This is a genomic window from Rugamonas aquatica, from assembly GCF_009380215.1.
Lineage (GTDB): Bacteria > Pseudomonadota > Gammaproteobacteria > Burkholderiales > Burkholderiaceae_D > Rugamonas > Rugamonas aquatica_B.
Genome location: NZ_WHUG01000002.1, coordinates 1 through 57,407, shown reverse-complemented (window position 1 = coordinate 57,407; position 57,407 = coordinate 1). Strand labels below are relative to the sequence as shown.

Sequence of the window (57,407 nt, the reverse complement as noted above, 5' to 3'; positions counted from 1 at the left end):
CGTCGCCGCCGAGTTCGTCGACGCCTTGCTGGGATAAGCCCACTCCATGATCGAATTCCGTAACGTCTCGAAACACTATGCCGCCGACACCACGGCGCTGCGCGATATTTCGCTGACCGTGGCCAAGGGCGAGCTGGTGTTCCTGGCCGGCCCCTCGGGCGCCGGCAAGTCCACGCTGCTGAAAATGATCGCCGCCATGGAGCGCCCCAGCGCCGGCCAGGTCATCGTCAACGGCCAGGACATCGCCCGCATCAAGCCGGCCGCCGTGCCCTTCCTGCGCCGCAACCTCGGCCTGATCTTCCAGCAGCAGCGCCTGCTGACCGACCGTTCCATCCTGGCCAACGTCATGCTGCCGCTGCTGGTCACGGGCGCCTCGCGCGCCCAGGCCGAGCAGCGCGCCCGCGCCGCGCTCGACAAGGTCGGCCTGCTCGAACGCGCCGACGCCCAGCCGCTGGCCCTGTCCGGCGGCGAGCAGCAGCGGGTATCGATCGCGCGCGCCATCGTCAACCGGCCGCAGGTGATCCTGGCCGACGAACCCACCGCCAACCTCGACCGCGCCAGCGCCGACAAGGTGCTCGACGCGCTCAAGGCCTTCCACTCGGTCGGCGTCACCTGCCTGATTTCCAGCCACGACGAGCAGATGCTGGACGCCGCCGCGCGCGTGATCCACCTCAAGCAAGGTCAACTGGAGGTAGCGGCATGACGCTCTGGTTCCGCCAACACCGTTACGCGCTGGCCGCGGCCCTGGTGCACCTGCGCCGCTCGCCGGGCGGTTTTTTGTTCAACATATTAGTAGTGGCGATCGCGCTGGCCCTGCCGTTCGCCGGCCTGACCCTGCTCGACAATGTGCGGCCCATGTCCGAACAGCTGTCGGTCGATCCCGAAATCAGCATCTTCCTCAAGCAGGACACCCCGCGCGAGCAGGCCGAGGCGCTGGCCGTGTCGCTGCGCCAGACGGTGCGCGACAAACAGGCCAAGATCGTCTTCACCCCGCGTGAAAAGGCGCTCGACCAGCTCAAGGACAAGAGCGGCCTGGCCGACGTGCTGACCACGCTGGGCGAAAACCCGCTGCCCGACAGCTATGTGCTCAAGCTCGACGCCTTCCGCAACGCCCAGGCCGGCGGCGACGTCGACCAGCTGGCCGAACAGATCCGCGCCCTGCCCGGCGTCGACACGGTGCAGGTCGATTCGGCCTGGGTCAAGCGCCTGGCGGCCCTGCTCAACGTGCTGCGCCTGGCCCTGCTGCTGCTGGCGGCCACGCTGGGCACGGTGGTGGTGGCGGTGATCTTCAACACCATCCGCCTGCAGGTGATGACCCAGCGTGAGGAAATCCTGGTGTCCAAGCTGATCGGCGCCACCGACAGCTTCATCCACCGCCCCTTCTACTACACCGGCGCGCTGCTGGGCCTGTGCGCGGGCGGCGTGGCGCTGGGCGCCGTGTCGCTGGCGCTGCAACCGCTCAACCTGGCGATCGCCGAATTCGCCCGGTTGTACGCCTCCGAATTCCAGCTGGCGCCGCTGCCGCCGCTGGCCATGGGCGGCCTGCTGGCCCTGTCCGCCGGCCTCGGCCTCATCGGCGCCCTGCTGTCCGTGCAGCGCCACCTGTCCCGCCTGAACTGATCCCCCGCGTTTCCGTGCGCTCCCGTACGGAAACGCCCCTCCTGCCCGCCTATCATTAAGTCAACCCTAAGCTCCTGCGCGCATGCTTGATATAACAGAAGCCATGATGCGTAAAAACCTCATAGTATTTTTACTATCGCTGCGATAAATATCCAGCGATTGGCACTCATCGAAGGAGAGTGCTAATATATGTGTACTGAAGAGCAAAACAGTTCTCTACAGCAATTTTGAAACATTGAGACTAAGCAATATCATCGAGCGAAGGAATGAAAATGACTATGATGTCCGCACCGACCGCATTGGTACCAGCCACCAATAGCGCCCTGGGACTCGGGTTCACTGGCAACCTGGGCAACCTGGACGCCTACATTTCGGCCGTCAACCGCCTGCCGATGTTGACGCACGACGATGAAGTCTCGCTGGCCAAGCGCCTGCAGGAAAAGAACGACTTGGGCGCCGCCCAGGAGCTGGTGCTGTCGCACCTGCGCCTGGTGGTATCGATCGCGCGCGGCTATCTGGGCTACGGCCTGCCGCACGCCGACCTGATCCAGGAAGGCAATATCGGCCTGATGAAAGCCGTCAAGCGCTTCGACCCCGACCAGGGCGTGCGCCTGGTGTCGTACGCCATGCACTGGATCAAAGCCGAGATGCACGAGTACATCCTGAAGAACTGGCGCCTGGTCAAAGTGGCCACCACCAAGGCCCAGCGCAAGCTGTTCTTCAACCTGCGCAGCCACAAGACCGGCCTGGACGCGATGACGCCTACGCAAATTGACAGCCTGGCCAAGCTGCTGGACGTCAAGCGCGAAGAAGTGATCGAGATGGAAACCCGCCTGAGCGGCCGCGACATCGCGCTGGAATCGCCGAACGACGATGAAGACGACAAGTTCGCACCGATCGCCTACCTGTCGTCCGAAGCCAGCGAGCCGACCCGCGTGCTGGAAGCCGAGCAAGTGACACGTCTGCAATCGGAAGGCCTGGAAGAAGCGCTGGGCAAGCTGGACGCCCGTTCGCGCCGCATCGTCGAAGCCCGCTGGCTGGCCAATGACGACGGCTCCGGCGCCACGCTGCACACGCTGGCGGAAGAATTCGGCGTCTCCGCCGAGCGCATCCGCCAGATCGAAGTCGCCGCGCTGAAGAAAATGAAGGGCGCTCTGGCCGCTTACGTATAAGCCACCGCGCGTTAAAAAAAGCCGCCCGGTTTGCACCGCGCGGCTTTTTTGTTTTTGCGGGCTGTTTGCTGCCCGTTGTTATGCCGCCAGGCTCTGCGCCAGCAACTCGCCGACCAGCTGGTTCAGGTCGATTTCGCGTTCCTTGGCCTTGGCGTGCAGCTGCTGCACCAGATCGCCGTTCAGCTTGACCGCGAACGGCACCAGCCCCAGCGCCTGGTCGCGCTTGCGCTGCTCACGCTTGTCGACCACTTCGGCCACCTTGCCGAAGCTGGCGGCGCCAGGGGCGGACATCTGGCCCATCAATTTTTTAGCGTCGCTTTTCGCCATGCCGGTCTTTTTCATTTTGTTCGATCAATGTGATTCAGGGCCCCCATTCTACGGCACGCAACCGGAAGTTTGACGTGGCGCGGTAAATCCGCGTTTCGTGCGACGCGACAGTGATCTTTTTGCTAAGCTTGCCGTCTACTTCGAAGGAAGAGGTAATTATGAAAACCACACTACTGCGGCAGTTGATTATCCTGCCGCTGCTCATCGCCGCGATGGCCCTGCTGCACGCCTGCGGCTCCGCGTCCGCCGTCGGCCGCGCCGGCGCCGCGCCGGCGCAACAGCCTTTCGCACAGGACTACGTGCTGACCCAGGGCGCCAGCGTCGCCATCGCGCCCGCCGCCACGCCCGGCATCAGCGGCGCCACCGCCAGCGCGCCCAGCCTCAAACTGGAGCGCGTCAACGACAGCCGCTGCCGCACCGGCGCCGTCTGCGTCTGGGCCGGCTACATCAGCTACAGCTTCGCGCTGACCGCCGCCGACGGCAGCACCAGCAACTTCGTGCTGTCGGACAGCATGCCCAACGCCAGTCCCAGCGTCACGCAAAACGGCCTGACGTTCACGCTGACCGGGGTCGAACCGCAGGCGGTCCCTGCCAAGAATGAAGCCGCGCCGGATTATCGGGTAAGCTTGAGGGTGAGCAACGCACCTTCATCCTAACCCGAGACCCGCGCCCACATGACCCAGCTCCGCCGCCCCGCCCGCACCGTCCTCGTCTCCACCATCATCGTCACGCTGCTGCTGCCATCGGCGGCCTGGGCCAAGACCCCGGTCGCCACGGGCAGCGGCGGCGCCGTCGCCACCATCAGCGAACCGGCGTCGCAGGCGGCGCTGGCCATCCTCAACCAGGGCGGCAACGCGATTGATGCCGCCGTCGCGGCGGCCGCTACCTTGGGCGTGACCGATCCGTTCAGCTGCGGCATCGGCGGTGGCGGCTTCATGGTCATCTACCTGGCCAAGGACAAGCGCGTCATCACCATCGACCACCGCGAAACCGCGCCGGCCAACTTCACGCCCACCGTGTTCCAGCAGGATGGCAAGGAAATGAACTTCGACACCGTGCTCGCCAGCGGCATGGCGGTCGGCGTGCCCGGCACCGTGCGCGGCTGGCACGAAGCGCTGGACCGCTACGGCTCGATGTCGTTCAAGCAGGTGCTGGCGCCGGCCATCCGCGTGGCCGCTAATGGTTTCACCGTCAACGACAATTTCTCGCACCTGGTCGAAGGCAACCTCGACAAGTTCAAGCTGTTCCCCGACACCGCCGCGCTGTACCTGAAAAACGGCAAGGCCATCGCGTCCGGCACCATGTTGCGCAACCCCGGCCTGGCCAAGGCCTACCGCGAACTGGCGGCCGGCGGCGTCAAGGTTTTCTATGAAGGCAAGATAGGCCGCGCCGTGGTTGACGCGGTGAACCGGCCAAACGTGGCAGCCGGCGTGCAAGTGCGCGCCGGCCAGATGACCATGGCCGACCTGTCCAACTACGAAGCGCGCCTGCGCCAGCCGGTGCACAGCACTTATCGCGGCTACGATTTGTACGGCATGCCCCTGCCCAGCAGCGGCGGCATCGCCATCGCCGAAGCGCTGAACATCCTCGAAGGCTACGACCTCAAGGCCATGCCGAAAGAGAAGGCCGAACACCTGTACCTGGAAGCGAGCCGCCTGGCCTTCGCCGACCGCAACGCCTACCTGGCCGATCCCGAATTCGTCGAAGCGCCGGTGGCAGGCCTGCTGAACAAGGACTACGCCGCCCGCCGCCGCGAGCTGATCAATCCCAACCAGGCCAGCGTGCAGGCGCCGGCCGGCGATCCGTATCCATTCCAGAACGACCTCAGCGTGCCGCTGCGTCCCAACGCCAACAAGCTGCTGGCCGAAGGCGCGCACACTACCCACCTGACCGTGTCGGACAAGGACGGCAACATCGTCGCCTACACCTACACCATCGAAGCCTGGGGCGGCAGCGGCATCGTCGTACCCGGCTACGGCTTCCTGCTGAACAACGAGATGACCGACTTCGACTTCTCCGGCCCCGCGCCCAACGTGCCGGAAGCGGGCAAGCGTCCACGCAGCAGCATGTCGCCGACGCTGGCCTTCAAGAACGGCAAACCGGCCTTCTCGATCGGCAGTCCCGGCGGCGGCACCATCATCACCACCGTGCTGCAGACCATCTTCAACTACGTCGACCTGGGCATGAGCATGCCGGACGCGCTCAACGCGCCGCGCCTGTCAGAACGCAACGGCATGGCCACCGATGTCGAGCCTGGCTTCGCCGGCAGCAGCCAGGCCAGGGCGCTGGAGAAGACCGGCCAGCACTGGAACAAGCCCGAAGAAATCGGCGCCGCCAACGCGCTGGTGTTCAACCCGGACGGCACCGTCACCGCCGTCAGCGAAGGCCACCGCCATGGCGCCGGCAGCGCGCTGGTGCAGAAGCCCGCGCACTAGGGCATTGTCAAATCACGGGAAGGTCAGGTCCATCCCGAGCATCCTGATAAGGACGAAGGTGACGAGGCCCAAGCCCAGCAGCGATAGCACGAAGGCAGCGGCCACCTGGCCGCCTGCGCGCAGCACCGCGCGCTTCTCCTTCGTCTTCCTCCCTTGATCGTAATGCCACTTGATAGCGAAGAACATCCCCGTGCCGAGCACGAGAAACTTGAACGTCACAAAGACTACAGGGATCCATTCCATCATTTTGAGTATTTCCAGGCTATTACTTGACACTATCTGTCGTGAGGAAAACTCCCTCAAAACGCCGCTTCAGCAGGCATACTACGCAAAAGCAATTTCCATACATCGAGACAAATTGTCCCACTTGAAAACCATACAAGACGAAAACTTGCCAAGCTGGCTGCCGCGATTGGCCGTGCAAGGCGGGCCACGCTTCTTGCAGATTGCCGATGCCTTGCAGGCGGCAATGGCAAATGGATCGCTGAAACCGGGCGACCGTCTACCGACACAGCGCCAGTTGGCAGCACAACTGGACGTCGACCTGACGACGATCACGCGCGCATACGACGAAGCCAGACGCCGCAACTTGCTGGAGGGCCGCGGCGCCCGAGGCACGTATGTCGCCGCGCCGAAAGTCGAGTTGACCTCCATCCTCGACCTGAGCATGAATACCCCACCACCACCGGAAGGCGTGGACTTCGACGACATGTTGAAACAAGGTCTGTCTCAGGTACTGATGAGGGCAGACAGTGAACTGCTGATGACTTACCACTTGGCCGGAGGGAGCGACTCCGACCGCAAGGCTGGCGCCAAATGGCTCGAACCGATGTTCGGACATCTGGATGCTCAGCAGCTTGTTGTCTGTCCGGGTGCGCAAGCGGCGATCGCCGCGTTGATCCTTGCGCTGACGGAGCCTGGCGATGTGATCCTGGCAGAGCCCATGAGTTATCCCGGCCTGCGTGCCGCAGCGACCCAGTTCGGCCGGCACATCATCGCGGTGGCAGCGGACAAGCACGGGATGCAGCCAGAGATGCTTGAGCAAGCGTGCCGCCAGCACAAGCCCGGGCTGGTCTACCTCAATCCGACACTGCAGAACCCGACCGCCATCACCATGCCGGCGCGCCGGCGCAAGGAACTCGCCAGCATCGCCAAGCGCTGCAAGGTGCGCATCATCGAGGACGATCCCTACTGGCTCCTGGCCGATGCCCCGCCACCACCAATTGCCACGTTTGCCCCGGAACAGGTGTACTACATTGCCACCCTGTCGAAATGCCTGACGCCCGGCTTGCGTGTCGCCTACGTGCTGATACGCGACCCGCACGAACGCGAACGTTTCCTGGCCGCGCTCAGATCATTCGCGCTGATGGTCGCTCCTCTGACGGCCGCACTGGCCACTCAGTGGATACTCGGCGGTTCGGCTGACGGATTGGTGGAGGGCATACGCAACGAGGCGCGCCTGCGCCACCGCATGGCGCGGGACATTCTGGCGGGGCGGTACAGCGGCGCCGGAGACGGCCTGCATATATGGCTTGAGTTGCCGGCGTATTGGAACTCCTCGCAGCTTGCGCGTGCAGCCGATAGCGAGGGCATCGCAGTCACGCCGGCAGAAGCATTCGCCACCGGCAGCGGAGCCGCGAACGCAATTCGGATCTCGCTGGGCAGCATCAAGGACCGTGGACGCTTACAGGCGGGGCTTCAACGGCTGTCTCACCTGCTTGCACGGCGTCCCGAGTCGTTCAGCGTTGTTTAACTGAAGACCGGTATGCGGGCGTTGGGCGAACGGCGATACGTCCAGCTCAATGTCCGCAGCATAGCCGATTCGGATTGCCCCGCAGGTTCGGCCATCAGCGCGGCCATCGCGCCGGCGGCAAACGCGCAGGCCAGCGCCTGGCCCGGACACGCGTGCACGCCATGCCCAAAGCCGAATTCACGTCCCTGCCCTCGCGGATCGCGATTGGCCGCCGCCAGCACCAGCAATATCGTTTGTCCCGCCAGCACTGGCACGCCGCCGATCTCGCAATCGTTCGCCACGAAGCGGCGCGTGTTCTGGATCGGCGGATCGAAGCGGCTGACCGCCCGCACCAGCGCGGCCACGTCCTCCTCGCCGCTGCGCTCCTCCGGCTGACGCGCCAGCGCCAGCACGCTGTTGCCGATCAGGCCAGCCGTGGCTTCGTAAGTCTGCGACAGCAAGCCGACCAGATTGGCCAGCAAAGCATGCGACTCGTTCCAGCCCACCGCGTCCGCCTCCGCGACCACCTGCGCCAGCAGACTGCCCGGCGCGGCCGACGCCGACGCCTCGCGCATCAACTCCTTGAAGCCGGCCAGCAGCGCCTGCGCCGCCGCATGCGCGCGTTCGATCTGCGCCGCATCGCTGTACGGCGACAGGCAGGCCACGAACTCACCCATCCACGCCGCCACCGCCGGCAAGCGGCTGTCCGCAAAACCCAGCAGGCTCGCCATCGACGACACCGGCGCCTCGAACATCCAGTCGGCCAGCCCATCGTCGCGCCACAAGCGCCGGCCGATCTGCGCCGCACACTGCTGCGCGGCCTGCGCGCTCACGCCGGCCAGCGCCCGCTGCAACGCCAGCTTGGGTTGCGCATGACGCTCGCCATCGTTCATGCGTACCAGCGCGCCGAACACCTGCCCCGCCGCGCCGCCCGCAATCGCCGCCGGCACCGGCTCGGCCACCGGCCGCACGCGACACTCAGGATGCCGCATCACCGCCATCACATCGTCGGCGCCGGCGGCGATCCACAGCCCGAGGCCTGCATCGAAATGCAGTCCTTGCCGCGCCAGCAATCCGTCGTAATATGGATAAGGGTTGGCATGCGTGACCGCATCCAACGCGTGTTTTGGGGGAGTATAGGAAGTCGTCATGTGACCAGAATGCCACCAAATCCCGCGCAATAGTTAGGCCTGCGCCGAAGTAAGGCCGTAGCTAAGCCATGTTTAAGAATCAGACAACAAACTGAATCATCGATACCACTGCGAGGAACGCAATGAAAAACTGGGCACGCGCCAACAAAGGCTTCTTACTCTTCCTGATGCTGTTCGGGATCTTCCGCACCGCCATCGCCGACTGGAATCCGATTCCATCCGCATCCATGCACCCCAATCTGCTGGAAGGCGACGTGGTGTTCGTCAACCGCCTGGCCTACAACGTCAAGGTGCCGCTGACGGACGTCGTCATCGGCACCACCGGCGAACCGCAGCGCGGCGACATCGTCACATTCTCCTCGCCCAAGGACGGCACGCGCCTGATAAAGCGCGTGATCGCGTTGCCGGGCGACCGCGTCGAGATGCGCAACGAACGCCTGGTCATCAACGGCCAGCAGGCAAGCTACGCGCCGCTCGGCCACGGCACCGAAACCGTCAAGGGCCTCGGTGACCTGGCCGCCCTGCACATCGGCGAAACCATCGCCGACGCCCGCGCCCACAGCATCCAGCTGATGCCGGAGGTGCAGGCCCGCCGCGATTTCGCGCCCGTCACCGTACCGGCCGGCCAGTACATGATGTTGGGCGATAACCGCGACAACAGCGAAGATTCGCGCTACATCGGACTGGTGCCGCGCGCGCTGCTGATCGGCCGCGCCGAGCGCGTGCTGGCCTCGGCCGACATCACCGGCAACTGGCATCCGCGCACCGAACGCTTCGGCATGAGCCTTTACAAAACCGCGCCGTAAGCCCTCCCCGCCGTATCCCGGCGATGCTATGATGAATATAGATTCTCATAACATTGTCGGGAAAAACATGATTGAATTCCAGGGACTGTCCAAAGTCTACGGCGGCTTCGATGCCGTCAAACCCCTGAACCTGACCGTCAAGCGCGGCGAAGTCTTCGGCTTCCTCGGCCCCAATGGCGCCGGCAAGACCACCACCATCCGCATGATGATGGGCATCCTGGTGCCCAGCGCCGGCCAGGTCCACATCGACGGCCTCGATTGCCACACCGAGCCGGCCGAAGTCAAACGCCGCGTCGGCTACCTGCCCGACACGCCCATCTTCTACGACTACCTGCGCGGCCGCGAGATCCTGCAATTCGTCGCCGAGATGCACGGCTATTCGCGCACCGAAGCGGCCGAACGCGGCGCGCGCCTGCTGGCCGAATTCGGCTTGCAGGAAGCGGCCGAGGACTACGCCGTCAACTACTCGCTGGGCATGAAGAAGCGCCTTGGCCTGGCCTGCGCGCTGATCCACGACCCGGTGGTGCTGATCCTTGATGAACCGATCAACGGCCTCGATCCGCGCGCCTCGCGCGACGTGCAGGAGCGCCTGCTGGCGGCGGCCGCGCGCGGCGTCACCATCTTCGTCTCCACCCACCTGCTGGACATGGCGGAAAAGCTGTGCGACCGTGTCGGCATCATCCACCACGGCCAGCTGGTGGCCACCGGCACGCTGGATGAAATCCGCGCCGAGGCCTCGGCCAGCGGATCGCTGGAAGACGTGTTCCTGAAGATCACCGACGAAGCTGCGGCGGAGCCCACCGAATGACGCAGCAAGCCATACAGCCATTGACGCAAGGGCGCGCCATCTGGCTGATGATGAAGATGCGCCTGACCCGCCAGCGCAACATGGTCGCCAACCACCTGTTCAGCAAGTTCCGCAAGAAGCAGGGACGCAACGGCATCGGCAAGAAAAGCAGCCTGTGGGTGCTGACCCTGGTGATGGTCGCGTTCATGCTGTTCACCTTCTTCAACGTGTCGCGCAACGTGGTGCTCAATATGGACTGCAGCCTGTCCGCGCAAAGCGCCTGCCACGTGGTCGGCAAGGAAGGCGAACGCTTTGACGACCTTGAACGGGCCGCCGCCGAACTGCACGCCGCGCCCTTCCGCCCCGAGCTGGCGCGCGGCCTGACGATGGTGGTGACGCTGCTGTTCGGGATCGCCGTCCTGCTCCCGCTGGGCAGCAAGGAACTGGCGCAGCCCGACTGGGATATGGAATGGCTGGTGACGATGCCGGTCGAACGCTCCACGCTGTTGTGGGGCCGCCTGCTGGAACGCAGCGCCGCCAACTTCAGCGGCATGTTCGCGCTGCTGCCGCCGCTCGCCGTCATTGGCTGGTACTCGGGCCTGGGGTGGTACGCGCCGCTGGCGGCACTGCTGGCCATGGCCCTGCTGCTGCCGCTGGCCGCGCTGCTGCACACGCTGGCCGACACTGGATTGCGCATGTGGCTCCCCGCATCCCAGCTGCGCAACCTGCAAGCCCTCACCGGCTTGTTCAGCATGCCCCTGATCTACTTCATCATGGCGCTCGGCATGCCCGGCGCCAGCGGATTCGTGATGGACTGGGCGCGCGCCTTCCCGGCGTGGACCGTATGGACGCCGCCCGGCATGGTGCTGCAAGCGATGCAGGCGCCCGGCGTGGGTGCGGCCGTGTACATGGTCGCCATCCTGCTGCTGGAAACCGCAGTGCTGATGTGGACCGGCGTGGCGCTGATGCGCTACCAGCTGCGACACGGCGTGGTCAACTCCGGCGCGCGCGAAAGCGTGCGGCGCAAGCAGCCTGCCGCCGCGCCTTCCGCTACCGCCGCCGATGCCAGCGCAAGCGTCGGACTGCGCGCCCGCCTGGCCAACGCGCTGTCGCCGATCAAGCGCCGCGAACTGCGGCTGCTGAGCCGCGACCGCAACTTCCTCGTGCAGACGCTGTTGCTGCCGGTGGTGATCGTGGTCAGCCAGATGATCTTCAACGGTAAGCTGAACAGCTTCGCGGAGCTGGGCCAGAACCACACCACGGCCGCCGCCATCGCCTTCGGCCTGGGCGTCTACGTGCTGATGCTGTCGGCCTTCCAGACGCTGAACAACGAAGGCCAGGTCCTTTGGCTGCTGTACACCGTGCCGCGCTCGATCGAAAGCGTGTTGAAGGAAAAGGCCCAGCTGTGGGGCGCGCTGACGATGATCTATCCGCTGGTCGTCATCGGCATCAGCGCCTGGTACACCACACACTTTGAATGGCGCATGCTGGCGCTGCTGCTGATCGTCTTCGCCGGCATCCCGATCTACTCGGTGATCGCCGTCTCGCTCGGCGTGTTCGCCTGCGACCCGCAAGCGGTCGAAGCGCGCGCCCGCGTGCGGCCAACCTACATCTACCTCTACATGCTGCTGGCCAGCTTCTACACCTGGTCGATCTACAGCAGCGTGTGGTCGCAAAAACTGGTGGTGATGGTGTTGGTCGCATCGATGGCGCTGGCGCTGTGGCAGAAGGCGCGCGACGCCCTGCCCTACCTGCTCGACCCGGCCGCCGCACCGCCGCCGCGCGTCTCCACCGCCGACGGCCTGATCGCCGCCACCGCGTTCTTCATCACGCAGGGCCTGATCGCCCTGCTCATCATGAAGGGAACGAACACCCCGACGCTCAAAGCCGCGACCATGGCCTTCGCCGGCGCCGGCCTGCTGGTGTATGTGCTGATACGCTTCGTCTACTGGCGCAACAAGACCAGCGGCGTGCCGGCCATGCTGCGCGGCGGCGATCTTGCGGCGACGCTGCGCTACGGCGCAGTGGCCGCCGCCATCACCTGCATCGTTGGGCTGGCGTACATGGCCGGCCTGCAGCACACATCCGTTTGGCCTGAGATCGCAAAGCAGATGTCCGCATCGACCGGCTCGCGCGGCTGGCTGCTGGCCCTGGCCGTGCTGGCGGCGCCGCTGTGCGAAGAGTTCATCTTCCGTGGCCTGATCTACGGCGGCCTGCGCCGCTCCATGCCGGCGCTGCCGGCCATGGCGATGAGCGCCGCCATCTTCGCCGTGGTGCACCCGCCGCTGTCGATACTGCCGGTCTTCGTGCTGGGCCTGTGCACCGCCTGGACCTATGAGCGCAGCAAAACCCTGCTCGGCCCGATGCTGGTGCACGCGGTGTACAACGCCGTCATCCTGTCCTGGCAGTTCTGGCGCTGAGATAAAGGCCAGCGTGGCAGGAATTGACTGTTTTATGTCATCCTGCCACGCCGCGCAGCTCAGATAATCCCTGCCATATCCATTCGACAGGGCCGACGCGATGCGCAAACTGATCTACCTTCTTTTACTGGTCGGCCATCTGGCCACGGCGGGCGAAGTGCCCGCCTACCAGGACCGCTTCGGCCGCGCCATGCCGGTAGTCGCCGTCGTCGGTGAAAACAGCGGCACCGAGCTGACCGACTTCGTCATCCCCTACGGCGTACTGGCCCGCTCCGGCGCGGTGCAGCTGCTGAGCGTCGCCACCAAAGCCGGCCCGCTGTCCATGCGCCCGACACTGACGCTGCAAGCCGACGCCACCACCGCTGAATTCGACCAGCGCTACCCGCAAGGCGCCGACTATGTGATCGTCCCGGCAGTCAGCCGGCCTGCCGACACCACCCTCGTCGCATGGATCGCCGCGCAGGGCGCGAAAGGCGCCACCGTCGTCAGCATCTGCGACGGCGCACTGGTGGTCGCCAACGCGGGCCTGTTCAAAGGCCGCCGCGCCACCGGACACTGGGCCACCGAGTCTTATCGCAAGGAGCACTATCCGGACACGCAATGGATCAGCAACACCCGCTACGTCGCCGACGGCAAAGTCGTCTCCAGCGCCGGCGTCAGCGCCTCCATGCCCATCACGCTGGCACTGGTGGAAGCCATCGCCGGCCGTGAGCGCGCCGACGACGTGGCCCGGCAAGTCGGCGCCGACGGCTGGAGCACGGAGCATGACAGCGACATCTTCCGCCGCCGCCTGGGCACCAATCTGAGCGCCTACATCGCCGGCTATACCAATCACTGGTTCCACTCGCCCGACAGCCTGGGCGTGGCTGTGGCGACCGGAGTGGATGAGATCACGCTGGCCTACACCGCCGACGCCTGGTCGCGCTCCAAGCGCAGCAAGGTCTACACCGTGGCCGCCAGCACCGAGCCTCTGCGCACCCGCTCAGGCCTGGCCATCGTGCCGGACCGCGTGCAGGGCGCCGCCGACGCACCCGAGCTACTACCGCCCGTCGCCGAAGCCACGCTGCCCAACAAGGCGCTGGACATCGCCCTCGCCGGCCTCGCGCAACGCTACGGCCGCAGCACCGCCAAACTGGTCGCGCTGGAATTCGAGTATCCTTCCTACCACTGAAGCCCATACCCGAGCACCGTCATGCCACCGAAACAAACCCTGCGCGTCGTGCTGCTCGCCTATGACAACATGAACCTGCTGGACCTGAGCGGCCCTTTGCAGGCGCTCGTCACCGCCAGCAAGCGACACAGCGGCAACGGCCCCGCGCTGTATGAAACCATCGTCGCCTCGGCCGACGGCGGCCTGATTACCACCAGTGCAGGCTTGCCGGTGATGACTGTGTCCATCGCCACACTGGAAGGTCTGGCCATCGACACGCTGATCGCGGTGGGCGGCTGCAAGGGCCAGGAGTACTACTCACCGCCAGTGCTGGTGGACTGGATAATCCGCCAGACGCCCAAGGTACGCCGCCTGTGCTCCGTCTGCACCGGCGCCTTCCTGCTTGCCGCCGCCGGGCAGCTGGACGGCAAGCGCGTCGCCACGCACTGGGAATGGGTGGAGCGCCTGCACAAGCTGCATCCGGCGATCGACATCGACGCCGACAAAATCTTCATCAAGGATGGTTCAATCTGGACCTCGGCCGGCGTCAGCGCCGGCATCGACCTGACGCTGGCGCTGATCGAGGAAGACTATGGCCATCACGTCGCCATCGAAACGGCGCGCCAGCTGGTGATGTTCATCAAGCGTACCGGCGGGCAGTCGCAATTCAGCGTGCCGCTGGCTGCGCAAGCGCAGCAAGGCGGCCGCTTCGACGGCCTGCACGCCTGGGTGGCGGCCAATCTGCGCGAAACGTTGACGGTAGACCGGCTAGCCGAGCAAGCCGGCATGACGCCGCGCACCTTCGCCCGCAGCTACGCCGCGCAACTGGGGCGCACACCGGCAAGAATGGTGGAAGCGATGCGGCTGGAGGCCGCATGCAGCGCACTGGAAAAAACCGCGCTGCCGCTGAAGACCATCGCGGCCAACACCGGCTATGTGGAAGAGCAGAACCTGCGGCGCGTATTCCAGCGCCATCTGGGCGTGAGCCCCGGCCAGTACCGCAGCCGTTTCTCCAGCCACGGCGCCACCGTTCAGTCCTTGTACTGAGGCCCCGACATCAGGAACCCGCCGCCCTGGTAAATGGTGGCGACATCGTCCTTCGGCGGATAAGCGCCGGTCTCCGGGAAGTTCGCCGCAAACTGCGCCGAACTGTCCTTCGGATTAAAGCCCAGGTGCGCAGCCTTGCTGTTATCCCACCAACTGCCCGGATTGGCCGAGGCGCCAAACAAAATCGTATGACCAACACGCGGCGTGAACAGCGCGCAGCGCAAGGACTCCACCAGATCGTCATAGCTGAACCACGTCACCAGCATGCGCGGATTGACCGGCTCCGGGAACGAAGAACCGATGCGCAGGCACACCGTCTCGATGCCGGTGCGGTCGTAGTAATAGCGCGACAGCGACTCGCCGAAGCACTTGCTCACGCCGTACAGGCTGTCCGGCCGCATCGGGCTGTCGGCGTCGATGTAGTCGGTGGTCTTGTAGTACCCGATGGTGTGGTTGGAGCTGGCGAACACCACGCGCTTGACGCCGTGCTTGTGCGCCGCCTCATACAGGTTGTAGGTACCGGCGATATTGGCCGCCATGATGTTCTCGAACGTATTCTCGGTCGAGATGCCGCCGAAGTGCAGCACCGCGTCCACCCCCTCCAGCAACTTGAATACGGCAGCCTTGTCGGCCAGGTCGCACTGAACGACCTCTTCGCCCTCACGCGCCACGCCCATGTCGCCAATGTCGGACAAGCGCACCACATCGGCCCAAGGCTGGATGCGCTCGCGCAGGATTTTACCCAGGCCGCCGGCGGCGCCGGTCAGCAATAATCGTTTAAATGGTTTAGTCATTTTTCTGTCTCGGTTTTTATCAAGTCACCGGCGCCGGGTTGAACAGCACCAGTGCGTTATGCAGTTTCCATTTTTCCGCCCAGGTACGGCGTCCGCTGGCGACATCCAGCAGCAGCTGGAACATCTCCCAGCCCACGTCCGCGATCGTCGCATCGCCGCTGGCGATGCGACCGGCGTTGATGTCCATCAGATCGTGCCAGCGCTCGGCCAGCTCGTTGCGCGTGGCGACCTTGATGACCGGCACCTCGGCCAGGCCATACGGCGTACCGCGCCCTGTGGTGAAGACGTGCAGGTTCATGCCCGCCGCCACTTGCAGCGTGCCGCAAATGAAATCGCTGGCCGGCGTGGCGGCGTAGATCAAGCCTTTCTGCGTCAGCTTCTCACCCGGCGACAGCACGCCGGATATCGGGCTGCTGCCGGATTTGACGATGGAGCCCATCGCCTTCTCGACGATGTTCGACAAGCCGCCCTTCTTGTTGCCAGGCGTGGTGTTGGCGCTGCGGTCCACGCCGCCGCGCTTCAGGTAATTGTCGTACCACTCCATTTCGCGGATCATCGCTTCCGCCACTTCCGGCGTGGCCGCGCGCGAAGTCAGTTGATCGATCCCGTCGCGTACCTCGGTCACTTCGGAGAACATCACCGTGGCGCCGGCACGCACCAGCAGATCGGTGGCGAAACCCACGGCCGGATTGGCGGTCACGCCGGAGAAGGCATCGCTGCCGCCGCACTGCACGCCCACCACCAGCTCCGAGGCAGGCACGGTTTCGCGGCGGCGCTTGTCCAGCGCGGCCAGGTTGATCTCTGCCTGCTTCATGATCGAAGCTATCATCGACATGAAGCCCACATGGCCCGCATCCTGCAAACACACCAGCGCAGGATCGGCGCCGCCGCCGTTCTGGATCGGAATCGAGCCTTTGGGGAACAGGCGTGCCGGTTGCAGCTTCTCGCAACCGAGGCTGACCACCATTGCCTGTCCGCCGAAATTCGGATTCAGGCTGATATTGCGTAGCGTGCGGATCGGCACCATCGCGCCCGGCGCATCGATCGCCACGCCGCAGCCGTAGGTGTGCTCCAGCCCCACCACGTCGTCAACGTTCGGATACTTCGGCAGCAGCTCGTCCTTGATGCGCTTGACCGCAAACTCCACCACGCCCGCCACGCACTGCACGGTGGTGGTGATGGCCAGGATGTTGCGCGTGCCGACGCTGCCGTCGGGATTGCGGAAGCCCTCGAAGGTATAGCCTTCCAGCGGCTCGGCCGGTGGCGGCAGGTTGGTCGATATCGGCAGGTTGACCAGTTCGCGCGCGGCCGGCATTTCCACCTGCGGCTCGGCGACCCAGCTGCCGGCGGCGATGTCGCGCGCCGCGTAGCCGATGGTGACGTTGTAGCGCCGCACCGGATCGCCCTTGGCGATATCGCACAGCGCCACCTTGTGGCCCTGCGGGACGGCTTCCAGCAGCGCCAGGCCGTTGGAGAAGACCGCGCCGGCCGGCAGCCCGCCATCGTTGACGACTATGGCGACGTTATCGTTGTCGTGCATGAGGATGTAGCGCGGCGTCCCTGTGATCGTCGGTGTCGGCATGTGTGTTCCCTGTCTTCCTGTTCCGGGATCGGCATCCCGGCGAACGTTGTTTTTTCGCGTTTTCTTGTGCACTGCAAAGTGGTCAGGCCACTTCCGGACTGGCCGGACTGCCATTGGCTGTGGCCGGAGCACCACAGGCCGAAACGGCTTGTTTGCGGGGCTACAGCCCTGTAAACTCCCCCTTCCCGCAGCTGCATGACGATTTTAGTATGACAGCTAAAAATTAATTTGGCTAGTCCACATTGCATATTTGGTCTGACCACCTTAGAATGGCCTGACCAGATGGCGATATTCAAGCCACCCTACGAATACGAGACACAGATGCTGAAAAAGACTTCCGCCCCTGCCGACAGCACCGCCCACGAACCGCGTTTGTACCGCGTAGTGGCAGACCGCATCCAGGAACTGATACGCGAAGAGAAGATCGCCGGCGGCGAGCGCCTGCCGTCCGAGCGCGATCTGGCCACCAAGCTGAGCGTCAGCCGCGCCTCGCTGCGCGAAGCGCTGATCGCGCTGGAACTGGGCGGTGTGATTGAAGTGCGCGGCGGCTCCGGCGTCTACGTCAGCGAAGTGCCGGAACCATCGGCGGCCGATCTGCCGGAAGCCGGCCCCGGTCCGTTCGAAGTGCTGTCCGCGCGCCGCCTGATCGAATCCGAAATCGCCGCCATCGCAGCCCGCGTCGCCACCGACGGCGCCATCGACGCCATCCTCAAGGCCGTCGTCGAGATGGAACAGAACCACGACAATTATTCGAGCAACGAGCAGGCCGACCGCAACTTCCACCTCGCCATCGCACGCGCCACCGGCAACAGCGCGCTGGTGGGATCACTGAACTACCTGTGGGACCAGCGCGGCCGCCTGTGGCACAAACTCAAGGAACACTTCCAGACCGAGGAACTGCGTCAGGAAACGCTGAAGGATCATCGCCGCATCCTGGAGGCGATCGCCGCCCATGACCCGGCGGCGGCGCGCAAAGCCATGCGCGCCCACCTGGAACGCGTGACCCGCACCTTCTCGCGCGGATAGTAAAGAAGTAGAAGTTCAAGAAGCAGCAGCACAGCAGCACCGCAGGACTGGCCTCGATGCCAGTCCGCGAACAAAGCAATAAGTTATCGACCGTCCTGGACCTCGGTTCGCCTGCACCCGCATGGCGGCCCTCGTCTCAACGGCACGGGGCACGCGAGGTGCTCCACTCACGTCCAGTGCTTTACCAGCACGGCGCATAACTTTATTCAAAAAGACGAAGGAGACTAGCATGAACACGTCCGATCACTCGGTCCAGAACCGTTCCGCCCAACCCCGCCTGCTGCTGTCAGCCATCACCGTGGCCGTGCTCACGCTGGCCAACCAGGCGGCCGCACAACAGAGCGGAGAAGCGGCCATGACCCGCGTCGAAGTGACCGGCTCCAGCATCAAGCGCCTGGCCACCGAAGCCTCGCTGCCCGTCAGCACCGTCAAGGCCGAGGACTTCATCAAGCAAGGCATCACCACACTGGCCGACATCATGATGTCGCTGCCGCAGTCCGCATCGCTGGCGCCGTCCAATGCCGGCTCGGGCACCAACATCAACCTGCGCGGCCTGGGCGTGAACCGCACCCTGGTGCTGCTGAACGGCCGCCGCATGGCCAACGAAGCCATCGCCGACGGCTACGCCAACCTGGACGTGATTCCAATGAGCGCCCTGTCGCGCGTTGAGATCCTGCGCGATGGCGCTTCGTCGATCTACGGCTCCGACGCGATCGGCGGCGTGGTCAACTTCATCACCAAGACCTCCTTCGAAGGCCTGTCGCTGACAGGCCAGGAAGTACAACCGCAGAAGCATGGCGGCGGCGACGAACAGCGCGCCAGCATCACCTGGGGCAAAGGCAATCTGGAACGCGATGGCTGGAGCTTCTACGGCACCATCGACGCCCACCAGCGCACGCGCCTGGCCGCAAAAGACCGCGCCGACCTGAGCTCCGCCGACCTGTTGACCAGCATCGGCCGCCCGCCAACGCTGGGCACCGGCGGCAATGCCACGCCTGCCAACTTCACCACCTCCACCAACAAGACCGCCCAGAACCCATACGGCGCAAGCGGTTGTCTGGCGCCCTACTCCATCGTCGGCCAGAAGGGCACCTGTATCCTCGACAACAACGAGTACGGCACCGCCTTGTACGCCAACCAGCAGGTGACGTTCTACGCCCGCGCCGCCAAGAAGATCAGCGATGACCACGTCGTCACCGTCGACTACTCGCGCGGCGAGGAATTCATCCTCGGCACCAAGAACCCGACCAACGCGCTGGCCGTCAACGGCGTCAGCGCCACGCTGCCTTCCACCAGCAAATGGTATCCGGGTAAAAGCGGCGGCGTACCCGCCGTCGCAGGCCTGAACAACGCACCGCTGATCCTGACCTGGGCCGTGGCCGACCTGGGCCTGGCCACCACCAAGGACGTGCAGCTGAACCAGCGTCTGGCCATCAGCGACGAAGGCACGCTGGCCGGCTGGGACTACAAGGCCGGCCTGGTGATCGGCATTTCGAAACGCGACAATTACTACTACTCCGGCTACGTCAAAGGCCAGGGCCTGCTGGACGGCCTGAAAAGCGGAGCGCTCAATCCATTCGGCGTGCAGGATGCAGACGGCAAGGCCTACCTCGACACCCTCCGGGTCGACAACGTCAAGAACCGCACCTCAAAATCGACCTTCACCGGCGTCGACCTGACCGCCAGCCGCTCGCTGATGGAACTGGAAGGAGGCTCGATGGCGCTGGCCTTGGGCGCGGACTTCCACCGCGACACCACCGAAGACACCAAGCTGCCGATCAGCGCCGAAGTCACCTACGCCAGCGCCACGCCGTCGCACGGCGAAGGCGCGCGCAACGTCGCCGCGCTGTTCGCGGAATTGAACGTCCCGATCACCAAGAAGCTGGAACTGAACGTCGCCGTGCGTGACGACCATTTCAGCGACTTCGGTAACACCATCAATCCCAAGGTCAGCTTCCGCTACGAGCCGTCCAAGCAGCTGATGTTCCGCGGCTCGGCCAACACCGGCTTCCGCGCGCCGACGCTGTTCGACCGCTACGGCTACCGCCTGGCCGGCGCCACCGGCCTGACCTCGGCCAAGTGGGACGATCCTGTTCTCTGCCCAGGCGGCACGCCAGGCGTGGCCGGCACCGGCAAAGCTCTGCCAGGCCTGGTCGCATCGACCGTCTGCAACACCACGCTGCCCAAGCAGACCGGCTCCAACGCCGCGCTGGTGCCGGAAAAATCGAAAGGCTTCACGCTGGGCACCGTGTTCGAACCGACCAAGTCGTCGGTGGTGTCGATCGACTACTGGAACATCAAGATGACCGACATGCTGGCGAACTTGCCGGAGCAGGTCTACTTCCTCGATCCGGCCAAGTACGCATCCTTCTTCGTGCGTAACGCCGACGGCACCATCAACTACATCAAGAACACCACGATGAACCTGGGCGGCCAGAAGGCGGCCGGTGTCGACGTCTCCGCATCGTATGCCTTCCCACGCATGGCCATCGGCGACTTCAAGGTATCCATCGACGGCACTTACCTGACCCAGTTCGACAACCAGCTGGATAAAGGCAGCCCGTACGTATCGAACATCGGCCAGTTCGGCCTGGCCAGCAACGGCACCACCTCCAGCTTCCCTATCATCACCTACCGCTGGAAGCACACGCTGAAGCTGAACTGGGCCGCCGGTAACTGGAACACCCAGCTGACCCAGAACTACAACTCCAAGTACACCGACCAGAACCTGGTGGCGCAGCAGTACTGGCGCAACATCAACTCGTACAAGGTATGGAACTGGACCACGACCTACAACGGTTTCAAGAACACCCAGGTCACGGCCGGCATCACCAATCTGTTCAACGTGAATCCGCCGGTCACCAACAGCAGCCTGTATAGCTTCGGTTATCTGAGCAGCGCCGCCAGTCCGATCGGCCGCGCCTTCAACGTCCGCGCCACCTACACCTTCTGATGAGAGCAAAGATGCATACAGTCGAACAGAAAGGCGGAGGCTTCGGCCGCCGCCGCTTCCTGCAAGCCCTGTCGGCCGCCGGCGTTACCGGCGCCACCGTCCCGGCAGCGCTGGCGGCCAACGCCAAGGCCGCCGATCCATGGAAGGAAGCGCAGGCCATCATCGACCGCTTCAAGATGCCGTTGAAGTTCCGCGACCAGGACTTCGTCGTGACGGCCTTCGGCGCCGCCACCTGCGAGGTCAAGCCTGTGACGGCGTGGACCTCGTTCACCGAATCGGACACGCTGCAAACCCCGATGGCCGGCTCGCCAGACTGCTACCCGGCGATTGCGGCGGCCATCGCGGCCTGCCACAAGGCCGGCGGCGGCCGCGTGGTGATCCCAGCCGGGAACTGGCTGTGCGCCGGTCCTATCGTGCTGCTCTCGAACGTGAACGTGCACCTGAAGGCCGGCGCCCACGTCTACTTCAGCAACAACCCGGCGGACTACGCCAAGTACGGCGCCTACGACTGCGGCAAGAACGGCAAGCTGTCGATCACGCGCTGGGAAGGCAACGACCTGCTGAACTACTCGTCGATGGTGTACGCCCACGGCCAGGACAACATCGCCCTGACCGGCGAGGACTGGACCAGCATCCTGGACGGCCAGGCCGGAGTGGCCTTCGATGGCGATCCGGATTGCTGGTGGTCGTGGAAGGGTCGCGAGAAACCGAATTGGGCCGACGATATCGCCGCCGGCGCGGGCAACTACGTCAAGCACACCAAGGGCAAGACCGAAGTGCACGTCAATCCGGTCAACCCTACTTCGCTGCGCGAGATCGCGCCGCACCTGAGCGAAGCGGAAGCCCTGTTCATACAAGGCCCCAATGACAAGTGGCGCACCGACTCGTACTTCCTGCGTTCGCTGGCTGAAGCCCGCGTGCCGGTGGAGAAGCGCATCTTCGGCGTCGGCCACTACCTGCGGCCGCACATGGTGCAGTTCATCAGCTGCACCAACGTGCTGTTCGAAGGCTACCAGACCACCAACACGCCGTTCTGGCAGCACAATCCGGTCAACTGCCACAATATGCATGTGAAGAGGATCTACGCCAACAGCATGGGCCCGAACAGCGATGGCTTCGATCCCGAGTCGTGCACCAATGTGCTGATCGAGGACTGCCACTTCAACACCGGCGACGACTGCATCGCCATCGATTCGGGCAAGGGTCCGGACATCCAGTTCGGTCCGGCGAAGAACATCGTGATCCAGAACTGCAAAATGCAGAGCGGCCACGGCGCGCTCACGCTGGGCAGCATCATGTCCGGCGGGATCGAGAACATCTACGCGCAGAACCTGGTGTTCGAGAACAGTTACTGGAAGACCGATCCGCTGAACATCGCGATCCGCCTGAAGACCAATATGAGCCGCGGCGGCTACCTGCGCAATATGCATGTGCGTAACGTGCATATCCCGAACGGCATCCGCACCACGCCGGCCTTCTATTCCACCTTGCCTGGTTCGCTGATTCCGACCAAGTCGGTGGCCACGTCGGCGGGCGGCATCATCACCATCGACTGCGGCTACGATCCGATCAACGACAACGTGCGTATCCGTCCGCCGAGCGTCAGCCATGTGCGGATCTCGAATGTCACCTGCGCCAACGTCGAGACCAAGGCGGGCAGCTACTCCTGCTACCAGGCCATCGTGATCCTCGGGCCGGTGGCTTCGGACTATAACGGTCCGGGCAAGCCGGTGGTGCTGCCGGTGTCCGACATCGAAGTCAGCGACTGCGATCTGGGCACGCCCGTCAATGCGGACAAGCCTATGTACCTCTACAACGTCAAGGGCTTGAAGCTGAAGAACGTCAAGATCGCCGGCAAGGCTGTCACTCAGAGTTTCTCCGCCTGAGTTCAGGCGCCGGACCGCGATGCGGCCGGCGCCTTTTTTTTCGGATACCGTCATGAACTTCCAGAGTCTCACCCTCGCCGCCGCGCTGATGCTGGCGGGCGCCAGCACCGCCGCCGAAACGCCGGCCAAGCCTATACGCATCCTGCTGGTCGGCGATTCGACGATGGCCAACAGCAGCGGCTACGGCGACGCCTTCTGCTCGCGCGTCAACCGCGCCAATACCTGCCTCAATCTGGCCAAGGGCGGACGCAGCTCCGGCAGCTTCCGCGCCGAAGGCCGCTGGGATGAGGTGGAAGGACTGCTGCGCGGAGCCGCCGCCTATCGCAGCACCTATGTGCTGATCCAGTTCGGCCACAACGACCAGCCGGGCAAGCCTGGCCGCTCGACCGATCTGAAAACCGAATTCCCCGTCAACATGGCGCGCTATGTGCAAGAGGTGAAAGCACTGGGCGGCATCCCCGTGCTGGTCACTCCACTGACGCGCCGCAGCTTCACCAACAACGTCCTGGAAAACAATCTGCTGCCGTGGGCAGACGTGATCCGCACTACTGCCGCCGCGCAGCACGTCGCGCTGCTCGACCTGAACGCGGAAAGCTACGCTGCCGTGCAAGCGATGGGCGAGGATGAAGCCGACACGCTGGCCGTGGCGCCCCGTCCCGACAAGATCACCGAAGCCACGCTGGCTGCGGGCAAAGTGGAAGTCGCGGGCGCCGCCAAATCCGCCTTCGACCGCACCCACGTCGGCGCCAAGGGCGCGGCCTACTTCTCGCGCATGGTGATGGAAGAGATGAAGCGCGCCTTGCCGGAAACGGCCGGCCAGTTCAAGCCGGAGAGCGAGCAGTGATGAAGCAGCTGTCTCCTGCGGGTATCGCCTTCCTGCTCGCCGCTTCCGGCGTAAGCTCGGTGCACGCGCGGGACACGCGCAAAGTCGCCGAGCCAGTCGAGCCGCCGTCTTGCGCCGTGCTGACTGCCGCACCTGCCGATGCTGCGCCGGGCAAGGACGACACCACCCGCATCCAGAACGCCATCGACCACTGCGCATCCGGCCAAGCCGTGAGGCTGACGGCCAACAATGAACAGCGCAGCTTCGTCTCCGGCCCGCTCACATTGCGCAGTGGCGTCAGCCTGCTGATCGATGCCGGGACCACGCTGTACGCCAGCACCAATCCAAAACTGTTCGATCGCGACACAGGCGCCTGTGGCAGCGTCGATAAAATCGGCAAGGGCTGCAAGCCCTTCATCACCGCCGACCGCACCAAGGGCAGCGGCATCTTCGGCGCAGGCAGCATCGATGGCCAAGGCGGCCACGTGGTCGATGGCGGCAGCGAATCGTGGTGGCAGCTCGCCCGACGCGCGCAGAAGGAGGGCGCCCGCCAGAACGTGCCGCGCCTGATCGAAGTCACCGCATCGCAGGACTTCACGCTGCACAAGATCACGCTGCGGAATTCGCCCAACTTCCACGTCACGCTGAACAACGTGGACGGCTTCACCGCATGGGGCATGCGTATCGATACACCCGCCACAGCGCGCAATACCGACGGCATCGATCCCATCTCGTCGCGAAACATCACCATCGCCTACAGCCATATCCGCACCGGCGATGACAACGTCGCCATCAAGGCCGGCAGCAACGGACCGACGGAAAACATCTCCATCCTGCACAATCATTTTTACAGCGGCCATGGCATGTCCATCGGCAGCGAGACCAATGGCGGCGTGCGCCGCGTGCTGGTCGATGACTTGAGCATGGATGGCACCACGTCCGGCCTGCGCATCAAGAGCGACGTCTCGCGTGGCGGCGTGGTGGATCAGGTCAGCTATCGGAACGTCTGCCTGCGCGACGTCAAAACACCGATCGACATCAGCACGCGCTACAACCCGCGCGCGGAGGGGGCGCTCGTTCCGATCTACACCAACATCAGCTTCGACGGCGTGCACAGCGTAACGCCGGGCCGCATCATCATGCAGGGACACGACGAACAGCACCCACTGCAAGCCACGCTACGCGATGTCAGCATCGGCGGCAAGGCAGACAGGAAGATCGAATTCGCCAACCTCACCGGTGAAATAAGCAGCACGCCAACAGCCGACTGCATGAACCGCTTTACGGCCGGCGCGCCCGCCGCACGCCCGCAACTCAGCATCGAACAATCCAAACAATTCACCTACAGCGAGGTGCTGAAATACGTCGGCGCCGCCGGCAGCGAAACCATCGACCCGTGGGATCCGCTGGCAGATCCACTGGCGACCGGCAAAGCCTACACGCCCGACTACATCGTCGACCAATCCACCAAAGCCGACGGAATCAAAACATTCAACACCGTGCAGGAAGCCGTCAGCCGCGCCGTCATCGACAGCAAGGACCATCCTGCCAAACGCCTTTACATGCTGATCAAACCCGGCATCTACCGGGAGCTGGTCTACATCCCCGCTGCCGCCGCACCGATCACCCTTTACGGCGAAGGCGAAGACCCAGCCTCCACGCGAATTACCGCAAAGCTGGACGCATCCAACACCGGCACGGCCTACGCCGCGCAGTACAGCGCGCAGTTCGCCGCAGCCCCCGCCGCCGTGCAGGCCATGTACGCATCCATCAAGGACCGCCCGCAGATCGGCACCTTCGGCACCGCCACCGTCTGGGTGCAGAACCAAGGCTTCCAGGCCCGCAACCTGACCTTCGAAAACGCCTACAACAAAGACACCGGCAACGCCCGCGCCGAATCGCTCCCGAACATCAACAACGTCCACCATCAGGCGCTGGCCTTGCAAGTGGACGGCGCCGACAAAGCGCAATTCGAGAACATCCGCCTGATCGGATTCCAGGACACGCTCTACCTGAAGTCTCCGCAGACCGGCAGCACCTCGCGCAGCTTCTTCAACAAGTCCTATATCGAAGGCGACGTCGATTTCATCTTCGGCGACAGCACCGCCTACTTCCACCAGACTGAAATCAAATCGCTGGGCGACCGAGGCCTCTCCTATGCCGCCGCGCCGGACACCCACATCAAAACCCGCTACGGCTTCGTCTTCGACCACTGCCGCTTCACGCATGACGGCTCGGCCAACGCGCGCGCCGGCACGTTCTACCTGCTGCGCCAATGGTTCCACAGCTCGCGCTGCACGCCCTACGCCACGGTGCCGGTGGACGGCTATGCCTGCACCTTCGGCCCGGCCAACGGCTACCAGGCGCCCAAAGGCACCGTCGCCAGGACGTCGCTGGAAGCGGTCGGAAAAATGGTGGTGCTCAATTCCCGCATCGGCCCGCACATCAACCGCACCTCGCCCTGGTCGGACTGGAACAAGAAAGGCACGCTGGCGTACCGCCCCGTCCAATACAACTCCGACGACCATTGGAACAACCTGATTAGCGCCGGCATCGATCCAATCAAGGATCTCGGCTACACCGCAAAGCCATCGCCACCGGACATCTTCCTCGGTGAGTTCAACAATTCGGATGAATAAGGAACACAGCATGACGATCAACACCCAGCGCCGCAACCTGATGAAGGCATTGCCCGCAGCAGCAGGCCTCACGCTTGGCGTCCAGGCCCGCGCCGCCACCGCGCCCGATCCATGGCTGCAAGCGCAGGCCATCATCGACCGCGTCTCCAGGCCGCTCAAGTTCCGCAAGCAGGATTTCATCGTCACCGCCTACGGCGCACAGACCTGCACCACGGCCAAAGTGAAGGCCTGGATCTCATTCGAAGAACAGGACGTGGTCGACACGCCAGCCGCAGGTTCGCCCGACTGCTACGCCGCCATCAAGGCCGCCATCGCCGCCTGCCACGAAGCGGGCGGCGGCCGCGTGCTGGTCCCCGCAGGGAGCTGGTACTGCGCCGGCCCTATCGTGTTGCTGTCTAACGTGAACCTGCACCTGAGCGCGGGCGCGCAAATCTACTTCAGCAACAACCCGGCCGACTATGCCAAATATGGCGATATCGACTGCGGCAAGCACGGCAAGCTGTCCATCTCGCGCTGGCAGAGCAACGACTGCCTGAATTTCTCGTCGATGATCTATGCCTACGGCCAGGACAACATCGCCCTCACCGGCGACGACTGGACCAGTACCCTGAACGGCCAGGGTGGCGTGCCGTTCAACGAACAAGGCGATTGCTGGTGGACCTGGAAAGGCAAACTCAAAACGCTGAACGCAGTGGCGCAAGGCTCGACGCCCAATTTCACCAAGGGGAAGATGTCGGAGAACACCGAGAACCCGTTGAACGCTGAATCGCTGTCCACCATCGCGCCGCAACTGACCGAGGCGGAACGCCTGCTGATACAAGGCGAAGGCGCCCGCTGGCGCGCGGACGCGCAGTACCTGCCGGCGCTGTCGGAAGCGGGCGTGCCGCTGTCCCGGCGCGTGTTCGGCTTGGGCCACTATCTGCGGCCGCCGATGATACAGCTGATCGGCTGCACCAATGTCCTGCTGCAAGGCTATCACGTCACGCATACGCCGTTCTGGCAGCACCATCCTGTCCACTGCCGCAACATCGTCATCCGCAAGGTCCACTGCGAAAGCCTGGGTCCGAACAGCGACGGCTTCGATCCCGAAGCCTGCGACCATGTGCTGATCGACGGCTGTACCTTCGACACCGGCGACGACTGCATCGCCATCAAGGCCGGCAAGGATCTCGATACGCAGTATGGTCCGTCGCAAAACATCGTGATCCAGAACTGCACCATGCAGAGCGGCCACGGCGCCGTCACGCTGGGCAGCGAGATGGCCGGTGGCATCCAGAACGTCTACGCGCAGAACCTGGTTTTCCAGAACATCAACTGGGCCACCAATCCGCTTAACACCGCGATCCGTCTGAAGACCAACCTGAATCGCGGCGGCTACCTGCGCAACTTCTACGTGCGCGATATCTCGATACCCAACGGCGTGCAGACCAGCCCTTCGTTCTATGCGTCGCTGCCTGGGTCGCCGATACAATCGAAGACCGTCGCCACGGCGGCCGGCGCCATCGTCACCTTCGATTGCGACTACACGCCGATCAGCGACAACGTCCGTACGCGGCCGCCGGTGGTCAGCGATGTCCACATCTCCAACGTCAGGGTCGGCAACGTGAAGACCAAGGATGGCAAGGTCGTGTCGTGCTATCAGGCGATCGTGATACTCGGGCCGGTGGCGTCGGACTACAACGGCCCGTTGCCGATGCCGCCCGTGGTGCCAGTCACCGGCGTCACCATCACCGACTGCGACTTCGGCCTGCCCGCCAACATGGAGCAGCCCTGGTTCCTCTACAACGTCAAAGGCCTGACGTTGAAGAACGTAACCATCGGCGGCAAGGTCCACAACACCAGCATTACAAAATTGTAATGATTTATTGATTGACCACGCATGCGGCGAAAAATAGAATCAGTTCGATGCAATAAAAACATCATAAAGGTTCTATATGCCCATCTTTCCAGTTACTGAGAAATTGAAACGTGCAGGGCTGGCAGCAAGCCTGCTGCTCGCCTTGTCGTCCGCCGGCTATGCCCATGGCGGCACGGCTCCCATCCAGCAACTGCCGCAGGGATGGACGCCGCTGCCCGCTTCCGCCGCTGCGCCGGAAGCAGGCCTGACGCTGTCCGGTCAGTTCCAGCATCAGGGCAATGCCGACACCGCCGTGCTGGTACAGAACGGCCAGGGTGGCGCGTATGGTTTGGCCGTGGTGCCGGGCACGCCGGCCGACGGCGCGGCCAGCATCGTCAAGACCTTCAAGGATATCCATGCCAATCCGCCGCGCCTGTCGCTGATCCATCCGGGCAGCTACCAGCCGGTATGCCACAGCGGCGAAAGCTGCGCGCCGCTCAGCATCGCCAATGAGTCGATCGGATTGTGCTTCGGCGAAGCCAGCTGCGAGATCATCTATTTCGCCGACGGTGCCTATCACGAGATGCACGTAACGGACTGAGCTCGCCTTCGGGCTTGAGTGCGGCGGCGTTCCGGTTGCCCCCGGCCGGAACGCCGCGACATGAGGCTCGGTGGGCGTGGTATCGGCACAACCGGCCGCCTATCGCCGCGTGGATTCGCCTATACTGGCCTGACTTTATCGTCCGGGGTCCGCCATGCGTCCACTGTTCATGCTGTTGTTGTCCTCCACCACCATCGCCAGCGCCGCGCAGGCCGCGCCTGTCGACGCGCTCAAACCGATGGCCTTTCTGGCCGGGCATTGCTGGAAGGGTGATTTCCCCGAAGGGAAGCAGAGCGATGAGCATTGCTTCCAGTGGAAGTACGACGGCAATGTGCTGAGCGATGTCCACACGGTACGCACGCCGGGCAAGCCGGATTATGTCGGCGAGACGATCTACTACTACGATTCGGCCGCGAAGCAGGTGGCTTTCCTGTACGTGGAAAACGGCGGCGGCTACAGCCGCGGCACAATGACGCCCACCGCCACCGGCCTCGAATTCCCCGCCACGCAATACGTCGCCAACGGACAGTCCCTCACCTACCGCGTCCGCTGGACACCGTCGGGCGCCGACGCCTACGAAGCCTTCAGCGAAATGAACATCAAGGATAAATGGGTCACGCAGTTCAAGCTGGTGCTGAAGAAACAGTGACTTGCCGCTGTCACTTCTTGAAGCCGCTGACAATCAGATACCAGTGACAACGCCGACTGCTTTTAAGGTGTTGTCCGGCAAACGGCGAACCAGACCAAGCGAGGAACCATCGCCCTTCTGCTTCTCGTCATAAGCCACCTTCAGCAAAGCAAAAGCGCGCAGCATTGCTTCTCCCTTGCTGATTCCTCTAGCGCACGCAATCATATTGAGCGCATCATCGACTTCTGGGGACATTTCCACAGTCATGCTTCTCATGGCACACCTCCATCGCAGCACATGTGATAAAAAATTATACTGCGCTTTTCTCGGTCGGTTTGTTTGAGAAAACCCAAACGGACGGATGAGGATATGAGGTGGAAATAATCAAAAAAGGGCAGACGCCTGTTCAGCATCTGCCCCGTCGTTACAGGCCGAACGGCGTTTCCGCCACGCCTTTGACGCCAGGCCGCAGCATCACCACCGCTCCGCCCCACTCCGCGTCCTCCGGCTTGCCGGAGACGATGGACGTCACCAGCAGCGTATCAAGATCCTTGCCGCCGAACGAGCACATGGCCGGCTTCAGCATCGGCACGTCGATGCGGCGATCCAGCTTGCCGTCCGGCGTGAAGCGCAGCACGCAGCCGCCGTCGTTACCGCAGATCCAGTAGCAACCCTCGCTGTCGATGGCGGCGCCGTCGGGGCGGCCCGCATACGTCGACATGTCCGCGAACACGCGGCGGCCGGATGGCATGCCGTCGTCGATGTCGTAATCGAACGCCCACACCATGCGCCGCGCCGGATGCGAATCCGACAGATACATGGTGCGGCCATCCGGCGAAAACGCCAGGCCGTTCTGCGTAATCAGCTCCGACACCACGGGCGCTGAAATGCCGCGCTCCATGTCATAGCGATACAGCTCGCCGACCGCGCGCGCGGCCGCCATGTCCATGAACATGGTGCCGCTCCAGAAGCGCCCCTGACGGTCGCAGCGGCCGTCGTTGAAACGCATGCCCGCACCCAGGCCGGCGGCGGGCGCAGCCAGCTTGATCTGCGCGGCGGCTTCCGCCTCGCCCAGCTCAAGACTGAAGATGCCCGTCTCCATGCCCGCGATCAGCCCACCGCCCGCCTTGGCCGCGACACACGCGACCATTTCGGTGGTGGTCCAATAGCGCGACGCACCGGTAGCGCCGTCCAGCCGCCACACGCGCTTGGCGGGAATATCGACCCAGTACCAGGCCGATTCCGCCGCGCTCCACGTTGGGCTTTCGCCCACCGTGCAAACGATATCGCTTACGCGTTCCATACCAGATCGCCGTTGACGACACGCGGCAGGTTCTGCGGGTTGGCGTCAGCCAGCGATTCAGGCAGCAGATACGAAGGCACATCCTGATAGCACACAGGACGCAGGAAGCGGTCGATGGCCGAAGCGCCGACCGACGTGGTGCGGCTGTCGGAGGTCGACGGGAACGGGCCGCCGTGCACCATCGCGTGCGACACTTCCACGCCGGTGCCGAAACCGTTGAACAGGATGCGGCCCACTTTGCGTTCCAGCGTAGGCATCAGGCGCGCGGCCAGTTGGCGGTCGTCTGCGGTGGCGTGGACGGCGGCGGTCAGCTGGCCTTCGACGTGTTCGGCCACGGCCAGCATCTGCGCTTCATCGTCGCACACGACCAGCAGCGAGGTCGGTCCGAAGATCTCGCCTTCCAGCGCGGTGTTGGTCAGGAAGGACTTCGCATCCACCTGATACAGGAAGGCTTGCGCTGCGCATGGTGCGTCGGTGCCCTGGCCTGCGGCGACCTGCTGCACGCCGTCGACAGCAGCCAGGCCGCTGACGCCGGTGACGTAGGCCTTGTGTATGCCAGGGGTCAGCATGGTGGTCGCACCCTTCGCGCCCAGCGTGCCTGCCACCGCGCCGACGAAGGCTCGCAGCTTGTCGCTCTTCAGGCCGACCAGCAGGCCAGGGTTGGTGCAGAACTGGCCCGAACCCAGGGTCAGCGAATCAGCGAAGGCCTGTGGCAGCTTGGCGTTATCCAAAGCGCCCGGCAGCAGGAACACCGGATTGATCGAGCTCATTTCAGCGTAGACCGGGATCGGCTCCTTGCGCGCGGCGGCGGTACGCATCAGCGCCAGGCCGCCCGAACGCGAACCGGTGAAGCCCACGGCCTTGATGGCAGGATGGCTGACCAGGTTCTGGCCGATGGTCTGGCCGGAGCCGATCAGCATCGAGAACACGCCTTCCGGCATGCCGCATTCTTCGGCGGCCTTGGCGACAGCCTTGCCGACCAGTTCCGAAGTACCCAGGTGGGCCGAGTGAGCCTTGACCACCACCGGGCAACCCGCGGCCAGCGCCGACGCGGTATCGCCACCGGCCACCGAGAACGCCAGCGGGAAGTTGGATGCGCCGAACACGGCGACCGGGCCCAGGCCGATTTTACGCAGACGCAGATCGCTGCGCGGCGGCGTGCGTTCCGGCAGCGCGCTGTCCAGCGTGGCGGACTGGAAGCGGCCGTCGCGCACGACTTTCGCGAACAGGCGCAGTTGATTGCAGGTGCGGCCGCGCTCACCTTCCAGGCGGGCTTGCGGCAAGCCGCTTTCCTGCATCGCGCGTTCGATCAGCGCAGGGCCGATGTCCATGATGCGGTCGGCGATGGTTTCCAGGAACTTGGCGCGCGCTTCCAGGCCGGTGGCGCGATAGATGTCGAAAGCCTGGTCGGCCAGTTCGCAGGCGCGCTGCAGATCGGCGGCGCCAGCCAGGCCGAAGGCCGGTTCGATTTCCACGTTGCGCGATGGATCGATCGCCTTCATCGTGCCTTCTTTACCCAGGACCGCGCTGCGGCCGATAACCATTTCACCTGCAATCTGCATATTGACTCCTTATGTATGAAAAGCGCGGACCAGCCGCGCTTGTTTTATATTTTTATGCCGCAGGACTTATTGTGCGCCCTGCTTGCGGATCAGCTTATCCAGCATGTCGCATTCTTCCGGCGTCAGATCGGTCAGCGGTGCGCGCACCGGACCTGCATCGTGACCCACCAGACGTGCGCCTGCTTTAACGATACTCACTGCGTAGCCGGCCTTACGATTGCGGATCTCAAGGTAAGGCAGGAAGAACTCGTCCAGCATGCGGTTTTGTTCGGCGTGGTTATCCGACGCGACCGCATGGTAAAAGTCCATCGCCAGTTTCGGCATGAAGTTGAATACCGCCGACGAGTATACCGGGGTACCGAGCGCTTTGTACGCGGCCGCGTAAACTTCTGCGGTCGGCAGGCCGCCCAGGTAGCTGAAACGGTCGCCCATCTTGCGCCAGATCGACACCATCAACTCGATGTCGCCGACGCCGTCCTTGAAGCCGATCAGGTTCGGGCAGCGGTCGGCCAGCTTGGCCAGCGAGTCCGGCGTCAGGCGGCAGTTGGCGCGGTTGTAGACCACCACGCCCAGGTTGGTGGCCTTGCAGACTTCGGCCACGTGTTCGATCAAGCCGTCCTGGCTTGCTTCGGTCAGGTAGTGCGGCAGCAGCAGCAGGCCTTGCGCGCCAACGCGCTCGGCTTCCCTGGCGTAGGCCGCGGCCACGCGGGTCGGGCCGCCGACGCCGGCCAGGATAGGCACTTGGCCGGCGCAGGTGTCGACGGCGGTCTTGATGATGTCGGTGTATTCGTTGGCCGTCAGCGAGAAGAACTCGCCGGTGCCGCCGGCGGCGAACAGCGCGCTGGCGCCGTACGGAGCCAGCCATTCCAGGCGCTTGATGTAGGTCGACTTGCGGAAGTTGCCTTCGGCATCGAAGTCAGTCACCGGGAACGACAGCAGGCCGGAGGAAAGAATTTTTTTAAGGTCATTCGGTTGCATAAGGTCTCCAATAATCGACGGGCGCATCTCAGGAAGAAACGTGGCAGCTGTTCGCCACTTGTTGTATGACATCGTACAACTATATGCGTTAGTGAGCAAGCGATTTAGCAAAATCTGCCGGATCGCCCTGCTCCCGTGGCTTTTATGCGGTCTGACCGGCGGCGATGCCTTCTTGCGCGCGGCGCAGGCGCTCGCGGCTGTTGCTCAGGTGGGTGCGCATGGCGGCGCGGGCCGCCTCGGCATCCTTGCGCAGGATGGCGTTGTAGATGTCGTCGTGCTCGCGGTTGAGGCGCTCCAGGTAAACGGCCGGATCGTCATGCGCCAGCTGTGCCGAATTGACGCGTGCACGCGGGATGATGGTGTTGCCCAGGTCGCTGAGGATGTCGACGAAATAGCGGTTGCCGGTGGCTTGCGCGATCAGCAGGTGGAAGGCCACGTCCGACTCGACCGAACCGGGACGCCCCTGCGAATGCTGGATGCGCTTGAGCACCGCGCCCATCTCCTGCACCTGTTCTTCGGTGCGGCGGGTGGCCGCCAGCCAGGCCGCTTCCGTCTCCAGGCTGATGCGCAGCTCCAGGATGGCGAGCACGTCGCCGATGGTGCGGATGGTGTCGGCCGAGATGCGCAGATTGGCCGGCTGCGGCTCCAGCACGAAGGTGCCGATGCCGTGGCGGGTCTGCACCAGCCCGGCCGCCTGCAGGTGCGAGATGGCCTCGCGCACCACGGTGCGGCTGACGCCATGCATTTCCATGATGACCGACTCGGTCGGCAGCTTTTCGCCCGGCTTCAGCGTACCGGCCTGGATGCTGCCGGTGAAGGCCTCAACCACGCCCTGGGCGAGGTTGCGGTGCTTCTTTTTCGGTACGAGGACGGTGGGAGCTGGCATGGGTGCGGCGGCGGTCTGGTTCATGTTATTTTAACTGTTGTATGACGACTGTTAGCATACACGCTTCTGGCGTGTCGCACGATCCGCATATTGCCAGATTTTTGACAACAATTGTGCCTTAGACACTTTTTTTGTCACAATTAGTGCATGAAGACTAGTTCAGAAGTAACACTCGGATCACAGTCGGGCCATGGTCAGGCCAGTAGCGCGGCGCTCATGGAGGCGGCTTCGTCGGCCGATTCGAACAGGATCTGCTCCAGCGCGGCATTGTCGTCGAAGAAGCCGGACAGGCTGGCATGCTCGCGTTCCGGCGCCAGCGGCGAGCGTATCGGGGCCAGATGCTTGGCGATCAGCAGCGTATCGCGCAGGCCCAGCGGTGGCGGCGTCAGCGTGGCGCCGCGCAGCGAGACGATGGCCTGGCTGACCGGTTCCGGTATCGCCATCTTCTTCATGATTTCACGGGTGATGATTTCCTGCGCCGCGCCCATCCACTCTTCCGGATCGTCGAGCAGGCCGGGAATGTCGTCGGCGCGCGACAACAGGTAGAAGCCGCCCGCCTCGTGGACGATGCCGGCGAACAGCGCGGTATCGGCGTCGGTGCGGGTCAGCTTGCGGGCGATCACATGGGCCAGCGCGGCCACGTGGGCGGAATGGCGCCACAGCTGTTCGGCCTGGGCGCGCAAGGCGGCGTCGCGGATGCGGCTGCCGAACTGGCGCACCACCATCGCGGCGGCCATCGTGTACAGATTACGGAAACCGACCCGCTGCACCGCCGAGCGCACGCTGGTGACGGGGGCGCCGCCGCGGTTGAACACCGCCGCATTGGCCAGCGCCACGGTGCGCGCGGCCAGCAGCGGCTCGCCCAGCACCTTGCGGATCACGTCTTCCATGTCGCAATCGGGATCGGCCAGCGCCAGTTGCAGCCGCAAGGCGGCGTTGACGCTGGTCGGAAAAACCAATTCCCCCTTCGAGGCCTGGGCAACAATCTCCGCGTAATCTTTTAGTTTTTCCATGGAAATATTATACCGTGGAAAATTGGGGTCAAGTCTGACATTCGGACACGAGCTCTGCCGTAATTGTCGCTACGGCGGAGCTCGTGTCCGAATGTCAGACTTGACCCCAGGGTGTTACAGGTGGGCGGCGATCTGCGGCAGCAGTTCGTCGAAGGTACGGCCCTTGCCGTTTTCGCCGATGGCGTGCATCTTCCACTCGCCGTTGTGGCGGTACAGCTTGGCCATGATCTGCGCCGAGTGCGGTCCCTGCACCGACAGGTTGAAGCGCGCCACTTCCTTGCCGCCGCTGGCGTCCAGCAGGCGGCAGTAGGCGTTTTCCACCTGCGCGAAAGTCTGGCCGGTGAAGCTGTTCACCGTGAACACCAGGCTCTTGACCGTCGACGGCACGGCGTCCAGGTCGACGTTGATCTGCTCATCGTCGCCGTCGCCGGCGCCGGTGCGGTTGTCGCCGGTGTGCTGGATGCTGCCGTCGCGGCTTTTCAGCTGGCGGAACCAGATCACATCGACCGGCGCGCCGGACTCGTTGAACATCACGCACGAAGCGTCCAGGTCGACCGCCTCGGTCTTCGAGCCGAAGCCCAGGAAGCCCTTGGACTTGATCGCATCCCAACCCAGGCCCATGGTCACGCGGCCCAATGCGCCGCCCGATTCCTTGGCCAGAGAAATTTTCTGGCCCTTGCTTAAACTGACAGTCATGTTTGACTCCTATGAATTACATTTCAACGATTACGTTGCGACGCCGCGTTGCGCCCAGGCCTGGAATGCCGCGCCGTTGCGCGAGCAGATCAGGATTTTTCCCTGGCCGGAGAAACGCAGCACCATGCCTTCGCCGCTGGTCTGGCTGTTGACCAGATTGCTCAGAAAGCCGCTGTTGCCGCCGGTGGTGACGGAGATTTCATAGCGCAGCGCGCTATCCCATGCCACCACATGCGAGTTATCGATAATCACGTCGCGGCCCGGCGTCACATCCAGTTGCGACATCGAGCCGAAGCCCGATACCGCGACCTGGCCGACGCCCGCCGTCTCGGTGATGAAAAAGCCGCCGCTCTGCGCGAACAGCGCATTGCCCAGGCTTTGGGTACGCACCTTCAGCTCGACGCCGGAGGTGGCGGCGACGAAGGCGCCGTCGCTCAGCATGTACTGATGCTGGCCGACGTCGAGTACCTGCATCGCTCCCGGCAGGCGCGGCGCCAGCAGGCAATCGCCCTCGCCGCGCACTGCTTCGATGTGCTGCTGGAAGAAGGACTCGCCGTTGGCAAAGCGGCGCATGATGGCCGCGCCGATGCCGCCGGTTACCTTGCCTTTCAAATCGAGCGCCGCTTCCATCATCACCATCGCATCCGACTCGCAGTAGATTTTTTCACCGTGAGCCAGCGAGACGTGCAGGAAGGGATCGATATCGCCGGTGATCGAAAATTTAGGCATGGTGGAGTCCTTTCTTATTCAACTAAAATTCAACTGAAAATTAAACGCGCACGCCGAACGACGAAGCCAGTGGACCGAGACCGCCCTTGAAGCCCTGGCCGACGGCCTTGAACTTCCAATCGGCGCCGTTGCGATACACCTCGCCGAAGATCATCGCCGACTCGGTCGAACCGTCTTCCGACAGGTCGTAGCGGGCGATCTCGCCGTTGCCGGCGCCGTTCAGGCAGCGGATGAAGGCCTTCTGCACCATGCCGAAGTTCTGGCGGCGCTCGTCGCCTTCGTGGATGGTGGCGCAGATCGCGATGCGTTCCACGTCGGCCGGCACGCGGGTCAGATCGATGGTGACGGTTTCGTCGTCGCCGTCGCCGGCGCCGGTGCGGTTGTCACCCGAGTGGGCCACCGACTGGTCCGACGATTTCAGGTTGTTGTAGAAAATGAAGTCGTTGTCGGCGCGGACCTTGCCGTCCACTTTCAGCAGGAAGGCCGAGCCGTCCAGGTCGAAGTCCTTGCCGTCGGTGCTGCGTACATCCCAGCCCAGACCAACCACGATTTTCGACAGGCCTGGTGCTTCTTTGCTCAGGTTGACGTTGCCGCCTTTTTGCAGACTGATTGCCATGATGTGATGCTCCTAAAAAGAGAACCGGACTTGGGGTGCTACAGGCGGCGGACCGTGTCCGTAATTAACGGTCCGCCGAATTCTTGAATACTTTATGCAGCGATGGCGACAGCGGCTTCCTTCTGGCGGCGATGACGCACCGAGGACCACAGCGAGGCGCCGATGAAGGCCACACCAATCAGACCGGTGAACAGCTCCGGAATGTGGAACTTCATACTTGCCAACATGATCGCGGCCAGGATACCGATCGCATAGTGCGCGCCGTGCTCCAGGAAGACGAATTCATCGAGCGTGCCCTTCTTCACCAGGTAGACCGTCAGCGAGCGGACGAACATCGCGCCTATCGCCAGGCCCAGCATGATGATGACGACGTCGGTGGTGATGGCGAACGCGCCGATCACGCCGTCGAAGCTGAACGAAGCATCGAGCACTTCCAGGTACAGGAAACCACCGATACCGCCCTTCTTCACCAGATCGCCGACATTGCTGCCTTCTTCTTCCTTCTCCAGCAGGTTGCTGACCGCATCGACGCCGACGTAGATCAGGATGCCCCACAGGCCGGACACCAGCACCACCAGCTTCTGCGCTTCGCCTACCAGGCCCATGGAGCCCAGTAGGACAGCCAGCGCAATCATTACCGAGATCGAGGACACCTTGCCCAGCGAGCCGAGTTTCTTCTCGACGTTGCCCAGCCAGTGGACTTCTTTCTCGTCATCGAACAGGAAGTTCAGGAACACCAGCAGCAGGAACATGCCGCCGAATGCCGCCACTTCCGCGTGGTGATTCGTCAGGTGCATCGAATACGTTTTCGGGTCGTTCAGCGCCAGGTGCCACACGTCCATGATGCCGATGTCCGCCGCCACCGCCACGATCACCAGCGGGAACAGCAAGCGCATGCCGAACACCGCGATGATGATGCCGACGCCGAGGAACAGCTTCTGCCAGTAGGCATCCCAGGTCTTCAGCACGGAAGCGTTGACCACCGCGTTATCGAACGACAGCGACACTTCCATCGCGGCCAGGATCGCGGCGATACCGACGGCGGACAGGGCGCCGCCCCAACCGCTCAGTTCGTAGCCCCACCAGCCCGCCGCCGCAAGGCAGAGGAACGTGACGAGGAATGACACTTTGAAGTGTTTCATTCTTTTTCTCTCTTGGTTATGAATCGATGGGATGCAGTGTAGAGAACAACGGCGTTTTTAAAAATAGAAGATAATTGAAGTATTACTTCGTAAAAGCAGAAGATCATGAAAACCAGCGGACTCAATTTCAGGCACTTGTATTTCTTCTGGATGGTGGCAAAGGAAGGCGGCGTCACGCGCGCGGCGGAGCGCCTCGGGCTGGCCGTGCAGACCATCAGCATGCAGCTCGCATCGCTGGAGCAATCGATAGGCAAGCAGCTGCTGGAGCCGCAAGGGCGGCGTCTGGTGCCGACCGAGGCGGGCAAGCTGGCGCTCACGTATTGCGACCAGATCTTCCTGCTGGGCGACCAGCTGCAGGACGCGCTGGACGAAACCGAAGCGAACAAGATGCGGCTGACGGTCGGCATTTCCGACTCGCTGCCCAAGCTGATCGCCTACCGCCTGCTGCAGGCCACGCAGCAGCTGGACCAGCAGGTGCGGCTGGTGTGCATGGAGGATGAATTCGAATCGCTGCTGGCCGACCTGGCGCTGGGCAAGCTGGACGTGGTGCTGACCGACCGCACCGTGCGCGCCGGCGGCAGCCTGAAAGTGTTCAGTCACTTGCTGGGCGAAAGCGACATGAAGCTGTTCGGCGTGCCCAGGCTGGCGCGCAAATACCGGCGCAACTTTCCGGCCAGCCTGCACGGCGCCCCGCTGCTGCTACCGACCCGCAACAACGCGCTGCGCGGCCGCATCGACGCCTGGTTCGTGCAGCACAAGGTGCGGCCGGACATCGTCGGCGAGTTCGAGGACAACGCCATGCTCAACACCTTTGGCCGCAACGGCCTGGGGCTGTTCTTCGCGCCGTCGGCGCTGGCGCAGGACATCGAAGAGCAATTCGGCGCGGTGCTGGTGGGCGACGCCCCGGAGCTGCGCGAACAGTTCTACGCCATCTCCAACGCCCGCAAAATCACCCACCCGGCGATCGAGGCCATCCTGTCGGCAGTCCATAGCGGGCCCTTCGCCATCGCCGACTAATCTTATTAATAAGACTGTCCTTCCTCAAATGTGCGAATCCTCTCAAATTTAAAATAAGAGCATTATTCGCGCTCTAAAGAATAGTTATATTTGGAGAGAATTGAGTATCGGAATTCCGATTACTGGGATGAAATGCATAAATATGTTGCAGAATATTTTTTAATTTTATTAAACAACTTTCATAAAATAAAAATTATTAGCCAAGCAACGGCAGATATGCCATTATGTTGATTCAACGCAACAAATTTATCTAACCAGTAACGGAGATACCCTTGAAAGCAGCCGCCTCGCAGCGCCGTTTGCTGCGCCTTCCCCCGCACCTGACTGCCAAGCTGCTGTGCGCCGCAATCGGCACGACCCTGGCCAGCGGCTGCGCAACCGACCCGCGCACCGGTCAGCCGTCGTTCCAGCAGACTTTCGCCAGCAAGGATCCTTGCTCGAACAATGCGAGAAATATCGGCGTCGCCGTCGGCGCCATTGCCGGCGCGATACTCGGCAACCAGGTCAAGCACTCGAATAGCGCCCGCGTGGTGGGCGCATTGGCCGGCGCTACTATCGGCGGCTTAATCGGGCGCGATATGGACCAGCGCCGATGTGAGCTGTCCAAGATCGCCAGGCAATATGATTTAAGCCTGAAGACATCGACCGTCAGCGCTGATGGCAGCGTGATCGACGACCAGCGTTTGAACGCCGCGTCCAATGCCGATGCCATTAAAAAGGATGCCGTCGGCATGATTGTTGAAGTGCGAGAACAATCAGGCAAAGGCGGACATTTTGAAACAAATTCCGATCAATTAACCGAGCAGGCACAGCGTTATTTCTCGGCAATCGCCGATTCGTATAACGCCCGGCTCATCGCCAATAACATCACCGATCCGCAAGAGAAATCCAGTTATATTTCTCAAGTTAGCAAACGCAAGATCTTGTTAGTCGGCCACACCGACGATACCGGCAGTTCACGGTTAAACGCTGACCTGTCGGAACGCCGCGCCCAGGCTGTGGCGGCGTATATGGAAAAACGCGGAATACCGAAGGAATCGCTATTCTTCCAAGGAGCAGGCGAAGCCTATCCCATTGCCGACAACGGCAGTGAGGAAGGCCGCGCGCAAAACCGGCGCGTGGAAATTGTAGAGATCGCCGATACCGCCAACTTCGACCGCTATCTGGCCGAACGCAAGCCGCGCTACGAGTTCTACCGTGGCAGCGATGCACCGTCACCGCAAGTGGCGGTGGCCGCCCCTGCCGCGCCGCCTGTCGTGAAGCCGGCGCCGGTCAAAGTCACGCCAGGAAAAACAGCGCCCGCCATCGCCGGCAAAGCGCCGGAGGCGGCTGCAGCAAACGCCACCACTATCCCCGACGGCGTCGATTTCGGCGGCACCCCGCTGTCCACCATCGCCGCTGCCGACATCGGCCAGCTCAGTTCCAAGTCCAGCGGCACGTTCCGGCTCATCAGCAACGCCTACGCCGACGAACCGCCCATCATGGCCGACTGCTCACGTGACCGGCCCCGCGTGGCCCACGGCGTCAAGGCTCTACAGGATGGCAAAAGCTATCGCACCAGCGAATACCTGCCTGGCCTGTACGGCAAGACCTGGACCGAGCAGGTCAACGGGCATCAGGTCGTGCTGAACAAACTGACGGTTTTGGCCAGCAATGGCGCGGCCGCGAACCTGCCTGAGTTCAAGGTGTACACCAACTACAACCCCGTCAAGAATGCCAATCCGGCCGCGGCACTGGCCTTGAATCCCGAAGTGAATACCTACCTCGGCAACAAAGGCCTGCTATACCGGATGTTCTTCAACGGCAAAGGCGGCCTGTCGTGTGCAGACGTGGTGTTCGGCAGCGATGGCGGTACGTCAGCCAAGGGCGGGCGGCTGATTTATGCGCGTGGCGCGCGGCTCATGTCAGCGGACTTCAAACCAACGCTATATCAAAAATAAAGGGATGAACTCATGAAGGAATTTATCAGTACTTATCCAGCCCTGGCCTGGAGCATCGTCAGCGTTCTGCTGGCCCTGACCGTCGTCGCCGTCTTGTGGCAGCAAGTCAAATGGTGGTGGTTTAACACCTGGGTCAGTTTCCCGCTGATCGGCCGCATCGCCACGCTGGCGCGTGACGCCAACGAGGATGTCGCCTACCCTGGCTGGTTTTCCGGCGAGCGCACGCTGTGCCAGGAATACAAGAACTTCGTGCACGTCCAGGACGAACACGACTTCAACGAGAAAATCACCTACCTGACCAAGGCTGGCGACAACGGCCGCCGCAGCACGCCCGGCTGGATCTGGCTGCTGACGGTGTCGATGGTGTTTGTCGAAGCGCTGGGCTTCTCCTACGTATTGGCCGGCTACACAATTCCGGGAGCCAGCGAGAACCTGCAACAGACCGGCGCCTACGGCATCGCCTTCCTCATTTCAGTCATCCTGGTGGCGTTCACCCACTTTGCAGGTCACGAGTTGTACAAATCCGGCCGCATCAAGAACGCCCGCCGCGAATGGGTAGAAGACAAACGCGAGTCCAAGCTGTCGACCGGCACCATTCCGCTGGCCCGCCCACAGAACAGCGACGACGGCCTGCCCGCCTACACGCAATTGTGCAATCGCGTCGGCGCGCACCCGACTTATCTGGTATCGATCGCCACGCTGGTGATCGTGCTGCTGATAGCCGGAGCAGCCACCTATGTGCGCGGCCAGGTTCTGGAAAAGGAACTGGTCGCGCGCGTCACTCAAGTCAACAAGCAAATCGACAACGGCAACCAGGCCGCCAGCGACAGCCTCGATATGAGCAAGCCCGGCCTCACCCTGCCCGACGCCGATGTGGCCGCCAACCACAACGCGGACAAGAAAGTCGCCATCGAAGAAGCCGACATTGACCGCCATGGCGGCTGGGCCACCTTCATTGTGCTGGCGTTTGTCTTCGTCTTCCTGCAGTTGCTGGGCGTAATCTTTGGCTATCGCTGGGGCTTTGCTGGCCAAAACAGTGCCGAAGCGTTCCGCGACATCGGAGGCGGCCGCTATTCCAGCTATACCGCGGTGCGTGAAGCCTACCGCCGCGTCGCCGATACCGCGCAAGCGCGCCTGGCCGTACTGCAGCAAAAGATCATGGCCAGGAACAGCGATGTCGGCACCTCGGGCCAGCATTTAAGCAAGACCTTCCGCGACTATGTGCAGGAAACCCGGATCGCCGACCAAGCCGAGCGTCAACACGAACGCCATCACGCACAGGCGGTCAAGGCACAGGCCGAAGCACCCTCTCCTGTTCCAGCTCCGCAAGCCGGCTCGGCTGCCGAGGTGTTGCAACAACTGAATGCCTTGGGAGACGACAAGCCGGCCAAGCTGGCCCTGTTGGCAACCTTGCCGGACAGCTTGAACGCGGAAGTGGTCGCCGCGCTGAAGCTGCAGAAGGAAGAAAAGGCCCGCCAGGCCCGTAACGCCGAACTGGAGGACTTGCTGTGAAATGGAGCGCCCTGCTGCTGCAACTCTGCCTGTCCGGCGCGGCCGTGGCCGCCAATACCAACGCCGTCCAGAGCTGCCAGGACAAGTCGCTGCCGCCGTTTCCGCCAACCGCGCGCGAGTTGCTGGTGGTGATAGACCAGACCACTCCTCTCAGTCCGGCGCTGCAACAGCTAGTCGCCAACAACGTCAAGCCTTTCCTGGCGCCCGGCAACCGCTTCAGCGTGGTGGTGTTCTCCGCCTATACACAAGGCCACTACACCGAACTGCTGACGGCGGGGACGCTGGACGCACAACTGCCCAGCGAAACCCGCAACGACATCGGCAAGCCCGCGCTGGTCAAGCTGGACCTGTGCCTCCAACGTCAGCCGCAACAGGCGGCACAGGCCGCCGGCCAGGCGTTGCGCGCGGCGTATCAAGGCACTAGCAGCAATATCGCCAAATCCGATATCTTCGCCAGCCTGAAATCCATTGCCAGCGTCATCAAGCAGTCCCCGGCGCAGGAAAAAGTAGTACTGATCGTCTCCGACATGCTGGAGAATTCGTCGGTCAGCAACTTCTACGCGGAGCAGGGCAAGTCGGTGCGCAATGTGGCGCCGGCCAAGGAAATGCGTACGGTCGAAGACAACCACCTGCTAGCCGACTTTGGCGGCGCACGCACCTACGTGATCGGCGCGGGCCTGCTGGCGGACGACGCCGTGCACACCAAAAACTATCGCGATCCCAAGACCATGCAATCGCTGAACGCTTTCTGGAGCGAGTATTTCAGCAAATCCAATGCCAAACTGGTGGAATTCGGCCAGCCGGCCTTGCTCAATCCCCTACGCTAATCCCCATCTCCGCGCCGGCATCGACCGGCGCTCTCCCCTCTGCGCGGCATATTTTGCGATGCATAAACGCGCTGTCGTTTAAGATACCTGTTTTAACTACCTGAATCGCCGCTCGGCCCTTATGCAAAACCTTATGCTTGTCGTGCTCGCCATCTTCCTGGTCGCGCTCAATGGATTCTTCGTGGCGGCCGAATTCGGCATCGTCACACTGCGCAAGACGCGCGTGCGCGCCATCGCCAAGACCCAGGGACTCAAGGGACGCATACTCGGCAAGGTGCACGGCGAACTCGACGCCTACCTGTCGGCCTGCCAGCTGGGCATCACGCTGGCCTCGCTGGGCCTGGGCTGGGTCGGCGAACCGGCCTTTGCCGGCCTGCTGGAACCGCTGCTGACGGCCATCGGCGTCACCTCGCCGGAAATCGTCCACGGCATCGCCTTCGTGTTCGCCTTCTGCGTGATCTCCTTCCTGCACATCGTGGTGGGCGAGCTGGCGCCGAAGTCGCTGGCCATCCGCATGCCGGAAGTGATCGGCCTGTGGAGCGCGCTGCCGCTGTACGGCTTCTACTGGGCCATGTATCCCTTCATCTGGGTGCTCAACGCCAGCGCCAACATGGTGCTGGGCCTGGCCGGCCTGTCCGGCAAGGGCGGCCACGACAGCCACTATTCGGTCGACGAACTCAAGCTGATCCTGCGCACCAGCCAGCCGGGCGAAAAGTTCAACAAGGACGAACGCAACATCCTGGCCCATTCGCTCGATTTCAGCGATCTGTCGGTGTCCGATCTGATGCGCCCGATTAACGAGGTGATCGGCCTGTACGCCAACCGTCCGCTCAACGACAATCTGCAAACCATGTTGCGCAACCGCTTCAGCCGCTATCCCTATTACGACAAGGATGGCGAGACGGTGCTGGGCGTGGTGCACCTGAAGGACTTGTTCTTCGCCCAGCAGTCCGGCAAGCCGGTCACCGACCTGGTGCCTTTCCTGCGCCCGGTGGAGACGATTTCGGCCCGCACGCCGGCGCTGGAACAGTTCCGCCGCTTCCGCGACGGCGCGCCCCACTTCGCGCTGATCGGCGAAAAAGGCAAGCGTCCGCTGGGCTTCATCACGCTCGACAACCTGCTGGGCGCGATGGTCGGCGAAATCCATGACGAGTTCCGCCTCAACGAGAACGACTGGCTCAAACAGCCCGACGGCACCCTGGTCGGCAAGGCCAGCCTGCCGATCTTCTCGCTGGAACGCACGCTGGGCATCGACATCGAAAACGAGGAGTTGGGCCTGGAAGAGGTAGAATCGGTAGGCGGCCTGATCATGCTGAAACTGGGCGATATCCCGAAACAGGGACAACGCATCAGTTTCCGCGGTTTCGACATCGTCGCCAAGAAAATGAATGGCCCGCGTATCCTGCTGGTCAAAGTCATTCCCAAGGATGACACCGAGGACAACGCCGACCAGGACTAACCCGGTAGGAGGAGATGTGCTCAGCCGCCTGATCCTTTGTTGTACCCTGCTTGGCGCCGCCGGCCTCGGCGGCGCCGAACCGCGCAGCGGCTGCAAGCAGCTGCGCGTCGCCTTCTACGAAGACGGCGCCCTGTTCTACCACGCCGCCGACGGCGGCTGGACCGGCATCGACAAGGATGTGGTCGACGAACTGGCGCGCCGGCTCGGCTGCACCATCGAGGCCAGCGTCGATTCCCGGGTCCGCATCTGGGCCGGCCTCGGCAGCGGCAACATCGATATGTCGGTCTCCGCCCTGCTCCTGCCCGAACGCGAGAAGATCGGCCGCTTCGTGCCGTATATGACGGGCCGCAATTTCGTGCTGCTGCACAAGGAATTGAACGGACGGCTGCACAGTATGGCAAGCTTCCTTGCCGATCCCCAATACAAGATCGCCGTCGTCAAAAGCTACAAGCACGGCCGCGCCTACGAGGATTGGCTGTCCAAGCTGCGCGCCCAGGGCCGCGTGTTTGAAACGCCCGACCATCTGGCTATGATGCGCCTGTTCAAGCTGGGGCGGGTGGATGCGGTGATGGCCACGCCCACCACCTGGTATCCGCTGGTCAAGCAGGAGCAGCTGGCGGGCACGTACAGCGTGATGGATTGGGCGCCGCGCGAGAACATGGTCTCCGGGCTGATCGTCTCGCGGCAGAATATCGACGCGGCCACGGTGGCCCGCTTCAGCCACGCGATCCGCGCCATGCGCGAGGATGGCACGCTGCGCCGCATCTTCGAGCGCCATACCGACGCCGAGCGCGCCGCGCAAATGATTAACTTCTAGGCCGCTTCGCCGGTCCAGTTGCGCAGCAGGCCCAGGCCCACGGCCAGCAGCGTCGGGCCGATGAACAGGCCGACGAAGCCGAAGGCCAGCACGCCGCCCATCACGCCCAGCAGCACCAGGATGAACGGCAGGCTGCTGCCGCGGCTGATCAGCATGGGCTTGACCACGTTGTCGACGCCGCTGATGACGAACATGCCCCACACCAGCATGAAGACGCCCCAGCCCGTGCGGCCTTCGTTGAACAGCCAGATCGCCGCGCCGCCCCAGATCAGCGGCGGCCCGACCGGCACCAGCGACAGCAGGAAGGTCGCCACCGACAGCAGCGCCACGGCCGGCACGCCGGCGACCAGGAAGCCGACCGCCGCCACGGCGGCCTGCGCCAGCGCCGTGCCCAGCAGGCCGTACATCACGCCGCGCACGGTGCGGCTGACGGTGTCGGCCACGGCCGCGCCCTGCGCGCCGATCAGCTTGTCCATGCCGACCGCCAGCGCCGCCAGCATGGCCTTGCCGTCGCGGTACAGGAAGAAGCTGACGAACACCGCCAGGCTGACCTGGGCCACGCCGCTGCCCAGCACCATGCCGCCGCCCAGCAACAGGCGGCGCGCAGGCTCCAGCAGGTTCTTGGCGACGCTGAGCAATTCCTCGCGGCTGCCCAGCAGCTTGTGCAGATAGGTGTCGGCCGCCTCGCCGATCACCGGGATCTCCTTCAGCCAGGCCGGCGGCGCCAGCGTGCCGCTGCCCAGGCTGGTCTTGATTTGATCGTAGAAGTCGCTGGCATTATCGGCAACATTCCACGTCACCAGCGCCAGCGGCACGATGATCAGCAGGGTCAGGCCGACGCTCATGACGGCGGCGGCCAGCGAGCGGCGCTCGCGGCAACGCGACAGCAGGCGCAGGTACAGCGGCCAGCTGGAGATGGTGATGGCGGCGGCGAACAGGATGGCGGCCAGGAAGGGCCGCAGCACGGTCAGGCAGCCGATCACCAGCAGGATGATGGCCGCGAGGCGGGTAAAGGGTTGGAAGCGCTGTTGCATGCGCATCGGTCAGGGCTGGGCCAGCAGCAGCTTGAGGTCGTGCACCAGCGGCGCCGGCCCCTGCCCGCTGCGCGCCAGCAGGCGGATCTTGCCCTGCTTGTCGAACACATAGCTGGCGGCGGTGTGGTCCATCGAATAGCTGCCCGGCGTCTTGCCCGGCACCTTGGCGTAGAACACCTTGAACTCCTTGCCGACGGCGGCGGTCTGCTCGGCCGTGCCGTACAGGCCGAGGAAGCGCTTGTCGAAGGCCGGCACGTATTCGGACAGCAGCTGCTGGGTGTCGCGCTCGGGATCGACGGTGACGAACAGCACCTGCACCCGGGCGGCATCGGCGCCCAGCTCCTTCATCGCGGCCGACATCTCGGCCATCGTGGTCGGGCACACGTCCGGGCATTGGGTATAGCCGAAGAACAGCACTACCACCTTGCCCTTGAAGTCAGCCAGCGTGCGCGGCTTGCCGTTGTGGTCGGTCAGCGCGAAGTCCTTGGCGTACGGCAGGCCGGTCAGGTCGGTGTTCTTGAATTCCAGGCGCGGCGCGGCGGCCCTGCGCTCGCACGCGGCCAGCAATACGGAAAGGACGATCAGGCCGAAGGCGAGCAGTTTTTTCATCAGAATTTAAAGTAGTGGTCCACCAGCAGCGCCACGAACAGCAGCGACAGGTAGATGATCGACCAGGTGAAAGCCTTGCGGGCGATCAGGTCGGTGTAGTGGCGGTAGATCTTCCATGCGTGGTGCAGGAAGACGGCGTTCAGCACGACGGCGCTGGCCAGATAGATCAGGCCGCTCATATGCACGGCGTACGGCAGCAAGGTGGTGGCGGCCAGCGCGATCGAATACAGCCAGACGTGGAACTGCGTGAACTTCATGCCGTGCGTGACCGGCAGCATCGGCAGGCCGGACTTGGCGTAGTCGTCGCGGCGGTACATGGCCAGCGCCCAGAAGTGCGGCGGGGTCCATATGAAAATAATCAGCACCAGCAGCCAGGCTTGCATCGGCACGTCGTTGGCGACGGCGGCCCAGCCCAGCGCCGGCGGCATCGCGCCGGACAGGCCGCCGATGACGATGTTCTGCGGCGTGGCCGGTTTCAAAATCATGGTGTAGATGATGGCGTAGCCGACGAAGGTGACGAAGGTCAGCCACATCGTCAGCGGGTTCACCAGCGCATACAGGATCCACATGCCGGCGCCGCCGATCACGGCGGCGAACACCACGGTCTGCATGACGGTGATCTCGCCCATGGCCATCGGGCGGCGGGCGGTGCGCGCCATGCGGGCGTCGATCTCGCGCTCGGCCAGGCAGTTGACGGCGAAGGCCGCGCCGGCCAGCAGCCAGATGCCGACGGTGGCGGCCACCAGCAGGCGCCAGTCCGGCATGCCGTCGCTGGCGAGGAACATGCCGATCACGGCGCAGAAGACGGCCAGCTGCGTGACGCGGGGCTTGGTCAGCGCCCAGTATTGGGAGGCGCGGCTGGCGGATTTGGATGTGGCGGTGTGTGTGGTCATTAGATGCTTAAAGGTGCTTACTTTTGCCGGGCAGCGGAGGTGTGCGCGGATGCCGCGCCCGAGGCTGCCTTTTTTGCAATATCGTACTGGTACTTAGCCTTGTAGTTTAACATGGTAAGCAACAGGACCAGCAGCGCCGCCCCGGCGTTGTGCAGCACCGCGATCGTCAGCGGGAAGCTGAGGTAGATGGTGGCGACGCCGGTGGCGATCTGCGCCGCCAGCGCCAGCGCGATGTAGCGGGCGGTCTTGTGCAGCGCCGCATGCTCCCACGCGCGCCAGGCCGTGTAGCCGGCCACCAGCGCGACGATGATGCCGACATTGCGGTGCACCCAGTGGATCGCCGTCAGGGCCGCGAACGGCAGGTAGTGGCCGGCGGCGGTCTTGCCCAGCTCCCGCCATAGCGTGAAGCCGTGTTCGAAATCCATGTCCGGCACCAGCTTGCCGCCGCACAGCGGGAAATCGGTGCAGGCCAGGGTGGCGTAGTTGGTGCTGGTCCAGGCGCCCAGCGCCAGTTGCACCAGCAGCAGAATGGCCGAAGCCCCGGCCAGCAGCCGGATGTTGCGCATCGCCGGCGGCGAGGCCGTCACCGTGCGCACCGGCGCGATCAGCTGGTTCTGGCGGCCGCCGTACCACGCCAGCAAGGACAGCATGCCCATGCCCAGCAGCAGATGGGTGGTGACGATCACCGGTTGCAGCTTCAGCGTCACGGTCCAGGCGCCGAACGCGCCCTGCACGCAGATAAACAGGAACAGCACGGTCGGCAGCCATGGCGCGTACTCGGTGCGCGTGCCCTTGGACTTGCGCCATTGGTACCAGGCTTGCGCCATCATCGCCACGATCAGCACGCCGATCGCCATCGCCAGATAGCGGTGGATCATCTCGATCCAGGCCTTGACCACCGTGACCGGGCCGGTCGGCAGCAGCGCCTCGGCCGCCGTGATCTGCTCGTGCGCGAGGAAGGGATTGGCGGCGCCGTAGCAGCCCGGCCAGTCCGGACAGCCGAGGCCGGAATCGGTCAGGCGCGTGAAGGCGCCGAACACGATCAGGTCGAAGGTCAGGAACACGCAGACCCAGACCAGCTTGCGATATTTGTTGGCGTCGGACGAAGTCCACACCAGCGACGCCGGCAGCAGCGCCACCAGCAGCGCCGTCACGGCCATTTGAGCGAGGGTGGTCGAGTGCATGACGGTCAGCCTATCGCCGAAGCCTTCAGCAGCTTGCTGATGTCCTTGTGGACCTTCTTCACCTTCTCGGTATCGCTGGAGACCGCGCCTTTCGGGAAGCGCATCATCAGGTTGCCCAGCGGGTCGATCAGGTAGACGTGGTCGGACACGCTATCGCCGGCGGCCTGCTCCAGCGGCAGCCACTTGTCGATGACGGCGGCCGGCGCGCGCAGCATGCGGGTGCCGTCGTTGACGCGCATCAGCACCGTATCGAGCGGCTGCTCGTCGGTAATCATCCACACGCGCTCGATGCGCTCCATCTCCTTGCCCTGCATGGTGCGCAGCTGGCGCATGGCGAACAGCTGGTCCTGGCAATCCTGCTTGCAGTCGGACGGACCGACCTTGAGCATGATCCACTTGCCCTTGTAGTTGTCCAGCGTCAGCGGCTTGCCGTCCAGCGAGGTGCTGGCCATGGCCGGGATAGGATGGTCGCGCGGATCGATCAGCGCGCCGAAATTGGTGACGCCGCCCTTGGGCTTGATCACGTAGTACGTCAGGTAGGAGCCCACCAGCGGCGCCGCGCACACGGCCAGCACGGCCATCAGTTTCCAGCGACCACGGCCTTGATTACTTTTGTTTTCCACGTCTGAATCCGTTCACCACAAAGAAGATAACAGCCATCGCCGACAGTGCGTACCACTGAAAGGCATAGCCCTGATGTTTTTCCACGTTCAACGTCGGCGGTGCCCAGTCGCGCACCATCTGCGCGTCGTCGCCGGCCGGCCTGGCCGCGCCGGTTTGTTCGACCACGAACGGTTGCATGGTCAGGCCGCTGTCCCTGGCCACCTGCAGCGGATCGGCGTTCTGCACGATGGCGTTGGGCGTCAGCACCGGCGTCCTGGCCAGTTCCAGCACATGGCCGGCGTCCAGCCGCGCCACGCCCTCCAGCGTCACCGTGCCGGACGGCGTCGCATACGCCGGCAGCTTGGCGCGCTCGGCCGGGTTGCGCGGCAGCCAGCCGCGCACCACCAGCACGTGCATGCCCGATCCCGCAATTTTAAACGGCATCAGCAGATAAAAGCCGGAGCTGTTCTTGTAGGGACGATTGTCCAGGTACACCGGCCAGCCGGCGACAAATTCGCCGGTGACGGCAACGCGGCGGAATTCCACCGCATCGGCCGCCAGCGGCGTGCCGTCCAGTGTCAGCGGCGCGCTGGCGTTGCCCTGGGCCAGCTTGGCCTGCAACACGATCTTGTGCGCGGCGCGGCGCTGCTGCCAGTTACCCAGCTGTATGCCCAGCGCCACCACCAGCACGGTCGCGGCGAAAGGGACGAGTTTAAAACGGAACGCAATACCCATTACAATGGAACCCTCATCAAACCCACTACCGGTCCTGCCATGAAAATTGCTGTCGCCATTGCGTTTATCCTGATTATCGGCAGCCTGGCATCCGCCTTCTATTTCCTGATGCGCGACAAGGGCAAGAGCAACAACACCGTGCGCGCGCTGGCGGTGCGGGTCGGCCTGTCGATCGCCCTGTTCGCCGCGCTGCTGATCGCCCACAAGCTCGGCTACATCCAGCCCACCGGCATCCGCGGCTGAAATAAAAAAGCCGCATCCGGTGTCGAACCGATGCGGCTTTTTCTCCAGCGCCGCAGCAGCATCGCTGCGGCATTATAGCCTTGTTACAGCCTGTACTTACAGCCAGTAAACCACAACGTACAGACCCAGCCAGACCACGTCCACAAAGTGCCAGTACCAGGCCGCGCCTTCGAAGGCGAAGTGGTGGTCCGGCGTGAAGTGGCCCTTGAGTACACGGACCAGCACCACCGACAGCATGATCGCGCCCATCGTCACGTGGAAGCCGTGGAAGCCGGTCAGCATGAAGAAGGTGGAACCGTAGATGCCCGAGGTCAGCTTCAGGTTCAGTTCGGTGTACGCATGGTGGTATTCATAAGCCTGGAAGCCCATGAAGATCGCGCCCAGCGCCACGGTGGCGAACAGCCAGAACGCGGTCTGCGCGCGATGGCCGGCGCGCAGCGCATGGTGCGAGATGGTCAGCGTCAGGCCCGAGGTCAGCAGCAGCGCGGTGTTGATGGTCGGGATGGGGAACGGACCCATGGTCTTGAATTCCTGCACCGTGCCGGCCGGGCCGACGTTGCCCCAGTGCGCCGCGAAGTCAGGCCAGATGAATTTGTGGTCCAGGTCGCCCAGCCACGGCATGCTGATCGTGCGCGCATAGAACAGCGCGCCGAAGAAGGCGCCGAAGAACATCACCTCCGAGAAGATGAACCAGCCCATCGACCAGCGATAGGAATGGTCGACGCGCTGGCCGTACTGGCCCGCTTCGGATTCCTTGATGGCGTCGCCGAACCAGAAGAACAGCACGGCGATGATGCCAGCCAGGCCGATATAGTTCACGATCGGGCCCCACGACACATCATTGACCCAGGCCGAAGCGCCGATCATGGTGGTCAGCAGGGACATGCCTGCGAACAGCGGCCATTTGGATGGACCAGGCACGAAGTAGTACGGTGCCGAGGCGTTATGTGAACTCATCTTCATCTCCCTAAATTTATTTTGAAACTACAACCTTAACGATAGTGATCAGCAGTCCAATAAAACAAGCCACGCCAATCAAGGCCGCGATGATGATGTGTACCGGGTTCAGCTTGGCCGAATCGGTGTCGAAATCGCTTTTGCGGCGCAGGCCGAAGAACGACCAGAACACCGCTTTCATCGAATACATGAACGACGCTTGCTTCTTATCTTCTTCCATTGCGCCCACCCCTTACTTGGATGCGGTCTTGTCCAGACCGCCCACCTCGAAGAAGGTGTACGACAGCGTGATGGTCTTCACATCCTTGGGCAGCGCCGGGTCGATGAAGAACACCACCGGCATCTGCCGTGCTTCGTTCGGTTTCATGGTCTGCTGCTTGAAGCAGAAGCACTCGACCTTTTTAAAATGCGGCATCGCGCTTTGCGGCGCGTAGCTCGGTATCGCCTGCGCGCTGACTTCGCGGTTCTGGGTGTTGACCACCTCGTACATCACCGTGGTCAGCTCGCCCGGATGCACGGTCATGCTGTGCGTCACCGGACGGAAGCGCCACGGGCCTTGCGCATTGCCGTCAAACTCGATCGTCACGCTGCGCGTGGTGTCGATCTGCGTATTGGTATCGGCGCTGACCGTGCCGTCCTTCTGCGTCAGCACATTGATGCCCAGCGCTTCGCAGATCTGGCGGTAGAACGGGTTGAGCGCGTACGCAAACCCGAACATCAACACCGCCACCACGATCAGCTTGCCCAGCAGCGTGCGGTTCAGCCCGCCAGTTTCCTGTTCGTCGCTCACGTCAGCTCAGCCACATCCGCTTGACATACACGGACAGGAAAAAGAACAGGGCCAGACCGGCCAGCAGCAGGCCGGTCCTCGCGTTATTCGGCTTCTTCTGTTCGCCCATGATTATTTGAACTGCGGTGGCGTTTCGAAGGTGTGGAACGGCGCCGGCGACGGCACGGTCCACTCCAGGCCTTCAGCGCCATCCCATGGCTTGTCTGCGGCTTTCTTGCCGCCACGGATGGTCGGCAAGATCACGAAGAACAGGAAGAACACCTGCGACAGACCGAAACCGAAAGCACCGATGGTGGCGATCATGTTGAAGTCGGTGAACTGCGCCGAGTAGTCGGCGTAGCGGCGCGGCATCCCAGCCAGACCCAGGAAGTGCATCGGGAAGAAGGTGATGTTGAAGGTGATCAGCGACAGCCAGAAGTGGGTCTTGCCCATGGCTTCGTTGTACATATGGCCGGTCCATTTCGGCGACCAGTAGTAGAAGCCGGCGAACAGCGCGAACAGCGAACCGGCCACCAGCACGTAGTGGAAGTGCGCCACCACGTAGTAGGTGTCCTGCAGCTGGATGTCGATCGGGGTCACAGCCAGGATCAGGCCGGTGAAGCCGCCGATGGTGAACACGAAGATGAAGCCGACCGCGAACAGCATCGGGGTTTCGAAGGTCATCGAACCCTTCCACATGGTAGCGATCCAGTTGAACACTTTCACGCCGGTCGGCACCGCGATCAGCATGGTGGCGTACATGAAGAACAGCTGCGACGTCACCGGCATGCCGGTGGTGAACATGTGGTGGGCCCAGACGATGAAGGACAGGATCGCGATCGATGCGGTCGCGTAGACCATCGATGCGTAGCCGAACAGCTGCTTGCGGGCGAAGGCCGGCAGGATCTGCGAGACGATGCCGAAGGCCGGCAGAATCATGATGTACACCTCGGGGTGGCCGAAGAACCAGAAGATGTGCTGGTACATGACCGGGTCGCCGCCGCCGGCAGCGTTAAAGAACGAGGTGCCGAAGTGGCGGTCGGTCAGCGTCATGGTGATCGCGCCGGCCAGAACCGGCATCACGGCGATCAGCAGGTAGGCGGTGATCAGCCAGGTCCAGCAGAACATCGGCATTTTCATCAGCGTCATGCCGGGCGCGCGCATGTTCAGGATGGTGACGATGATATTGATCGAACCCATGATCGACGAGGCGCCCATCAGGTGCATCGCGAAAATCGCCATGTCCATGCCTGGGCCCATCTGGGTCGACAGCGGCGCGTACAGCGTCCAGCCGGCGGCGGTGGCGCCGCCAGGGACCAGGAACGAGGTCGCCAGCAGGATGGCCGCCGGTGGCAGCAGCCAGAACGAGAAGTTGTTCATGCGGGCGAAGGCCATGTCCGATGCGCCCACTTGCAGCGGGATCATCCAGTTGGCGAAGCCGACGAAGGCCGGCATGATGGCGCCGAACACCATCACCAGGCCGTGCATGGTGGTCAGCTGGTTGAAGAACTCCGGCTGGAAGAACTGCAGGCCCGGCTTGAACAGCTCGGTGCGGATCATCAGTGCCAGCACGCCGCCGGACAGCAGCATGATGAACGAGAACCACAGGTACAGCGTACCGATGTCTTTGTGATTGGTGGCGAACAACCAGCGCGACAGACCATGGGGATGGTCGTGAGCGTGATCGTGATCGTGTGCGTGATCCAAGGTGCTAGTGCTCATTTGTAACGCTCCTGATTACTTACGTGCAGCCACAACTTCGGCTGGTTGAACGATGTTTTCGGCGGCCTTGTTCGACCAGCTGTTACGGGTGTAGGTGATGACAGCCGCAATATCCGTATCCGACAGTTGCTTCCACGCCGGCATTTCAGCGCTGAATTTGCCGCTCTTCTTACCGTGCAGCAGAACGTTGATCTGTTCGGCTTTAGGACCGTTGACCGTTTCCGAGCCGTCCAGCGGCGCGAAGGTGCCAGGCACGCCCTTGCCGTTGGCCTGGTGGCAGACCACGCAGTTGGTGGCGTAGACTTTTTCGCCTTTGGTTTTCAGTTCGTCGATAGTCCAGGTTTTGCTTGGATCATCGGCCAGCGCGGCCATTTCTTTTTTCTTGCCGTCGACCCAGACCTTGTACTCGGCGTCGGTGACGACCTTGACCACGATAGGCATGAAGGCGTGTTCCTTGCCGCACAGCTCGGAGCAATAGCCGCGATAGGTGCCGGTGTGCTCAGCCTTGAACCAGGCGTCGCGCACGAAGCCAGGGATCGCATCCTGCTTGACGCCGAAGGCCGGGATCGACCAGGAGTGGATCACGTCGTTGGCGGTGGTGACGATGCGGATTTTCTTATGCACTGGAACGACGACATCGTTGTCGACTTCCATCAGGTAGTTGTCGCCGCGCTTCTCGGTCGGCTCGAAGCCCGGGGCGCCCACTTGCGCGCGCGGGGTCGACAGGTTGGACAGGAAGGAAATGCCCTCGCCTTCGCCCTTCAGGTAGTCGTAGCCCCACTTCCACTGCATGCCGGTCACTTTGATGGTGATGTCGGCGTTGGAGGTGTCTTTCATGCCGACCACGGTGCGGGTGGCGGGCAGCGCCATGCCGATGACGATCAGGAACGGCACCACGGTCCAGGCGATTTCGACAGCGGTCGATTCGTGGAAGGTGGCCGGTTTGTGGCCCAGCGATTTGCGGTGCTTGAAGATGGAGTAGAACATCACGCCGAACACGCCGACGAAGATGACCAGGCAGACCAGCATCATCCAGGTGTGCAGGTTGTAGATTTCGGACGCGATCTGGGTCGCTGGAGGTTGCAGATTAAGCTCGCCGGCCACGGGGCCGCCGGTACCGCCGGTCGCCGCGGCATAGGTGCCCGCCGCTGTCGCCGCCGTGTCAGCCGCCCACGCTGGGATACTTGCCGCCGTTACCGACAGCCCGAGCATCAACGATTGAAGTCGCTTCGCATGTTTCATGTTTTCCCCAACCACCCAAGAAATTAAAATATTTTTTTAACGACTCCGGATTTCGGTGAACTGAACCGGCGCCGCTCCTTAAACAACTTCAGGCCCCATGCCAGCCTCGTCTGAAAAAATCTTCAAGACGCGACCCCGGCGGGACCTTGAGGCTTTCCGCTTCATCCCCAGATACTGCCCAGGGACAACGCAAAAGCCTGATTCTGCTTAATTCAAATGCTCGTTCGTGCTCGTTCTTACCTGCTGATAGCTCCCGTCGCTGGTTTATAGCTGGCGACGTGACATGCTGGCAAAATTAGTCAATGATTATATATAACAACAACGCCCCGCTCAAGAAATAATCCAAATCACAACTATGGCGTAGCCCGTGGTACCACAGTGTGCCCGCAAACCCGCTACTGGCGCGGCTTTCGTGGTAAATCAAATCGGATGATGGCCTCGCCTTTCGACGTCACTTTGGGCGCCGGACGGAAGGCATGGCCGTAAATCACCTCGAAAGTCAGGCCCAGTTTGCCGTCCGGACGGCGGCCTTTTTCCAGCGTGGCCAGCATGCGTTGCCAGGCCTGTTTTCCTATCAAACCCCGGCTCAGGGTGCCCAGCGGATTGCCGCCCAGCGCGCGCACATCGGCCAGCAGCGCCTGCGGCGTGTCATACGTGACGGTGATGCCTTCCATGTCCAGCACCGGCGTCGAAAAGCCCGCTTCCACCAGCTGGTCGCCGAAATCGTGCATATCGACGAAGGGCAATACGTGCGGGGCCAGGTCGGCCTCGGCAAAGGCGGCGCGCAGTTCGCGGAAGGTGTCCGGGCCGAAGCAGGAAAACATCAGCAGGCTGTTCACGCGCGCCACGCGGCGCCACTCGGCGAACACGCGGTCCGGCTGCGGATGCCAGTGCAGCGCCAGGTTGGACCAGACCAGGTCCACCGAGTTCGGTCCCAGCGGCAGTTCGGCGAAATCGCCGCACAGCAGGTCGACGCCGGTCTTGGCCGGCAACAGCTTGCTCAGCAGCTGGTTCAGTGACGAGGTCTTCGCCGCCGGTCCCTGCGCGGCGCGCAGCATGGCGGGGGCCGCGTCGAGGCCGAGGATGTGCGCGGCGGGATAAGATTTCTGCAACAGTGGCAGATCGGCACCGGCGCCGCAGCCGGCGTCGAGCACGCGCTGCGGCGCCAGCTTGACCAGTTCCAGCCGTTCGAACATGCGCGAGGCGATTTCGCGGCGCAGGAAATCGGACGGCGCAATGCGCTCTGGACGGGCAAACAGCGCGCGCACGCGCTCCTGGTCGATCGGTGCGCTTAACTTCGGGGGATTTGCGGGGACTTGCATGATGTCGTTCGGTGTAATGCGATAATGTCGGCAGTGTACATGGTTGAACGCAAACGCGTCCTGGAGCGTTGATGCTGGCTACTCCGAGTCTCGGCACGCATGGCACGCCGGCCGCCCTGCTGCGGCGCAATCGGGGCACAGCAGCGCGTCGCCGGCGGCCGCGCACAGCGCGCACGAGGCC

At 63.2% G+C, this 57,407-nt stretch carries 54 protein-coding genes (1 of these 54 running past the window's edge); 27 read left to right on the top strand and 27 right to left on the bottom strand.

Features of this window, described 5'->3' with window-relative positions; genetic code table 11:
* The 4 genes from ftsY to rpoH all read left to right on the top strand — a co-directional run.
* Positions 1 to 37 carry the 3' portion of a signal recognition particle-docking protein FtsY gene (ftsY, locus tag GEV02_RS04540; protein WP_152837507.1) on the top strand. 1,007 nt of this gene lie to the left of the window's left edge, so 37 of the gene's 1,044 nt are visible here — the last part of the coding sequence; the start codon falls outside the window, past its left edge; its stop codon occupies positions 35 to 37.
* Between the two features lie 9 nt (positions 38 to 46).
* Positions 47 to 703, top strand: coding sequence for a cell division ATP-binding protein FtsE (locus tag GEV02_RS04535; RefSeq protein WP_152836785.1), 657 nt, complete (start codon positions 47 to 49; stop codon positions 701 to 703).
* Entirely contained in the window at positions 700 to 1,620 is a 921-nt protein-coding gene (gene ftsX, locus GEV02_RS04530; protein ID WP_152836784.1) for a permease-like cell division protein FtsX, read from the top strand. Before GEV02_RS04535 ends, ftsX begins: the two co-directional genes overlap by 4 nt.
* Positions 1,621 to 1,892: 272 nt before the next feature.
* Positions 1,893 to 2,792 (top strand): RNA polymerase sigma factor RpoH, encoded by a 900-nt coding sequence (gene rpoH / locus GEV02_RS04525; protein WP_008445389.1) that lies wholly within the window; start codon positions 1,893 to 1,895, stop codon positions 2,790 to 2,792.
* A 78-nt stretch (positions 2,793 to 2,870) separates the two neighbouring features.
* Here rpoH and GEV02_RS04520 read toward each other — a convergent pair whose 3' ends face one another.
* Entirely contained in the window at positions 2,871 to 3,134 is a 264-nt protein-coding gene (locus tag GEV02_RS04520; RefSeq protein ID WP_008445387.1) for a hypothetical protein, read from the bottom strand.
* 143 nt (positions 3,135 to 3,277) lie between these two features.
* Between GEV02_RS04520 and GEV02_RS04515 the strand changes: the two genes are divergently transcribed.
* Positions 3,278 to 3,775: a hypothetical protein gene (locus tag GEV02_RS04515; RefSeq protein WP_152836783.1), complete on the top strand. Its 498-nt coding sequence runs from the start codon at positions 3,278 to 3,280 to the stop codon at positions 3,773 to 3,775.
* An 18-nt stretch (positions 3,776 to 3,793) separates the two neighbouring features.
* The gene (gene ggt / locus GEV02_RS04510; protein ID WP_152836782.1) at positions 3,794 to 5,554 is read left to right on the top strand and encodes a gamma-glutamyltransferase; all 1,761 of its coding nucleotides are present in this window, start codon (positions 3,794 to 3,796) and stop codon (positions 5,552 to 5,554) included.
* A gap of 12 nt (positions 5,555 to 5,566) precedes the next feature.
* On the opposite strand, the gene GEV02_RS04505 is transcribed toward ggt, so the two are convergent.
* Positions 5,567 to 5,800, bottom strand: coding sequence for a hypothetical protein (locus GEV02_RS04505; protein ID WP_152805118.1), 234 nt, complete (start codon positions 5,798 to 5,800; stop codon positions 5,567 to 5,569).
* 130 nt (positions 5,801 to 5,930) lie between these two features.
* Between GEV02_RS04505 and GEV02_RS04500 the strand changes: the two genes are divergently transcribed.
* Positions 5,931 to 7,307 (top strand): aminotransferase-like domain-containing protein, encoded by a 1,377-nt coding sequence (locus GEV02_RS04500; protein WP_328595752.1) that lies wholly within the window; start codon positions 5,931 to 5,933, stop codon positions 7,305 to 7,307.
* Here the strand turns inward: GEV02_RS04500 and GEV02_RS04495 are convergent.
* Positions 7,304 to 8,437 (bottom strand): cytochrome P450 family protein, encoded by a 1,134-nt coding sequence (locus tag GEV02_RS04495; RefSeq protein ID WP_152836780.1) that lies wholly within the window; start codon positions 8,435 to 8,437, stop codon positions 7,304 to 7,306. The genes GEV02_RS04500 and GEV02_RS04495 overlap by 4 nt on opposite strands.
* A gap of 122 nt (positions 8,438 to 8,559) precedes the next feature.
* On the opposite strand from GEV02_RS04495, the gene lepB reads away from it, so the two are divergent.
* From lepB to GEV02_RS04470, 5 genes are all read left to right on the top strand, one after another.
* Positions 8,560 to 9,243, top strand: coding sequence for a signal peptidase I (gene lepB / locus GEV02_RS04490; RefSeq protein WP_152836779.1), 684 nt, complete (start codon positions 8,560 to 8,562; stop codon positions 9,241 to 9,243).
* A gap of 67 nt (positions 9,244 to 9,310) precedes the next feature.
* Positions 9,311 to 10,051: an ABC transporter ATP-binding protein gene (locus GEV02_RS04485; RefSeq protein WP_152836778.1), complete on the top strand. Its 741-nt coding sequence runs from the start codon at positions 9,311 to 9,313 to the stop codon at positions 10,049 to 10,051.
* On the top strand, positions 10,048 to 12,450 hold the full coding sequence (locus GEV02_RS04480) for a CPBP family intramembrane glutamic endopeptidase (RefSeq protein ID WP_152836777.1): 2,403 nt from the start codon (positions 10,048 to 10,050) through the stop codon (positions 12,448 to 12,450). The genes GEV02_RS04485 and GEV02_RS04480 overlap by 4 nt, the downstream gene beginning before the upstream one ends.
* Positions 12,451 to 12,550: 100 nt before the next feature.
* Entirely contained in the window at positions 12,551 to 13,621 is a 1,071-nt protein-coding gene (locus GEV02_RS04475; protein WP_152836776.1) for a DJ-1/PfpI family protein, read from the top strand.
* 21 nt (positions 13,622 to 13,642) lie between these two features.
* On the top strand, positions 13,643 to 14,647 hold the full coding sequence (locus GEV02_RS04470) for a GlxA family transcriptional regulator (protein ID WP_152836775.1): 1,005 nt from the start codon (positions 13,643 to 13,645) through the stop codon (positions 14,645 to 14,647).
* Here the strand turns inward: GEV02_RS04470 and GEV02_RS04465 are convergent.
* Complete coding sequence (locus tag GEV02_RS04465) at positions 14,632 to 15,441, bottom strand: NAD-dependent epimerase/dehydratase family protein (protein WP_152836774.1); 810 nt, start codon at positions 15,439 to 15,441, stop codon at positions 14,632 to 14,634. The two genes, GEV02_RS04470 and GEV02_RS04465, sit on opposite strands and share 16 nt — an antisense overlap.
* A gap of 19 nt (positions 15,442 to 15,460) precedes the next feature.
* Positions 15,461 to 17,023, bottom strand: a complete 1,563-nt coding sequence (gene garD / locus GEV02_RS04460) for a galactarate dehydratase (protein WP_152836773.1) — start codon at positions 17,021 to 17,023, stop codon at positions 15,461 to 15,463.
* A gap of 282 nt (positions 17,024 to 17,305) precedes the next feature.
* Between garD and GEV02_RS04455 the strand changes: the two genes are divergently transcribed.
* From GEV02_RS04455 to GEV02_RS04420, 8 genes are all read left to right on the top strand, one after another.
* Positions 17,306 to 18,049: a FadR/GntR family transcriptional regulator gene (locus GEV02_RS04455; RefSeq protein ID WP_152836772.1), complete on the top strand. Its 744-nt coding sequence runs from the start codon at positions 17,306 to 17,308 to the stop codon at positions 18,047 to 18,049.
* A 229-nt stretch (positions 18,050 to 18,278) separates the two neighbouring features.
* Complete coding sequence (locus tag GEV02_RS04450; RefSeq protein ID WP_152836771.1) at positions 18,279 to 21,002, top strand: TonB-dependent receptor plug domain-containing protein; 2,724 nt, start codon at positions 18,279 to 18,281, stop codon at positions 21,000 to 21,002.
* Positions 21,003 to 21,013: 11 nt separating this feature from the next.
* Positions 21,014 to 22,888, top strand: coding sequence for a glycoside hydrolase family 28 protein (locus tag GEV02_RS04445; protein WP_152836770.1), 1,875 nt, complete (start codon positions 21,014 to 21,016; stop codon positions 22,886 to 22,888).
* Between the two features lie 52 nt (positions 22,889 to 22,940).
* Positions 22,941 to 23,732 carry a rhamnogalacturonan acetylesterase gene (locus tag GEV02_RS04440; protein ID WP_174998974.1) on the top strand — a complete coding sequence of 264 codons (792 nt, stop codon included), beginning with the start codon at positions 22,941 to 22,943 and terminating at the stop codon, positions 23,730 to 23,732.
* Entirely contained in the window at positions 23,732 to 26,350 is a 2,619-nt protein-coding gene (locus tag GEV02_RS04435; protein ID WP_152836768.1) for a pectinesterase family protein, read from the top strand. Before GEV02_RS04440 ends, GEV02_RS04435 begins: the two co-directional genes overlap by 1 nt.
* Positions 26,351 to 26,360: 10 nt before the next feature.
* On the top strand, positions 26,361 to 28,208 hold the full coding sequence (locus tag GEV02_RS04430; RefSeq protein WP_235922668.1) for a glycoside hydrolase family 28 protein: 1,848 nt from the start codon (positions 26,361 to 26,363) through the stop codon (positions 28,206 to 28,208).
* 103 nt (positions 28,209 to 28,311) lie between these two features.
* The gene (locus tag GEV02_RS04425) at positions 28,312 to 28,788 is read left to right on the top strand and encodes a hypothetical protein (RefSeq protein WP_152836766.1); all 477 of its coding nucleotides are present in this window, start codon (positions 28,312 to 28,314) and stop codon (positions 28,786 to 28,788) included.
* Positions 28,789 to 28,942: 154 nt separating this feature from the next.
* A complete protein-coding gene (locus GEV02_RS04420; RefSeq protein ID WP_152836765.1) occupies positions 28,943 to 29,437 on the top strand; it encodes a hypothetical protein in 495 nt (164 codons plus the stop codon).
* A 33-nt stretch (positions 29,438 to 29,470) separates the two neighbouring features.
* Here the strand turns inward: GEV02_RS04420 and GEV02_RS04415 are convergent, their stop codons facing one another.
* From GEV02_RS04415 to GEV02_RS04370, 10 genes are all read right to left on the bottom strand, one after another.
* Positions 29,471 to 29,692 carry a hypothetical protein gene (locus tag GEV02_RS04415; RefSeq protein WP_152836764.1) on the bottom strand — a complete coding sequence of 74 codons (222 nt, stop codon included), beginning with the start codon at positions 29,690 to 29,692 and terminating at the stop codon, positions 29,471 to 29,473.
* 148 nt (positions 29,693 to 29,840) lie between these two features.
* A complete protein-coding gene (locus GEV02_RS04410; protein ID WP_152836763.1) occupies positions 29,841 to 30,719 on the bottom strand; it encodes an SMP-30/gluconolactonase/LRE family protein in 879 nt (292 codons plus the stop codon).
* On the bottom strand, positions 30,707 to 32,281 hold the full coding sequence (locus GEV02_RS04405) for an aldehyde dehydrogenase (NADP(+)) (protein ID WP_152836762.1): 1,575 nt from the start codon (positions 32,279 to 32,281) through the stop codon (positions 30,707 to 30,709). Before GEV02_RS04405 ends, GEV02_RS04410 begins: the two co-directional genes overlap by 13 nt.
* Before the next feature lie 66 nt (positions 32,282 to 32,347).
* A complete protein-coding gene (gene kdgD / locus GEV02_RS04400) occupies positions 32,348 to 33,259 on the bottom strand; it encodes a 5-dehydro-4-deoxyglucarate dehydratase (protein WP_152836761.1) in 912 nt (303 codons plus the stop codon).
* Positions 33,260 to 33,401: 142 nt separating this feature from the next.
* Complete coding sequence (locus tag GEV02_RS04395; protein WP_152836760.1) at positions 33,402 to 34,169, bottom strand: FadR/GntR family transcriptional regulator; 768 nt, start codon at positions 34,167 to 34,169, stop codon at positions 33,402 to 33,404.
* A gap of 170 nt (positions 34,170 to 34,339) precedes the next feature.
* Positions 34,340 to 35,158, bottom strand: coding sequence for an HDOD domain-containing protein (locus GEV02_RS04390; protein ID WP_070358019.1), 819 nt, complete (start codon positions 35,156 to 35,158; stop codon positions 34,340 to 34,342).
* Positions 35,159 to 35,272: 114 nt separating this feature from the next.
* The gene (locus GEV02_RS04385) at positions 35,273 to 35,854 is read right to left on the bottom strand and encodes a TerD family protein (RefSeq protein ID WP_008445331.1); all 582 of its coding nucleotides are present in this window, start codon (positions 35,852 to 35,854) and stop codon (positions 35,273 to 35,275) included.
* A 30-nt stretch (positions 35,855 to 35,884) separates the two neighbouring features.
* Entirely contained in the window at positions 35,885 to 36,583 is a 699-nt protein-coding gene (locus tag GEV02_RS04380; protein WP_152836759.1) for a TIGR00266 family protein, read from the bottom strand.
* A 40-nt stretch (positions 36,584 to 36,623) separates the two neighbouring features.
* Complete coding sequence (locus GEV02_RS04375; RefSeq protein WP_152805166.1) at positions 36,624 to 37,199, bottom strand: TerD family protein; 576 nt, start codon at positions 37,197 to 37,199, stop codon at positions 36,624 to 36,626.
* 92 nt (positions 37,200 to 37,291) lie between these two features.
* Positions 37,292 to 38,341, bottom strand: a complete 1,050-nt coding sequence (locus GEV02_RS04370) for a DUF475 domain-containing protein (RefSeq protein WP_070358021.1) — start codon at positions 38,339 to 38,341, stop codon at positions 37,292 to 37,294.
* A gap of 105 nt (positions 38,342 to 38,446) precedes the next feature.
* Here GEV02_RS04370 and nhaR point away from each other — a divergent pair, with 105 nt between their 5' ends.
* The 6 genes from nhaR to GEV02_RS04340 all read left to right on the top strand — a co-directional run bounded on the left by nhaR (position 38,447) and on the right by GEV02_RS04340 (position 45,913).
* On the top strand, positions 38,447 to 39,358 hold the full coding sequence (gene nhaR, locus GEV02_RS04365; protein WP_152836758.1) for a transcriptional activator NhaR: 912 nt from the start codon (positions 38,447 to 38,449) through the stop codon (positions 39,356 to 39,358).
* A gap of 272 nt (positions 39,359 to 39,630) precedes the next feature.
* Positions 39,631 to 41,298: an OmpA family protein gene (locus tag GEV02_RS04360; protein ID WP_152836757.1), complete on the top strand. Its 1,668-nt coding sequence runs from the start codon at positions 39,631 to 39,633 to the stop codon at positions 41,296 to 41,298.
* A gap of 12 nt (positions 41,299 to 41,310) precedes the next feature.
* A complete protein-coding gene (locus GEV02_RS04355; protein WP_152836756.1) occupies positions 41,311 to 42,810 on the top strand; it encodes a hypothetical protein in 1,500 nt (499 codons plus the stop codon).
* Complete coding sequence (locus tag GEV02_RS04350) at positions 42,807 to 43,637, top strand: hypothetical protein (protein WP_152836755.1); 831 nt, start codon at positions 42,807 to 42,809, stop codon at positions 43,635 to 43,637. Before GEV02_RS04355 ends, GEV02_RS04350 begins: the two co-directional genes overlap by 4 nt.
* A gap of 121 nt (positions 43,638 to 43,758) precedes the next feature.
* On the top strand, positions 43,759 to 45,096 hold the full coding sequence (locus tag GEV02_RS04345; protein WP_152805175.1) for a hemolysin family protein: 1,338 nt from the start codon (positions 43,759 to 43,761) through the stop codon (positions 45,094 to 45,096).
* 16 nt (positions 45,097 to 45,112) lie between these two features.
* Positions 45,113 to 45,913 carry a substrate-binding periplasmic protein gene (locus tag GEV02_RS04340; RefSeq protein WP_328595716.1) on the top strand — a complete coding sequence of 267 codons (801 nt, stop codon included), beginning with the start codon at positions 45,113 to 45,115 and terminating at the stop codon, positions 45,911 to 45,913.
* Here GEV02_RS04340 and GEV02_RS04335 read toward each other — a convergent pair.
* From GEV02_RS04335 to GEV02_RS04310, 6 genes are read right to left on the bottom strand one after another with little or no spacing between them, the layout of a single operon-like run.
* Complete coding sequence (locus GEV02_RS04335) at positions 45,910 to 46,947, bottom strand: AI-2E family transporter (RefSeq protein WP_152836753.1); 1,038 nt, start codon at positions 46,945 to 46,947, stop codon at positions 45,910 to 45,912. The genes GEV02_RS04340 and GEV02_RS04335 overlap by 4 nt on opposite strands.
* 9 nt (positions 46,948 to 46,956) lie before the next feature.
* Entirely contained in the window at positions 46,957 to 47,556 is a 600-nt protein-coding gene (locus GEV02_RS04330) for an SCO family protein (RefSeq protein ID WP_152836752.1), read from the bottom strand.
* Positions 47,556 to 48,449 carry a heme o synthase gene (cyoE, locus tag GEV02_RS04325; protein WP_152836751.1) on the bottom strand — a complete coding sequence of 298 codons (894 nt, stop codon included), beginning with the start codon at positions 48,447 to 48,449 and terminating at the stop codon, positions 47,556 to 47,558. Before cyoE ends, GEV02_RS04330 begins: the two co-directional genes overlap by 1 nt.
* Before the next feature lie 17 nt (positions 48,450 to 48,466).
* A complete protein-coding gene (locus GEV02_RS04320; RefSeq protein WP_174998972.1) occupies positions 48,467 to 49,633 on the bottom strand; it encodes a COX15/CtaA family protein in 1,167 nt (388 codons plus the stop codon).
* Positions 49,634 to 49,638: 5 nt separating this feature from the next.
* On the bottom strand, positions 49,639 to 50,256 hold the full coding sequence (locus tag GEV02_RS04315) for an SCO family protein (RefSeq protein ID WP_328595715.1): 618 nt from the start codon (positions 50,254 to 50,256) through the stop codon (positions 49,639 to 49,641).
* Positions 50,240 to 50,971 (bottom strand): SURF1 family protein, encoded by a 732-nt coding sequence (locus GEV02_RS04310; protein WP_152836750.1) that lies wholly within the window; start codon positions 50,969 to 50,971, stop codon positions 50,240 to 50,242. The genes GEV02_RS04315 and GEV02_RS04310 overlap by 17 nt, the downstream gene beginning before the upstream one ends.
* Positions 50,972 to 51,010: 39 nt before the next feature.
* Here GEV02_RS04310 and GEV02_RS04305 point away from each other — a divergent pair, with 39 nt between their 5' ends.
* The gene (locus tag GEV02_RS04305; RefSeq protein ID WP_008445316.1) at positions 51,011 to 51,214 is read left to right on the top strand and encodes a twin transmembrane helix small protein; all 204 of its coding nucleotides are present in this window, start codon (positions 51,011 to 51,013) and stop codon (positions 51,212 to 51,214) included.
* Between the two features lie 96 nt (positions 51,215 to 51,310).
* Here GEV02_RS04305 and GEV02_RS04300 read toward each other — a convergent pair whose 3' ends face one another.
* From GEV02_RS04300 to GEV02_RS04275, 6 genes are all read right to left on the bottom strand, one after another.
* The gene (locus GEV02_RS04300; RefSeq protein WP_152836749.1) at positions 51,311 to 52,171 is read right to left on the bottom strand and encodes a cytochrome c oxidase subunit 3; all 861 of its coding nucleotides are present in this window, start codon (positions 52,169 to 52,171) and stop codon (positions 51,311 to 51,313) included.
* A gap of 16 nt (positions 52,172 to 52,187) precedes the next feature.
* Positions 52,188 to 52,391: a DUF2970 domain-containing protein gene (locus tag GEV02_RS04295; protein WP_008445314.1), complete on the bottom strand. Its 204-nt coding sequence runs from the start codon at positions 52,389 to 52,391 to the stop codon at positions 52,188 to 52,190.
* Between the two features lie 12 nt (positions 52,392 to 52,403).
* On the bottom strand, positions 52,404 to 52,961 hold the full coding sequence (locus GEV02_RS04290) for a cytochrome c oxidase assembly protein (protein WP_328595714.1): 558 nt from the start codon (positions 52,959 to 52,961) through the stop codon (positions 52,404 to 52,406).
* A gap of 111 nt (positions 52,962 to 53,072) precedes the next feature.
* Complete coding sequence (gene ctaD, locus GEV02_RS04285) at positions 53,073 to 54,662, bottom strand: cytochrome c oxidase subunit I (protein WP_152836748.1); 1,590 nt, start codon at positions 54,660 to 54,662, stop codon at positions 53,073 to 53,075.
* 15 nt (positions 54,663 to 54,677) lie between these two features.
* Positions 54,678 to 55,904, bottom strand: a complete 1,227-nt coding sequence (gene coxB, locus GEV02_RS04280; RefSeq protein WP_152836747.1) for a cytochrome c oxidase subunit II — start codon at positions 55,902 to 55,904, stop codon at positions 54,678 to 54,680.
* Positions 55,905 to 56,299: 395 nt separating this feature from the next.
* Complete coding sequence (locus tag GEV02_RS04275; protein ID WP_152836746.1) at positions 56,300 to 57,226, bottom strand: methyltransferase domain-containing protein; 927 nt, start codon at positions 57,224 to 57,226, stop codon at positions 56,300 to 56,302.
* Between the last annotated feature and the right edge of the window lie 181 nt (positions 57,227 to 57,407).

Coding starts and splice junctions, on each gene's coding strand:
- GEV02_RS04535 (WP_152836785.1), top strand. CDS start 47: ATGATCGAATTCCGTAACGTCTCGAAACACTATGCCGCCGACACCACG.
- ftsX (WP_152836784.1), top strand. CDS start 700: ATGACGCTCTGGTTCCGCCAACACCGTTACGCGCTGGCCGCGGCCCTG.
- rpoH (WP_008445389.1), top strand. CDS start 1,893: ATGACTATGATGTCCGCACCGACCGCATTGGTACCAGCCACCAATAGC.
- GEV02_RS04520 (WP_008445387.1), bottom strand. CDS start 3,134: ATGAAAAAGACCGGCATGGCGAAAAGCGACGCTAAAAAATTGATGGGC.
- GEV02_RS04515 (WP_152836783.1), top strand. CDS start 3,278: ATGAAAACCACACTACTGCGGCAGTTGATTATCCTGCCGCTGCTCATC.
- ggt (WP_152836782.1), top strand. CDS start 3,794: ATGACCCAGCTCCGCCGCCCCGCCCGCACCGTCCTCGTCTCCACCATC.
- GEV02_RS04505 (WP_152805118.1), bottom strand. CDS start 5,800: ATGATGGAATGGATCCCTGTAGTCTTTGTGACGTTCAAGTTTCTCGTG.
- GEV02_RS04495 (WP_152836780.1), bottom strand. CDS start 8,437: ATGACGACTTCCTATACTCCCCCAAAACACGCGTTGGATGCGGTCACG.
- lepB (WP_152836779.1), top strand. CDS start 8,560: ATGAAAAACTGGGCACGCGCCAACAAAGGCTTCTTACTCTTCCTGATG.
- GEV02_RS04485 (WP_152836778.1), top strand. CDS start 9,311: ATGATTGAATTCCAGGGACTGTCCAAAGTCTACGGCGGCTTCGATGCC.
- GEV02_RS04480 (WP_152836777.1), top strand. CDS start 10,048: ATGACGCAGCAAGCCATACAGCCATTGACGCAAGGGCGCGCCATCTGG.
- GEV02_RS04475 (WP_152836776.1), top strand. CDS start 12,551: ATGCGCAAACTGATCTACCTTCTTTTACTGGTCGGCCATCTGGCCACG.
- GEV02_RS04470 (WP_152836775.1), top strand. CDS start 13,643: ATGCCACCGAAACAAACCCTGCGCGTCGTGCTGCTCGCCTATGACAAC.
- GEV02_RS04465 (WP_152836774.1), bottom strand. CDS start 15,441: ATGACTAAACCATTTAAACGATTATTGCTGACCGGCGCCGCCGGCGGC.
- garD (WP_152836773.1), bottom strand. CDS start 17,023: ATGCCGACACCGACGATCACAGGGACGCCGCGCTACATCCTCATGCAC.
- GEV02_RS04455 (WP_152836772.1), top strand. CDS start 17,306: ATGGCGATATTCAAGCCACCCTACGAATACGAGACACAGATGCTGAAA.
- GEV02_RS04450 (WP_152836771.1), top strand. CDS start 18,279: ATGAACACGTCCGATCACTCGGTCCAGAACCGTTCCGCCCAACCCCGC.
- GEV02_RS04445 (WP_152836770.1), top strand. CDS start 21,014: ATGCATACAGTCGAACAGAAAGGCGGAGGCTTCGGCCGCCGCCGCTTC.
- GEV02_RS04440 (WP_174998974.1), top strand. CDS start 22,941: ATGAACTTCCAGAGTCTCACCCTCGCCGCCGCGCTGATGCTGGCGGGC.
- GEV02_RS04435 (WP_152836768.1), top strand. CDS start 23,732: ATGAAGCAGCTGTCTCCTGCGGGTATCGCCTTCCTGCTCGCCGCTTCC.
- GEV02_RS04430 (WP_235922668.1), top strand. CDS start 26,361: ATGACGATCAACACCCAGCGCCGCAACCTGATGAAGGCATTGCCCGCA.
- GEV02_RS04420 (WP_152836765.1), top strand. CDS start 28,943: ATGCGTCCACTGTTCATGCTGTTGTTGTCCTCCACCACCATCGCCAGC.
- GEV02_RS04415 (WP_152836764.1), bottom strand. CDS start 29,692: ATGAGAAGCATGACTGTGGAAATGTCCCCAGAAGTCGATGATGCGCTC.
- GEV02_RS04410 (WP_152836763.1), bottom strand. CDS start 30,719: ATGGAACGCGTAAGCGATATCGTTTGCACGGTGGGCGAAAGCCCAACG.
- GEV02_RS04405 (WP_152836762.1), bottom strand. CDS start 32,281: ATGCAGATTGCAGGTGAAATGGTTATCGGCCGCAGCGCGGTCCTGGGT.
- kdgD (WP_152836761.1), bottom strand. CDS start 33,259: ATGCAACCGAATGACCTTAAAAAAATTCTTTCCTCCGGCCTGCTGTCG.
- GEV02_RS04395 (WP_152836760.1), bottom strand. CDS start 34,169: ATGAACCAGACCGCCGCCGCACCCATGCCAGCTCCCACCGTCCTCGTA.
- GEV02_RS04390 (WP_070358019.1), bottom strand. CDS start 35,158: ATGGAAAAACTAAAAGATTACGCGGAGATTGTTGCCCAGGCCTCGAAG.
- GEV02_RS04385 (WP_008445331.1), bottom strand. CDS start 35,854: ATGACTGTCAGTTTAAGCAAGGGCCAGAAAATTTCTCTGGCCAAGGAA.
- GEV02_RS04380 (WP_152836759.1), bottom strand. CDS start 36,583: ATGCCTAAATTTTCGATCACCGGCGATATCGATCCCTTCCTGCACGTC.
- GEV02_RS04375 (WP_152805166.1), bottom strand. CDS start 37,199: ATGGCAATCAGTCTGCAAAAAGGCGGCAACGTCAACCTGAGCAAAGAA.
- GEV02_RS04370 (WP_070358021.1), bottom strand. CDS start 38,341: ATGAAACACTTCAAAGTGTCATTCCTCGTCACGTTCCTCTGCCTTGCG.
- nhaR (WP_152836758.1), top strand. CDS start 38,447: ATGAAAACCAGCGGACTCAATTTCAGGCACTTGTATTTCTTCTGGATG.
- GEV02_RS04355 (WP_152836756.1), top strand. CDS start 41,311: ATGAAGGAATTTATCAGTACTTATCCAGCCCTGGCCTGGAGCATCGTC.
- GEV02_RS04345 (WP_152805175.1), top strand. CDS start 43,759: ATGCAAAACCTTATGCTTGTCGTGCTCGCCATCTTCCTGGTCGCGCTC.
- GEV02_RS04335 (WP_152836753.1), bottom strand. CDS start 46,947: ATGCAACAGCGCTTCCAACCCTTTACCCGCCTCGCGGCCATCATCCTG.
- GEV02_RS04330 (WP_152836752.1), bottom strand. CDS start 47,556: ATGAAAAAACTGCTCGCCTTCGGCCTGATCGTCCTTTCCGTATTGCTG.
- cyoE (WP_152836751.1), bottom strand. CDS start 48,449: ATGACCACACACACCGCCACATCCAAATCCGCCAGCCGCGCCTCCCAA.
- GEV02_RS04320 (WP_174998972.1), bottom strand. CDS start 49,633: ATGCACTCGACCACCCTCGCTCAAATGGCCGTGACGGCGCTGCTGGTG.
- GEV02_RS04310 (WP_152836750.1), bottom strand. CDS start 50,971: ATGGGTATTGCGTTCCGTTTTAAACTCGTCCCTTTCGCCGCGACCGTG.
- GEV02_RS04305 (WP_008445316.1), top strand. CDS start 51,011: ATGAAAATTGCTGTCGCCATTGCGTTTATCCTGATTATCGGCAGCCTG.
- GEV02_RS04300 (WP_152836749.1), bottom strand. CDS start 52,171: ATGAGTTCACATAACGCCTCGGCACCGTACTACTTCGTGCCTGGTCCA.
- GEV02_RS04295 (WP_008445314.1), bottom strand. CDS start 52,391: ATGGAAGAAGATAAGAAGCAAGCGTCGTTCATGTATTCGATGAAAGCG.
- ctaD (WP_152836748.1), bottom strand. CDS start 54,662: ATGAGCACTAGCACCTTGGATCACGCACACGATCACGATCACGCTCAC.
- coxB (WP_152836747.1), bottom strand. CDS start 55,904: ATGAAACATGCGAAGCGACTTCAATCGTTGATGCTCGGGCTGTCGGTA.
- GEV02_RS04275 (WP_152836746.1), bottom strand. CDS start 57,226: ATGCAAGTCCCCGCAAATCCCCCGAAGTTAAGCGCACCGATCGACCAG.